General features: G+C 70.1%; 39 protein-coding genes and 2 pseudogenes. 20 read left to right on the top strand and 21 right to left on the bottom strand.

All coding sequences use genetic code 11. The annotated features are described in order from the left end of the window. The first annotated feature begins 284 nt into the window (after positions 1-284). The 3 genes from JAO81_RS15195 (at position 285) to JAO81_RS15185 (ending at position 3,455) form a co-directional block, all read left to right on the top strand. Complete coding sequence (locus tag JAO81_RS15195) at positions 285-1,838, top strand: MFS transporter (protein ID WP_199548379.1); 1,554 nt, start codon at positions 285-287, stop codon at positions 1,836-1,838. A gap of 10 nt (positions 1,839-1,848) precedes the next feature. Then, complete coding sequence (locus tag JAO81_RS15190) at positions 1,849-2,526, top strand: TetR/AcrR family transcriptional regulator (RefSeq protein WP_199548378.1); 678 nt, start codon at positions 1,849-1,851, stop codon at positions 2,524-2,526. 83 nt (positions 2,527-2,609) lie between these two features. Beyond that, positions 2,610-3,455: a Mut7-C RNAse domain-containing protein gene (locus tag JAO81_RS15185; protein ID WP_199548377.1), complete on the top strand. Its 846-nt coding sequence runs from the start codon at positions 2,610-2,612 to the stop codon at positions 3,453-3,455. A gap of 57 nt (positions 3,456-3,512) precedes the next feature. Here the strand turns inward: JAO81_RS15185 and JAO81_RS15180 are convergent, their stop codons facing one another. From JAO81_RS15180 to JAO81_RS15155, 6 genes are all read right to left on the bottom strand, one after another. Continuing rightward, the gene (locus tag JAO81_RS15180) at positions 3,513-5,933 is read right to left on the bottom strand and encodes a galactose oxidase-like domain-containing protein (protein ID WP_307813381.1); all 2,421 of its coding nucleotides are present in this window, start codon (positions 5,931-5,933) and stop codon (positions 3,513-3,515) included. Beyond that, a complete protein-coding gene (locus JAO81_RS15175; protein ID WP_199548376.1) occupies positions 5,930-7,099 on the bottom strand; it encodes a glycosyltransferase family 2 protein in 1,170 nt (389 codons plus the stop codon). Before JAO81_RS15175 ends, JAO81_RS15180 begins: the two co-directional genes overlap by 4 nt. Beyond that, positions 7,096-8,784, bottom strand: a complete 1,689-nt coding sequence (locus JAO81_RS15170) for a glycosyltransferase family 39 protein (RefSeq protein WP_199548375.1) — start codon at positions 8,782-8,784, stop codon at positions 7,096-7,098. Before JAO81_RS15170 ends, JAO81_RS15175 begins: the two co-directional genes overlap by 4 nt. Further along, complete coding sequence (locus tag JAO81_RS15165; protein WP_374194296.1) at positions 8,781-10,001, bottom strand: glycosyltransferase; 1,221 nt, start codon at positions 9,999-10,001, stop codon at positions 8,781-8,783. Before JAO81_RS15165 ends, JAO81_RS15170 begins: the two co-directional genes overlap by 4 nt. Before the next feature lie 221 nt (positions 10,002-10,222). Beyond that, positions 10,223-12,250, bottom strand: a complete 2,028-nt coding sequence (locus JAO81_RS15160) for a thioredoxin domain-containing protein (protein WP_199548373.1) — start codon at positions 12,248-12,250, stop codon at positions 10,223-10,225. A gap of 35 nt (positions 12,251-12,285) precedes the next feature. Next, positions 12,286-13,191 carry an NAD(P)H-binding protein gene (locus JAO81_RS15155; protein ID WP_199548372.1) on the bottom strand — a complete coding sequence of 302 codons (906 nt, stop codon included), beginning with the start codon at positions 13,189-13,191 and terminating at the stop codon, positions 12,286-12,288. Between the two features lie 133 nt (positions 13,192-13,324). Between JAO81_RS15155 and JAO81_RS15150 the strand changes: the two genes are divergently transcribed. Both JAO81_RS15150 and JAO81_RS15145 read left to right on the top strand, forming a co-directional pair. Further along, positions 13,325-13,717 carry a helix-turn-helix domain-containing protein gene (locus tag JAO81_RS15150; protein WP_199548371.1) on the top strand — a complete coding sequence of 131 codons (393 nt, stop codon included), beginning with the start codon at positions 13,325-13,327 and terminating at the stop codon, positions 13,715-13,717. A 166-nt stretch (positions 13,718-13,883) separates the two neighbouring features. Next, positions 13,884-17,078, top strand: a complete 3,195-nt coding sequence (locus JAO81_RS15145; RefSeq protein WP_199548370.1) for a tetratricopeptide repeat protein — start codon at positions 13,884-13,886, stop codon at positions 17,076-17,078. 80 nt (positions 17,079-17,158) lie between these two features. Here JAO81_RS15145 and JAO81_RS15140 read toward each other — a convergent pair whose 3' ends face one another. The 3 genes and pseudogenes from JAO81_RS15140 to JAO81_RS43965 form a co-directional block, all read right to left on the bottom strand. After that, on the bottom strand, positions 17,159-17,383 hold the full coding sequence (locus JAO81_RS15140) for a hypothetical protein (protein WP_199548369.1): 225 nt from the start codon (positions 17,381-17,383) through the stop codon (positions 17,159-17,161). Further along, positions 17,376-18,257 carry a mycothiol conjugate amidase Mca gene (gene mca / locus JAO81_RS15135; protein WP_199548368.1) on the bottom strand — a complete coding sequence of 294 codons (882 nt, stop codon included), beginning with the start codon at positions 18,255-18,257 and terminating at the stop codon, positions 17,376-17,378. Before mca ends, JAO81_RS15140 begins: the two co-directional genes overlap by 8 nt. A 20-nt stretch (positions 18,258-18,277) precedes the next feature. After that, a pseudogene (locus JAO81_RS43965) lies at positions 18,278-18,502 on the bottom strand (RNA-guided endonuclease TnpB family protein); the annotation flags it as partial. A gap of 222 nt (positions 18,503-18,724) precedes the next feature. Between JAO81_RS43965 and JAO81_RS15130 the strand changes: the two are divergent. Next, positions 18,725-19,129, top strand: a complete 405-nt coding sequence (locus JAO81_RS15130; RefSeq protein ID WP_199548367.1) for a DUF4307 domain-containing protein — start codon at positions 18,725-18,727, stop codon at positions 19,127-19,129. Positions 19,130-19,269: 140 nt separating this feature from the next. Beyond that, positions 19,270-19,767 (top strand): transcription elongation factor GreA, encoded by a 498-nt coding sequence (greA, locus tag JAO81_RS15125; RefSeq protein WP_165336577.1) that lies wholly within the window; start codon positions 19,270-19,272, stop codon positions 19,765-19,767. An 80-nt stretch (positions 19,768-19,847) separates the two neighbouring features. On the opposite strand, the pseudogene JAO81_RS15120 reads toward greA, so the two are convergent. From JAO81_RS15120 to ilvA, 3 genes and pseudogenes are all read right to left on the bottom strand, one after another. Then, positions 19,848-20,708: pseudogene (locus tag JAO81_RS15120) on the bottom strand (ABC transporter permease); the annotation flags it as partial. Beyond that, on the bottom strand, positions 20,705-21,733 hold the full coding sequence (locus JAO81_RS15115; protein WP_199548366.1) for an ATP-binding cassette domain-containing protein: 1,029 nt from the start codon (positions 21,731-21,733) through the stop codon (positions 20,705-20,707). The gene JAO81_RS15115 and the pseudogene JAO81_RS15120, both read right to left, overlap by 4 nt. 170 nt (positions 21,734-21,903) lie before the next feature. Then, the gene (gene ilvA / locus JAO81_RS15110) at positions 21,904-23,151 is read right to left on the bottom strand and encodes a threonine ammonia-lyase (RefSeq protein WP_199548365.1); all 1,248 of its coding nucleotides are present in this window, start codon (positions 23,149-23,151) and stop codon (positions 21,904-21,906) included. A 143-nt stretch (positions 23,152-23,294) separates the two neighbouring features. Between ilvA and JAO81_RS15105 the strand changes: the two genes are divergently transcribed. From JAO81_RS15105 to JAO81_RS15095, 3 genes are all read left to right on the top strand, one after another. Beyond that, positions 23,295-23,828: a MarR family transcriptional regulator gene (locus JAO81_RS15105; protein ID WP_165336581.1), complete on the top strand. Its 534-nt coding sequence runs from the start codon at positions 23,295-23,297 to the stop codon at positions 23,826-23,828. Positions 23,829-23,919: 91 nt separating this feature from the next. Further along, complete coding sequence (locus JAO81_RS15100; RefSeq protein WP_199548364.1) at positions 23,920-24,417, top strand: sigma factor-like helix-turn-helix DNA-binding protein; 498 nt, start codon at positions 23,920-23,922, stop codon at positions 24,415-24,417. Beyond that, positions 24,404-24,652 (top strand): hypothetical protein, encoded by a 249-nt coding sequence (locus tag JAO81_RS15095; RefSeq protein ID WP_199548363.1) that lies wholly within the window; start codon positions 24,404-24,406, stop codon positions 24,650-24,652. The genes JAO81_RS15100 and JAO81_RS15095 overlap by 14 nt, the downstream gene beginning before the upstream one ends. Positions 24,653-24,809: 157 nt before the next feature. On the opposite strand, the gene JAO81_RS15090 is transcribed toward JAO81_RS15095, so the two are convergent. Continuing rightward, positions 24,810-25,979, bottom strand: coding sequence for a cystathionine gamma-synthase (locus JAO81_RS15090; protein WP_199548362.1), 1,170 nt, complete (start codon positions 25,977-25,979; stop codon positions 24,810-24,812). Positions 25,980-26,128: 149 nt separating this feature from the next. Here JAO81_RS15090 and JAO81_RS43405 point away from each other — a divergent pair, with 149 nt between their 5' ends. The 7 genes from JAO81_RS43405 (at position 26,129) to JAO81_RS15055 (ending at position 32,311) form a co-directional block, all read left to right on the top strand. Then, entirely contained in the window at positions 26,129-27,202 is a 1,074-nt protein-coding gene (locus JAO81_RS43405) for a MerR family transcriptional regulator (protein ID WP_199548361.1), read from the top strand. Continuing rightward, positions 27,199-28,182, top strand: coding sequence for a BtrH N-terminal domain-containing protein (locus JAO81_RS15080; RefSeq protein ID WP_199548360.1), 984 nt, complete (start codon positions 27,199-27,201; stop codon positions 28,180-28,182). The genes JAO81_RS43405 and JAO81_RS15080 overlap by 4 nt, the downstream gene beginning before the upstream one ends. 167 nt (positions 28,183-28,349) lie before the next feature. Continuing rightward, entirely contained in the window at positions 28,350-29,468 is a 1,119-nt protein-coding gene (locus tag JAO81_RS15075) for a hypothetical protein (RefSeq protein WP_199548359.1), read from the top strand. Positions 29,469-29,686: 218 nt separating this feature from the next. Further along, a complete protein-coding gene (msrA, locus tag JAO81_RS15070; protein WP_199548358.1) occupies positions 29,687-30,349 on the top strand; it encodes a peptide-methionine (S)-S-oxide reductase MsrA in 663 nt (220 codons plus the stop codon). Between the two features lie 221 nt (positions 30,350-30,570). Further along, positions 30,571-31,212 carry a hypothetical protein gene (locus tag JAO81_RS15065; RefSeq protein WP_199548357.1) on the top strand — a complete coding sequence of 214 codons (642 nt, stop codon included), beginning with the start codon at positions 30,571-30,573 and terminating at the stop codon, positions 31,210-31,212. 77 nt (positions 31,213-31,289) lie between these two features. Further along, positions 31,290-31,853: a GNAT family N-acetyltransferase gene (locus JAO81_RS15060; RefSeq protein ID WP_199548356.1), complete on the top strand. Its 564-nt coding sequence runs from the start codon at positions 31,290-31,292 to the stop codon at positions 31,851-31,853. A gap of 95 nt (positions 31,854-31,948) precedes the next feature. After that, entirely contained in the window at positions 31,949-32,311 is a 363-nt protein-coding gene (locus JAO81_RS15055) for a DUF5958 family protein (RefSeq protein ID WP_307813377.1), read from the top strand. 56 nt (positions 32,312-32,367) lie between these two features. Here the strand turns inward: JAO81_RS15055 and JAO81_RS15050 are convergent, their stop codons facing one another. The 5 genes from JAO81_RS15050 to JAO81_RS15030 form a co-directional block, all read right to left on the bottom strand. After that, positions 32,368-33,318, bottom strand: coding sequence for a serine hydrolase (locus tag JAO81_RS15050; RefSeq protein WP_199548354.1), 951 nt, complete (start codon positions 33,316-33,318; stop codon positions 32,368-32,370). A gap of 109 nt (positions 33,319-33,427) precedes the next feature. Next, positions 33,428-33,619, bottom strand: coding sequence for a hypothetical protein (locus tag JAO81_RS15045; RefSeq protein WP_199548353.1), 192 nt, complete (start codon positions 33,617-33,619; stop codon positions 33,428-33,430). Further along, the gene (locus JAO81_RS15040; protein WP_199548352.1) at positions 33,616-34,497 is read right to left on the bottom strand and encodes an alpha/beta hydrolase fold domain-containing protein; all 882 of its coding nucleotides are present in this window, start codon (positions 34,495-34,497) and stop codon (positions 33,616-33,618) included. Before JAO81_RS15040 ends, JAO81_RS15045 begins: the two co-directional genes overlap by 4 nt. Before the next feature lie 253 nt (positions 34,498-34,750). Then, complete coding sequence (locus tag JAO81_RS15035) at positions 34,751-35,683, bottom strand: ketopantoate reductase family protein (RefSeq protein WP_199548351.1); 933 nt, start codon at positions 35,681-35,683, stop codon at positions 34,751-34,753. A gap of 240 nt (positions 35,684-35,923) precedes the next feature. Beyond that, positions 35,924-36,967 (bottom strand): NAD(P)-dependent alcohol dehydrogenase, encoded by a 1,044-nt coding sequence (locus JAO81_RS15030; RefSeq protein ID WP_199548350.1) that lies wholly within the window; start codon positions 36,965-36,967, stop codon positions 35,924-35,926. Positions 36,968-37,171: 204 nt separating this feature from the next. Between JAO81_RS15030 and JAO81_RS15025 the strand changes: the two genes are divergently transcribed. Continuing rightward, the gene (locus JAO81_RS15025) at positions 37,172-38,116 is read left to right on the top strand and encodes a helix-turn-helix transcriptional regulator (protein WP_199548349.1); all 945 of its coding nucleotides are present in this window, start codon (positions 37,172-37,174) and stop codon (positions 38,114-38,116) included. A gap of 38 nt (positions 38,117-38,154) precedes the next feature. Here the strand turns inward: JAO81_RS15025 and JAO81_RS15020 are convergent, their stop codons facing one another. Then, a complete protein-coding gene (locus JAO81_RS15020) occupies positions 38,155-38,934 on the bottom strand; it encodes a group II truncated hemoglobin (RefSeq protein ID WP_199548348.1) in 780 nt (259 codons plus the stop codon). Between the two features lie 237 nt (positions 38,935-39,171). Beyond that, positions 39,172-39,915 carry a hypothetical protein gene (locus tag JAO81_RS15015; RefSeq protein WP_199548347.1) on the bottom strand — a complete coding sequence of 248 codons (744 nt, stop codon included), beginning with the start codon at positions 39,913-39,915 and terminating at the stop codon, positions 39,172-39,174. Positions 39,916-40,468: 553 nt separating this feature from the next. Here JAO81_RS15015 and JAO81_RS15010 point away from each other — a divergent pair. Next, complete coding sequence (locus tag JAO81_RS15010; RefSeq protein WP_199548346.1) at positions 40,469-40,915, top strand: RNA polymerase sigma factor; 447 nt, start codon at positions 40,469-40,471, stop codon at positions 40,913-40,915. Between the two features lie 94 nt (positions 40,916-41,009). Then, positions 41,010-41,378 (top strand): hypothetical protein, encoded by a 369-nt coding sequence (locus tag JAO81_RS15005; protein WP_199548345.1) that lies wholly within the window; start codon positions 41,010-41,012, stop codon positions 41,376-41,378. 82 nt (positions 41,379-41,460) lie between these two features. Here the strand turns inward: JAO81_RS15005 and JAO81_RS42455 are convergent. After that, on the bottom strand, positions 41,461-41,707 hold a 247-nt coding region (locus JAO81_RS42455), incomplete at its 5' end, for a hypothetical protein (RefSeq protein WP_233415384.1).

The following is a 41,707-nucleotide window of genomic DNA, read 5'->3' as shown; positions in this document are numbered from 1 at the left end:
CGCCCCACCGCCGGGGGGGGGCGCCGGGGAGGGGGCCCACACCCACTTGCCATGTCAGGACGCTCACACCGGCGACGACCACTCCCACGACGGCCCATACGCCGACGGCCACGAGACCGACCACACTGAGCGCCGCGACGGTCCAGGCGAGTCTGTCCACGCGCATCCGCAACCCCCTCCACCCCGACGGCCCGCCCCGGTCACGAACCGTGAGATTCCGTGTACCCAGAGGCCTTGAGGAAAAACTTGACAGTGACTCTCACTTGAGAGCTACTCTCAATTTCATGACGCAGACTCCGCGCACGACCCGGAGCACCGCCGCGCACCCCGACCTCGACCCCCGCCGCTGGTGGGCGCTCGGGGCGATGGTCGCGAGCATGCTGGTGCTCGGCTTCGACATGACGATTCTGAACGTGGCGCTGCCGACGATGGCGGAACACCTGGGCGCCACCACCGGCCAGCAGCAGTGGATGGCCGACGCCTACATCGTGGTCTTCGCCGCCCTGATGCTCCCCGCGGGCCTGCTCGGCGACCGGTTCGGACGGCGCTCGATGCTGATCACCGGGCTCGGGATCTTCCTCGTGGGCTCGGTGATCGGGACCCTCGCCACGAGTGTCGGGCCGGTGATCGGGGCACGCGCCGTGATGGGGATCGGCGCCGCGCTCGTGATGCCGCTCGCCCTCGCCGTACTGCCGTCGCTGTTCCCCGAGGAGGAACGCGGCAAGGCGGTCGCCCTCGTCACCGCCGCGTCCGCGCTCGGCATGCCGCTCGGGCCGATCATCGGCGGCTGGCTGCTCGACCACTTCTGGTGGGGCTCGGTCTTCCTGATCAATGTGCCGATGGTGGCGATCGGGGTGCTCGCCTGCGCCTTCCTGCTGCCCGAGACCCGCGATCCGTCCTCGCCCCCGGTCGACGCCGTGTCGACCGTGCTGACCGTGGGCGGGCTCGGAGCGCTCACGTACGGGATCATCGAGGCGCCCGTGCGCGGCTGGGGCGATCCGCTGGTGGTGGGCGGGCTCGTCCTGAGCGTGTTCCTGATCGGCGGACTGGTGGCGCGCGGACGGCGGGCGGAGCGTCCGATGCTCGATCTGAAGCTGCTCGGCCACCGGCCGTTCCTGCTCAACACCCTGGTGGCCACCCTGGTCATGTTCATCCTGTCCGGGCTGCTCTTCCTGCTGCCTCCCTATCTGCAGGCGGTGCTCGGCCACGACGCGTTCGGGACCGGGCTGCGGCTGCTTCCGCTGATCGGCGGGCTCGTGGTGGCCGCGAAGGCCAGCCAGCCGCTCGTCGAGCGGCTCGGGGCACGGGCCGTGATCTGCACGGGACTTGTGGTGGTCACGTTCGCCGCGCTGCTCGGGGCACGCACGACGGTCGAGAGCGGATACGGGTTCACCGCGCTGTGGCTGACCATCGCGGGCGCGGGCTTCGGCTTCGCGATGATGCCGGCCATGACCGCCGCGATCGGCGCGCTGCCCCGGGACCGGGCGGGCAGCGGCTCCGGGCTCCTGATGACCGTACGGCAGGTGGGCGGCGCGATCGGGATCGCCCTGCTCGGCTCGCTGCTCGCGGGGGTGTTCGCCGGACGGCTCGACACGGGACGGCTGCCCGCTGATCTCGCCGACCGCGCCGGTGAGTCGGTGGTGGCCGCGAAGGTCGTCGCACGGCGGCTCGGCGACGAGACGCTCGCCGCTTCGGCCGACGCGGGCTATGTGCACGGCATGGTGGTCGTGCTGCTCGTCTGCGCGGGTGCCGCGCTCGTGACCGCGGCGCTGGCGGCATGGCTGCTGCCCCGGCGGGCCGCGACCGCGGACGTGGCCGAGTCCGTCGTGCATGCCTGAGAATGCCCGTATGGCCGCCCGTACGAAGACCCCCGCAGCGCCCGCCGGTTCGTCCGCCGAACCGTCCGAGGGATTCCTCGCCGAGTTCCTCGGGGCGCGGAACGCCCAGCTCGGGCTGCGCGAGCGCAAGAAGCACGCCACGCGGACCGCGATCCGCAAGGCCACGTACGCGCTGATCGAGCAGCAGGGGTACGACGCGACCACCATCGAGCAGATCGCCCGCGGCGCGGATGTGTCGCCGTCCACGGTCTTCCGGTACTTCGCGACCAAGGAGGACATCGTCCTCACCGACGAGTACGACCCGGTCATGCTCGAGGTGCTGCGGGAGCGGCCCGCCGGTGAACCCCCGCTCTCCTCGCTGCGTTTCCTGCTCACCGAGACGGTCAAGGCGGTGGCCGCGCACGAGCCCGAGGAGCTGAAGCAGCGCAGCCGTCTGATCGTCGAGGTGCCCGCCGTACGGGCCCGTATGACCGAGACGATGGCACAGACCTCCCAGGCGCTCAGCGTCGTACTCGCCGAGCGGACCGGGCGCGAACCCGACGACCTCGACGTGCGCATGTTCACGGCGGCGGTGCTCGGGGCGCTGCGCGAGGCGATGATCTATTGGGGCGAGCGCGAGTTCGAGGAGGAACTCCTGACCGTGGTGCTGCGCGCCTTCGACCTGTTCGAGCGCGGCCTCACGCTCTGACTCCGGCCGTCCGCCGTCCGCTGACCATAGTCCGCCGGGAAAACCCCAGGCCACGAGCGTGTGCGCGGTGGCATCCTGGTCCGGTGAACGGACCTGAGATCACCGTCGACTTCGCGCCCGAACTCGCGCTCTTCCTGCCGCACGAGCGCCGCGGCGCACCCAGCAGGCTGGCCACGGACGGCTCGTCGACCCTCGGCCACGCGGTCGAGTCACTCGGTGTGCCGCTCACCGAGGTGGGGCGGCTGCTGGTGGACGGGCGCGAAGTGGGGACCGGGCACCTTCCGGCCGAGGGCGAGCGGGTGACCGTAACGGCCGTGGAGCGTCCGCAGGTTGTGCCGGGCGCTCCCCTGCGGTTCCTGCTCGACGTCCACCTTGGCACGCTGGCTCGGCGGTTGCGGCTGCTCGGTGTGGATGCGGCGTACGAGTCCACCGACATCGGCGACCCCGCGCTCGCCGCGCAGTCCGCGCGCGAGCAGCGCGTGCTGCTCAGCCGCGACCGGGGGCTGCTGCGGCGGCGTGAGCTGTGGGCGGGCGCGTACATGTACAGCGACCGCCCCGACGACCAACTCCGGGACGTACTCGAACGGTTCGAGCCCGAGCTCGCCCCCTGGACCCGCTGCACCGCCTGCAACGGCCGGCTCACTCCGGCGACGAAGGCCGAGGTGGCCCACCTGATCGAGGCCGGTACGCGCCGTACACACGATGTCTTCGCCCAGTGCGCGGCGTGCGAGCGCGTCTACTGGCGCGGCGCCCACCACGACAAGCTGGAGGCGATCGTGGCGCAGGCGCAGGCGCAGGCCACCGCTGGAGAAGAGGGCGGCGGCCCACCGTCCAACGACGTGATCGCTGCGATCGGCGAGCGCGTCACGGCTCAGCAGTCACCGGACGAGGTGACCGCCGACATCGAGGCGGCCAGACGGCGCCGGTAAGCGAGGGCGGCCGGGAAGTGAACTCCCGGCCGCCCTCGGCCCAGTCATGCCGCAGCGTCAGCCCTTCCTGCGGACGTCCGCCTTCCCGCAAGCCAACCCGTCCCCGTTACGGTCCAGGTTCAGCGGGTCGTCGCCGTGGACCTTCAGGCGGCCGTAGTCGTGGTCCTTCAGCCACGCGCAGCGGGCCTTCGTCGTATCCGGCACGTCCGGCGGGAAGTTCGTCGGAACGCAGGTGTTGACCGAGCCGTAGTGGCGGTCGCAGCCGGAGACCGTCGGGCTGACCGGCACCGAGTCGCGCTTCGGCTGCTTCGCCTTCGGGGACTTCGCCAAGTCGTCCGCGAATTCGTGGACATGAGCGGCCGGAGCATCCTTCGCCATCGCCGCCGGGCCGCCCAGGTGGACCCACTCCGCGATCGACGGGACACCGTTCGCGTCCACCGCGAACAGCATGTACCAGCCGGGCGGGGCCATGTTCGGGTTGGAGGTGACGTTCAGGTCGATGTTGTTGCCGTCGACCGTGAGCGGCAGGTCCACGAACCGCTGGTTCGGGTCCGAGGAGTGCGTCACGGCCGCGGGACGGATCAGCTCCGCCTTCGCGATGGGCCGGTCGACCGTGATCCGCTGCGTGTCCCCGTACGTCCACTGCTTGTCGATCAGTGAAGTGATCTTCGGACGGGGGCCCTTGAAGAGGTACGAGGGCGAGTAGATCGACACGTCGTGGTTCCACGAGCCGTTGCCCGGGTTGTCGCCCGTGGTCATGACGCGGCCGTCGGGCAGCAGGAACGCGGACGAGTGGTAGCCGCGCTCCTCCGGGTCCGTGGCGACCTGGTCGAAGGTCTCGGTCTCCGGGTCGAAGATCGAGGTCTCGTAGACCGGGTCCGCGCGGTCGTGCATCGCGCCGCCGGTCTCCAGGACCTTGCCGTCGGGCAGCAGGACCGCCGAGACGTACATCTTGCCCTCGGCGCCCGTCTGTTGGCGCTTGCCCTGACCCTGGTCGACCGTGCCGAGCGGGATGTCCGGGCCCTGCACGTACTGCGGGTTGGGGTTCTTGAGGTCGATGATGTCGACCAGGCGGTTGGCGACCGGGTTCTTCTCGTTGTTGCCGCCGCCCATCGTGATGACCTTCTGGTCCTGGGCGGGCGGGAGAAGGACGGAGGCCGACTCGTCGCGCTCGTCCTTGAGCCTGAGGCCCGGGACGTCCGTGATCGTGTTGGCGTCGTAGTCGTAGACCGAGGCGCCGGTGCCGGGCGTGCCGTTGCCGAAGGTGTGGCTGCCCGAGTAGAAGAGCCGGCCGTCCTGCATGAGGATCATCGCCGGGTACAGGCCCCAGTACGACCAGGTCTGGTTGACCTCGTTGATCGGCAGCCACTTCTGCTGGGCCTGCGAGAACTTCTCGGCCACGACCGCGCCGGTGGAGTCCTCCTTCAGACCGCCGAACGAGATGACGTCACCGTTGCCGAGGACCGTCGCCGAGGGGTACCAGTGCCCCTCGTTCATGTCGTTGGTCTTGATGTACCGCTCGGTGGCGGGATCGAAGATGTACGAGTCCTTGTAGCCCTGGTAGCCGATCGTGCCGTCGGCGCTCGGGAAGCCCTTGGTGCCGCTCATGACCAGGACCTTGCCGTCGGACAGCTGCACATGGCCCGCGCAGAACATGTCCTTGGGCGTCGGGATCTGCTTGTACGTCCCGTTCTTCGGGTCGTACACGGCGGAGGTGAACTTGCCTGCCGCGAACGCCGCTTGATCGTTGCCGGAGCCGGCTATCAGCAGGATCTTGCCGTTGTGCAGCACGACGCTGTGCATCGAGCGGACCGGGTTGGGGGTCGCGAGGACCTGCCACTTGCCGTCCTTGCACTCGGTCGCGGTGCCGGTGCAGACCGGGTCCGGGGTGGGCGGCGCCACCTCTTCCATCACGTAGTCGTCGGTGGTCACCGAGCCCGTGCCGTAGACGCTGACGCCCCAGGCGATCTGGTCGGTGCCGGCCGGGACGGCGGGCGTACGGACCTCGGTCCTCGCGTAAGCGGCCTGTACGGGAAGGGTCTTGAGGTCCGTCCAGTACTGCCAGCCGGCCGTGGTGTCGTGCCGGAAGAGCGTGATCGAGGCGTCCGGGGTCGTCGACTTGTACCAGAGGCTCAGGTCGTACTGCTTGTCCGGTGTCACCTTGGGGGCACAGGTGGCGTTCTCGGTGATCAGGGCCTTGCGGTCGCCCTCGACCCGGCGGGTGATCTCGACCTTCATCGCCTTCGTGCCGCTGTGGGCGTCCGGTGTGGTGGTGAAGGTGAAATCGTTGTCGCCCCAGCCGGACTTGGACCAGCAGGCGGGCATGTCACCGCTGCCGGCCGTCTCGAAGCCCGGGTTCTGGATCAGGTTCGGGGCGGCGGTGGCCTGTTGCTGCGGTATCGCGAGCAGGAGCGCCGCGGTCAGGGCTCCCACCCCGGCGAGGGCCGTGCCCCGCCTGGGCAGTCTCGGTCGTCTCACTGTGTCCCCCTCGGTGCGGCTCGGTTCTTACGCGTGTAGACCAACGCCTCCGTCCCGGCGTAGCGCAGGACGAACGTCAGGATCAGGGCGGTCGCCGTGGCCGGCAGGACGGACATCCCCCAGCTGCCGACCAGGAGCGCGATCAGCGGTATGCGCAGGACCAGGTCCGCGTTGGCGAGGACCGCATAGCGGCCGATGCGGTCGTGCAGGCGGCGGTGGCGGCGGGTGCGGAAGAGAAGGACCTCGATCAGGAGGAAGTTCCAGGCCACACCGAACTGGTTCGCCACGATCTCGGCCGGCAGATAGTGCATCCCGGCCGCCGTGAGCCCGTACAGGGCCAGCAGGTTGGGCACGAAACCCGTCAGGCCGATCAGGCCGAACGCGATCATCCGCCACAGCGGCTTGGAGGTGCGCAGCTCCACGAGGTGGCGCAGGAAGCGCAGGCCTTCGCGGGCCGTCGACTTGGACTCGCCCGCGAAGCGGTCCTGGAAGACGAACGGGACCTCGCGGACGCTGCGCGGACCGCAGCGGACCGCGAGCTCCATCAGGATCTTGTAGCCGAGCGGGCGCAGATCCTCCGCCGCGACCGCCGCGCGGCGGATCGCGAAGAAGCCGCTCATCGGGTCGCTGATACCGCGCAGGGCGCGCGGGAACAGGCCCTTGGTGAGCCAGGTCGAGGCGCGGGAGACCGCGACACGATAGCCGCCGGCCAGACCGGCGCGGCTGCCGCCCTTCGTATAGCGGCTGGCCACGACCAGATCGGCGCCGGAGGCCTCGCCCGTGGCGATCAACTCCGGTACGAGGGACGGCGGATGCTGCAGATCCGCGTCCATCACCACGACCCAGTCCGAGGCCGCCGCCTTGATGCCCTCGACCACGGCGCCGCCGAGACCGCCCGTGGGCACCTCGCGGTGGATCACCGAGACCGGGAACGGGCAGTCCTGGGCGGCCTTGGCCACCTGCTCGGGGGTGTCGTCCGTGGAGTCGTCCACGAAGATCACTTCGCAGGGGACGCGGGACGGCACGGACTCGGTGATGCGGCGCAGCAGCTCCCGTACGTTCCCGGACTCGTTGAAGCTCGGGATGATCACGGTGACGGCGCCGGGTTCCGGCACCGTGGTCAGTTCCCCGAGGGAGTCCTCGGCCGGTGTCTCGTAGACGCTCATCGCTTCCCCCCGCTGCCCGCCGCGATCTGGCGGATCTCGACCCGGTCCTCGCCCGTGCCGAACACCGCGACCGCCTCGGAGTGTTCGAGGGCGGCCTTGACGTTCGGCAGATCCACCGCGTCGCGCCGTACCGTCGGCGAGGCCACGATGTAGTCGACGTCGCGCCAGCCGCCGGGCATGGTCTTGGAGACGGCGGGGTCGAGGTCGGCCTTGTAGAACCAGATCGCGCCGAGACCGGGCTCATAGCCGGCGTGCACGAGGTCGAGCCACATCGCGTCGTCCACCAGGACGCGCTTGTCACCGCGGTCGGAGACCTGGGTGGCCATCCACGAAGCGGCCGCGCGGTAGGGGCCGTTGGCGTCCTGGGTCATGGCGGTGCGGTTGCCGTCGTACCACTTCGGCACGATGTAGGTGAGCGCGGCCAGGGTCAGGACGGCGGCCGTCGCCCAGCGCAGACCGGTCACCGCCCGCGGTTCGTCGACGCGCCGGCGGGAACGGATGAGCACCGCGTGCGAGACGCTCGCCGCCGCGCCCGCGAGCACCAGGGACAGGAAGGGCAGCGCCTGGATGATGTACATCGCCGGCAGATAGCCGGACGGGCGCATCGAGACCAGCGCGAGGATCGCGACCGCGAGCGCGGGACCGGCGAGCGCACGGGCCGTGACCGACCAGCGCAGGACCGCGAGCAGCAGGAGCGCCGCGGCGACACCGCCGACCGGCAGCACCGTGTCGTAGTACAGCCAGGACTCCAGGACCCCGTTCGAGCCCGAGCCCGCGTCGAAGATGAAGCCCGATCCTGGACGGCTCATCTGGTACGCGATGCCGTCCCACAGCGAGACATGGCCCGCGCCGGGGAACAACTCGCCCTTGAGCAGGGCGTACAGGGGGTAGCCGAAGCCGATCAGCGCGCAGGCGGTGATCGCTCCGGTGACCGCGAACTTACGGGTGTCGCGGTGGCTGTGCCGCCACATGGTGAGCAGCACTGCGGGCAGGATGACGAGCATCGTCTCCTTGGTGAGCACGCCCACCGCCGCGGCCATGCCCGCGCCGAAGTGGTGCCACAGGTGCCGCGAGGGCGAGGCCGCCAGGCAGAAGGCGAGCAGCATCCACATCACGGCGATGTTGTCGAGGAAGATCTCGCGCTGCAGGACCACCGACAGCGGGGAGAGCCCGAACAGCACCATCGCGAGACCGGCCGCCCAGCGCGGCAGCCAGAGCCGGCGCGCCAGTATGTAGAGCAGCACCGCGCTGACCGCGCTGACGAGCAGCATGGCCAGCCGCATGCTGCCGACCGTCATCGCGTCCGGGGCGACCAGCGAGGGTATGTAGGTCAGGCCCGCTATCTGGATCCAGCCGAGCGGCGGATGGTCGTACCAGTACGTGTAGTGCGCGAGGCCCTTGCCCTCCTGGACGGCCCAGGCCTGGGCGAGGTAGGTGCCCTCGTCGTCGCTGAGGTTCGGGTAGCCGGCGATGTTCCAGCCCTGGACGACGAGGATCGCGGCGAGCAGCAGCGTGCACAGGATGAGGTCGGCAGGCGAGCTGCGGAAACGGACGACCGGACGGACCGTCACCCACCGCTTGTCGTGCTTGACGGGCTTCTTCGGGGCGCTTTCGGGCGCACGGGACTGTTGGGCGGGGAGCTCGACTGTCGTCGTCGCGTCCGCCGCCGGAAGCGTGGAGGTCACGCGCGGATCTCCTCAGGGCTCAGATGTGCGCCGACGTGGCTGGTCAGCTCCCACTCGTTGTTGCCGCGGCTCTCGCGCCACACTGCGCGGATCGCGGCGAAGGCGAGCAGCACCTGGTAGAAGGGCCCGCCGAGGATGAGCTTGATGTAGTGGATCAGCCTGATCTTGAGGGCGTACTGCTTGCCGAAGTCATGCAGTCCGACCACCTCGAAGACGAAGGTGACGAACGCCGTGATCAGCGGCAGGAAGGTGATGAAGGCGACCCCGACGGGCACGTCGAGGAAGAGGGCGACCGCCACGTTGAGCGGAATGATCAGCCCGGTGAAGGCCTGCAGGAACGGCGTCATCAGCGTGTAGCGGGCCAGCAACCGCTGCCCGAACGTGGGCAGTTGCTTCCAGTCCTTCTTGCGGTAGACCTGCAGGAAGCCCTGGTTCCAGCGGGTGCGCTGCTTGAGCAGCGAGACCAGCGTGCCGGGGGTCTCCTCGCGGGTGACCATGTCGGAGTCGTACGCGACGACGACCTTCTTGCCGATGCTCGAAAGCCGCACGCCCAGATCGCAGTCCTCGGCCAGGCAGTTCTGGTCCCAGCCGCCGGCGTCGCGCAGGACGTCCGTACGGACGAAGACGGTGTTGCCGCCGAGCGGGATGAACCCCTTCTGCGCGTGCAGATGCAGCCGCGAGCGGAACCAGAAGAAGTACTCCAGGCAGTTGCGCAGGCTGTACCAGCTGGAGTGGAAGTTGATCAGCTGCACCCCGCCCTGCACCACATCGGCGCCGGTCGAGCGGAACGCGTGGTCGACGTGGGCAAGCAGCTCCGGATGCACCTGGTCCTCGGCGTCGAAGACACCGACGACATCGCCGCGGCAGTGCGGCAGCGCGGTATTGAGCGCTTTCGGCTTGTTCTTGACCTCATGGGTGTCGGTGATGACCCGAACCCTTCGGTCCCGTCGGGCCGCGTCGTCGGCGACCGCGGCGGTCTCCGGATCGTCATGCCCGACGATCACGACAATCTCGAACGCGGCATGACTCGACTCGAGCAGCCGCTGAATCGTGTGATCCAGAACGGCCTGCTCGTGCCGCGCGGGCAGCAACAGCGAGAACGCGAGTCCGTCGTTCCCGTGCGGCCGCTCGAACCGAGTGGCGGCGAGCGTTTCCGGCGTACGCCAGGCATGCATCTGCCACCACAAGGTGAAAGCGGCCATCCAGAACAGCGCCATCGAGACAGCACTGATCACAACAGTGGACAGCAAGAGTCCCCCCAGACCCCACAGTGGGAACGACTCCCCGTCGTCCCACACCCCCAGGCAACGGCCGACGGCCGCACCATTCCCCCAAGCTACGTGGAGAGAATACGGGGGGATTGTGAAGGCCAGCAGCTCTTACAAGCAAATCCCTTGTTTCATCTCAGCCCCCAAGATGTACGACCCATCACATCTCTTTACGGTTGTACGAGCTTTTCGGACAGTTCCTGAACGCCGGTGACCGGGGCGTCACAGGTGAAGTTTCTGCACACATACGCAGCCGGCGCGCCGTTCACCAGCGGACGTCCGGCCAGCAACGGCAGTTCCTGCTCATCTCCGTGAGCCACGACGGCACCAGGGGCGGTGCTCAAAAGCGCGGCACGCACCAGCGCGCGCGTGTCCGGATCGTTACGATCCCCGACCACCGCGATCTCCCTCGGCCCGTCGAGCAGAGCCTCGGCGACGGCGAGCCCGTGCCCGATGAACCGCGGCGCCTTCGGACCCAGCGCCTGCACGATCCCCAACGCCCGCTCGGCGGCGGTGCGATGAGGCTCGGCGCCCGTGTGGGCGGCATACGTGAGCAGCGCGCCCGCCGCGGCACACCACCCGCTCGGGGTGGCGTTGTCCGTCGGATCCTGCGGCCGCCGGATCAGCTGCTCGGCGTCGTGCGCGGTGTCGTACAGCGCACCGTCCTCATCCGCGAACTGGTCGAGCACGATGTCGAGCAGAAACCCGGCGAACTCCAGCCAGACCCCCTCCCCCGTCACCGACGCAAGCGCGAGGAAACCCTCGGCGACATCCGCGTAGTCCTCGAGCACCCCGCTGTTCGCGCCCCGCCGGCCGTCCTTCGAGGTGCGCGCGAGCCGGGCGTCGGGGCCCATGTGCAGCCGTACGAGAAGATCCCCCGCGGCCAGCGCGGCGTTCACCAGGTCCGGCCGGTCGAAGTACGCGCCGGTCTCGGCGAGCGCGGCGATCGCGAGCCCGTTCCAGGCCGCCACCACCTTGTCGTCCCGGCCGGGCTCGGGCCGCCGCGCCCGCGCCTCGAACAGCCGCCGCCGGATGGAGAGAAGCTTCTCCGACTCCACCAGAGCGTCGCCCTGCGGGAGTTGAAGCACCGAGGCACCCTCCTCGAAGGTCCCCTCCTCGGTCACCCCGTAGTGCACCGCGGCCAGTCCGCCGTCCTCCTCCCCGAGCACCTCGACGAGCTGCTGCGGAGTCCATACGTAGAAGGCGCCCTCCACATGCTTCCCGGAGACCGGATCCTCCGAGTCCGCGTCGAGGGCGGAGGCGAACCCGCCCTCGTTGGTGCGCAGTTCGCGCACCATGAAGTCGGCGGTCTCCAGCGCGACGCGCTTGGCCAACTCACTGCCGGTGGAGCGCCAGAGGTGGGCGTAGGCGCGGCACAGCAGCGCGTTGTCGTACAGCATCTTCTCGAAGTGCGGCACTTCCCACTTCCGGTCCACGCTGTAGCGCGCGAACCCACCCCCGAGCTGGTCGTAGATCCCGCCCCGCGCCATCCGCTCCAACGTGTCCTGCGCCATCTCCAGAGCGCCCACCGCGCCGGTGCGCGCGTGATGCCGCAGCAGGAACTCCACGACCATGGGCGGCGGGAACTTGGGCGCTCCCCCGAACCCGCCGTGCGTGGCGTCGTAATCCCGGGTCAGCCCGAGCAGCGCCTGCTGGAGCTCCTCCTCGCCCGGCAGCTTGGTCGCCCCGTACGCGAGCTCCCGCTGCGACAGATCCCGCGCGATCTTCCGCGCGACCTCGGTGACCTCGTCACGGCGTCCGCTCCACGCCTGCTGTACGCCTTCGAGGACCTGCCGGAAGGAGGGCATGCCGTGCCGCGGCTCGGGCGGGAAGTACGTGCCGAAGTAGAAGGGCTCCTTGTCCGGCGTGAGCCACACCGACATGGGCCAGCCGCCCTGCCCGGTCGCCGCCTGCACGGCCTCCATGTACACGGCATCGACGTCGGGCCGCTCCTCGCGGTCGACCTTGACGTTGACGAAGTGCTCGTTCATGTAGGCGGCGGTGGGCTCGTCCTCGAAGGATTCGTGAGCCATCACATGGCACCAGTGACAGCTCGCGTATCCGACGCTCAGCACGACCGGCACCCCGCGCCGGCGCGCCTCTTCGAAGGCTTCGGGCGACCACGGCCACCAGTCGACGGGGTTGTCGGCGTGCTGGAGGAGGTAGGGGGAGGTCTCTTGGGCCAGTCGATTCGGCATACCGCCATCCTGCCCGACACCGTGGCCCGGGTCCTTCAGCGGAACGCGGTGATGTTGCGGGACGCCCAGTCGGCGAACGTGCGGGCCGGGCGGCCCGTGATGCGTTCGACCGTGGGGCTGACGCGCCGTTCGGCCTCCGTGGGGGTGCCGAGGATGGACAGGGTGGTGTCCGCCACGGGCTCGGGCAGGAAGTGGAGCATCCGGGCCCGGGCCTCGTCGCGGGTCTGCTCGATGAAGCGGACGGGTTCGCCGAGCGCGCGGGCGATCGCCTCGGCCTGGTCGCGCGGGGTGACGCGTTCGGGTCCTGTGAGTTCGTGGACGGCCTCCTCGTGGCCCGGTTCGCGCAGCGCCACGGCGGCGACCTCGGCGATGTCCGCGGGGTCGATCACCGGGAGTCCGGTGTCGGCGAACGGGGCGGCGATCTCGCGGCGGGTGCGGACCGAGTCCGCCCAGGCGAAGGCGTTGGAGGCGAAGCCGCCGGGTCGCAGGATCGTCCAGTCGAGCCCTGACGCGCGTACGGCGTCCTCGATGACACGTGCCGTCCGCCCGTGCGAGGCCGACTCCGGCCGGGTGGCGACGCCTTGGGAGGACAGCAGGACGACGCGCCGCACGCCGGACCGCTTCACGGTGTCGAGCAGGCGTGGCGGGTCGATCAGGAAGGCGCTCGGCCCGCCGCTCTGCAGGAACAGTGCGTCGGCGCCTTCGAGTACGGGCCGCAAGGTCTCCGGGTCGGTCAGATCGGAGGGGAGCGCCCGCACCCCCTCGGGCAGGTGCGCGTCCGCGATACCGCGGGCCGTGGCGGTCAGGTGCCCGCCGGCGGCGGAGAGGATCTCGACGAGGGCCCGGCCGACGTTTCCGGTGGCTCCGGTGACGGCGATGGAGGTGGAGGTTGCGGTGGAGCTGGCGGTGGCGGTGGCGGTGGAGCTGGCGGTGGAGGACATGCGTAACACCCTTTGTTCAGTCGGGGAATTGGCCGAACCCGGTGAGGTCGTTCAGCCGCGGTCGGACGCTAACACCGTGGATATAGTGGGTACCTAGGGGAAAGTGACTATCGACGGGGGATGTGGGGATGCCATGACTGTCGCGGATGAACGCAAGGTCCACCCGGCGGCGGCCGGTACCGATCCCGAACTGGCCTGTCCCATCGGCCCGGTGGTCGACATCGTGTTCAGCCGCTGGACCACGCCGATCCTGTGGACGCTCCACACGCACGGCCGCCAGCGCTTCGTGGAGCTGGAGCGGCGCATCACCCGGATCACGCCCAAGGTGCTCACCCAGCGGCTGCGCCAGCTGGAACGGGACGGGCTCGTCGTGCGCACGTACCACCCGGAAGTGCCGCCGCGCGTCGAGTACGAGATCAGCGCGTTCGGCCGCAGCCTCGGCCCGCTCTTCGCGCAGCTCGCCGAGTGGGCCGCACAGAACCTGGACACAGTGGAGGAAGCCCGGCAGGCCTACGACGACCGCTAGGCCGGCGACCGCCCCGTATGCCGCCCGGCCCGAGCCGCGTATCCCGTGAGCCCCTCGCGAACCCGCGTCATCCACAGGACACTTGGGTACGGCGATCAGCACAGGCTCCGCGAGACGCGCTCTGCGAGAGAGCGCTCCGCGGGATTGTTTGCGAGGGGGACGCGATATGCGGGACGCCCACCGGGCCGAGGCCGAGCGGCTGCTGGCGCGCGCGGTCGAGGAGGAAGTGCGCCGCTCCGGCGGGCGGACCGACGGGAACGTGCTGCTCAACCGGGGGCGTTCGGCGCTCGACGCGATGGCGGCGAGTGCCGCGGAGGAGTACACGGCGTACGCGCAGGCCCTGGACGAGTCGGAGGCCGGGGCGCAGTCCTTCGGGGACCGTTTCGGGAAGGAAGGGACCACCCCGCTCTTCGTGACCGTGGTCGCGGCGGTCGCCGCCGCCGTGGCGGATCTCGCGCTCGGGACAGGGGCGAGCACCGCGCTCGGGGCCGGGGCGGTCGTGGCGGTGGCCGGCGCGGCCGCGACCGTCGGGAAGGTCACGGCGGGGCACTGGCCCGCCGCGCACCAGGCGGCCGGGGCACGGAATCAGCCCGGCGGCCCGGAGCAGCTGCGGCTGCAGTGGCTGACCGCTCTGGAGGTACGGGGGATCCGGCCGTACATCGATCAGCAGCGGGTGGTCGCGGGGCGCGGCACGACCGGCGCCAAGAAGAAGGCGGGTGCGCCGCTGCTGCCGCGGGACAAGAGCCAGGCGGCTCGGCGCCGCAGTGTCCTGGAGTCCTCGTTCGCCCAACTCCCGGAGCCCGACGGGCCGTTCGCGGGGCGGCGGCAGGAGCTCGGACGGATCGCGCAGTGGGTGCACGCCGCACGGGCCTCGACGGAGACCAGACCGACGGTGGTGGTCCTGTACGGGGCGCCGGGCTCCGGGCGGTCGACGCTGGCCGTGCACGCGGCACACGATCTGCGGGACCAGTTCCGCGGGGCGTGCGTGGTCGATCTGCGCGGGGACAGTACGACGGAGCCGCCGCGCACGACCCGCGACGCCCTGCTGCATCTCCTGAACCGGCTCGGTGCGCCGCGCGAGCAGCTGCTCTTCCGTGAACGGTCGTCGCCCGACCAGCAGTTGAGAAGGCTGAGCGAGCTGTACCACCAGCATCTGACGGGGCTGCCGGTCACCGTCGTACTCGATGACGCGAGCGATGCCGAGCAGGTGCGCACCTTGATCCCCGAGCGCTCGGACTCGCTGGTCCTCGTCACGGCCCGCAAGCCGCTGGAGCTGGGCGCGGACACCCCGGCGTGGGTGCATCAGCTGCCGGTCGAGGCCCTCGACGCGGGCGGCTCGGAGGAGCTGCTCAAGTCTGCGGCCGAGGACGCGAGCGGCCCGTACGACTCCCAAGCGTCCGACAGCATCCGGGAGTTGTGCGGCGGACTCCCGCTGGCGCTGCGGATCGCCGGGTCCTCGCTCGGGCCGCGGACGCCGCGCCGGCTGGCCGCGGACCTCGACGCGTACGGTCCGGTGGACGCCGTCGAGCGGGCCCTGTGGCTGCGGTACACCGACCAGGGCGAGCCGGGCCGGCGCCTGCTGCCCCGGCCCGCGCGCGCCGGGCGGGCCTCGCCCGGGGCGGCCGCCGCGGCGTCGCTGCTCGCGACCGACGAGCCGGAGGCGACCCGCCATCTGACGATGCTCGCCCGCGCCGGCCTGATCGACCACGTACGCGGCAGCCGCTACCGGCTGCACGATCTCGTACGGGCCTTCGCGCAGGCCCGTCTGATGGACGAGGAGGAGCCGGCCGAGCGCACGGCCGCGCAGGAGCGGCTGATCGCCAACTACGCCGAGCTCGCCGACTCGGTGATCCGCCTCGTCGACGGCAAGACGTCCACGCGCGCCGGGCAGTTCGGGCCGCACGGGTTCACCTCCCTCGACGCCGCCCTGCGCTGGCTCGACGAGGAATCGTCCTTCATCACGGCGGCGCTGCGGCACGCGGAGGGCGTCGACCAGCAGGCCGTACTGAATCTGCTCGGCGCGCTGTGCGACTACTGCCTGCTGCGCGGTGACCTCTACCGTCTGGGCGAGATCAGCGAGTTGACGGCCGCGGTCGACCAGGGCCTGCTCGGGCGCTCGGTGCAGTGGCGTACGGGTATCGCGGCCCGCCAGCTCGGTGAGCTGGACAAGGCGCGTACGACGCTGGCCTCGGTGGTGGACCTGTACTTCGAGGCGCACCACGAGGCGGGCGCGGCCCGTGCCCTGTGCTCGCTCGGCATCACGCTCCACCACCAGGGCCAGCTCGCGGAGGCGGCGGCGAAGCTGCGCGAGGCCCTCGATCTGCAGGCATCACCCTCGCTCGACGCGGACCGGGCGTGGACGCTGCACGCCCTGGCCGCCGTCGAGCGCGACCGCGCCCAGATCGCGGAGGCGCTCCGCCTCCTGGACCAGGCTCTCGCGCTCCACCAGGCCGGCGAGTCCGTGCACGGGCAGGCCTGGGCCCATTTCCAGCTGGGCCAGGTGTATCTGCGGATGGGGGAAGTGCCGCGTGCGGAGGGCGAGTTGACCACGGCTCTCGATCTGTACGGGCGGACCCGCGACGCGCGCGGCGAGGCCTGGGCGCTCACCCAGCTCGCCCGGGCGCGCCTGGTCGACGGGGACATCTCGGCGGCCGTGGACGGACTGCGGCAGGCCGTGTCGCGGCACCGGGACAACGAGGACGCGCGCGGCCAGGCGTGGACGCTGTACTACCTCGGGCAGGCGCTCGAGGAGCGCGGCGATCTCGATCAGTCGGTACGGGAGCTGGAGCGGGCGCGCACCATGTTCTCGCGGATGCGGGACGTCTACGGGCTCGCGTGCGCGCGGCACCACTCGGGCCGTGTGACCCGTGACCAGGGCGCGGCGCGCACGGGGTCGCTGCGCAACTCCGGCTTCGCCCGTCAGCTGCTCGCCGACGCCCGCGCGGACTTCCACCGGATCGGGGTGGCGCACGGGGAGGCCTGGACGTGCCTGGAGCTCGCGGTGGTCGACGCGGGCAACAACCGTTCGGCCCAGGCCCTCGAGCTCTGCGACACGGCCGGCTCGCTCTTCGCCTCGTACGGCGACCGGCGCGGCGAGGACTGGGCCCGCTTCCTGCGCTGCACCCTCCTGCCGTACGCGTCACCGGGCGGCTCGGAGGTCGGCGCGGCGGTGGCCCACGAGGAGGTGCTCCAGCTGACGGGGGCCGACCATCCGACACGGGACGGGAAACTGGGCGAGTACCTGTCGGCGTACGCCCTGATGCTGGAGCGCGATATCGACCTGGAGGCGGGCTGGCAGGCCTGGCGCCTGGGCATGATCCCCAGCCGCCACGCGCGCGAGGTCATGGGCGTGACCGCTTGAGCGACAGGGGGACCTTCCGTCCGGCGTGATGCCCGTTTCGTACGGGAATCGGCCAGACAGAAGGCCCCCCTTTCGTTCGGCTATGCCTTGGGGGCTTCGCCCTCGGCGGGGGCGGTTTTCGGGTCCGGGGATTCGTCGAAGGAGACCCGGCCCATGTGTCGGTTCATCGACTTCATCAGGAACCAGACGCCCACCGCGAGGGCGGCGAAGACGATGAAGCCCAGGACACCCGGGGTCACCTTGTCCTCGTCCAGCTCCTTCGCGAGCAGGACCGCTTGTGCCAGATTCGCGCTCATGTCAGGCATTGTCGCGTACGCCCGCGAAGAGGTCGGACTCGGGGAGCGAAACGTCGACGAGCGACTTGGCGAGCTCGTACTCCTCCGTGGGCCAGACCTCCTTCTGGATCTCCATCGGCACGCGGAACCAGCCGCCGTCGGGGTCGATCTGCGTGGCGTGCGCGATCAGCGCCTTGTCACGGATCTCGTAGAAGTCCGCGCACGGGACGTGGGTGGTCAGCGTGCGTTCGGCGCGCTCGAATTCCTTCCAGCGCTCCAGCCACTCGCCGTACGGGGACTCCATGCCGCGGGCCAGGAGCGCCTCGTGCAGGGCGATCGTGCGCGGCTTGTTGAAGCCCTGGTTGTAATAGAGCTTCAGCGGCTGGTACGCGTCGCCGTACTCGGACTCCGGGTACTTCTCGGTGTCCGCCGCGCCCTCGAACGCCACCATCGTGATCTTGTGGGTCATGATGTGGTCGGGGTGCGGATAGCCGCCGTTCTCGTCGTACGTGGTGATGACCTGCGGGCGGAACGCGCGGATCTTGCGGACCAGTTCGCCGGCCGCCTTGTCCACGTCCTCCAGGGCGAAGCAGCCGTCGGGGAGGGGAGGCAGCGGGTCGCCCTCCGGCAGGCCGGAGTCGACAAAGCCGAGCCACTCCTGCTTCACGCCGAGGATCTCGCGCGCCTCGTCCATCTCCTTGCGGCGCACCTCGTGGATGTTCGCCTCGATGTACGCGTCGCCCTGGAGCTTCGGGTTGAGGACGGAGCCACGCTCGCCGCCCGTGCAGGTCACCACAAGGACGTCCACCCCCTCGGACACGTACTTGGCCATGGTGGCCGCGCCCTTGCTCGACTCGTCGTCGGGGTGGGCGTGCACGGCCATCAGTCGCAGCTGCTCAGTCAAGGCGGGTCCTCGGTCATCAGTCACATTGGGCGGCTTCTATATTGACATCCTCCCCTCCCCGCAGCCGGAGGGGATTTCTGGCTCAGGCCGCCTGCGGGAGCGGAGTTCTTGTCTCTGGGCGAGACGGCTCCCATGGTGGTGTGCGCGGGGTGCACGAGCCGCACATCGCGCCCGTGCTTTCGGCCCGTCTCGACCAACGCTGTCTTCGTCGCTCCGATTCCCGCGTCGGCGGCTTTGCGGGCCATCCGGTCATACCGCGACAACTCGGCCTTCCTTGACGCCCCAGTCCACCCCGACCACCGGCCCGTCTCGGGGAGTGGCTGCACCTCGGCCGCGACGACGAAGGACTGGGCGGAGGCGATGCGTCCGCGACGTGAAGGCCAGGGCATACTCGAAGTCGCACAGGACGGAAACCGGCGCGGGATGATTCCCCTGCCCCCGCAAGAGCTTTTGCCGAGAGGACGATCATGAGCGCGGCACCGCAGACGCTCCCCGAGGCCCGTTACGGGGCCTCGTCGGACGAGCGCGCCGATCGCAAGCTCAAGGTCATCGGCGCGGTGCTCGGGGTGCTGCTCCTCGGGATCATCGGCTGGTTCGGTTACGACTACATCTCCGGCAAGAACGCCTTCAGCGGCGAGCTGATCGCCTCCAAGGTGGTCTCCGCGAGCGAGGTCGAGGTCCGGCTCGACATCCGCAAGGACGCCGCAACGGACGGGGTCTGCACGGTGCGGGCGCTGGCCGAGAGCGGCGCCGAGGTCGGCCGTAAGGACGTCGTCTTCGAACAGCGGGCCGAGCAGGTCAACAAGGTTTTCACCGTACGGACGACCGAAAAAGCGACCGCCGCCGAGCTGCTCTCCTGCACCCAGCGCTGACCTGCGCTAACGCAGATCTCCGCGTTACGTCCTCCCCCTTTTCCGCCTGAATTGTTAGGCTCGTGGTTTCGCCCACCCGAGAAGGAACATTCTTCGGGTAGGGCGATGCTTTGTATTCCCAGTACCTACGAGGAGCACCTGTGACCCAGACCAGCGACAACGTCACCTGGCTGACCCAGGAGGCGTACGACAAGCTCAAGGAAGAGCTGGAGTACCTGTCGGGTCCCGCGCGCGCGCTGATCGTTGCGAAGATCGAGGAAGCTCGCCAGGAGGGCGACCTCAAGGAGAACGCCGGCTATCACGCCGCGCGCGAGGACCAGGGCAAGCAGGAGCTGCGCGTGCGCCAGCTCACGCAGCTCCTCGAGCGCGCGAAGGTCGGCGAACCGCCGGCGGACAACGGTGTGGTCGGCCCCGGCATGGTCGTGACGATCGCCTTCGACGGCGACGAGGACGACACCATGACGTTCCTGCTCGCCTCGCGTGAGTACATCTCCGACGACATCGACACGTACTCGCCGCAGTCCCCGCTCGGCTCCGGCGTGAACGGCAAGAAGCTCGGTGAGGACGCGCAGTACGAGCTCCCCAACGGCAAGATGGCCACGGTGAAGATCCTTGAGGTCAAGCCGCACCAGGGATGAGCAGTCCGCCCTCGCGCGCACGACGAAGCCCCCGGCCGCTGCGGCCGGGGGCTTCGTCGTGCGCGCCAGGGCGGGCAGGCCGACGCGTTGCGGTACTTGCGGACGGCGAGGGTGCGGGACACCAGGATGATCAGCACGGACCAGATGATGGAGGCCCAGATCGGGTGCTCCATCGGCCAGGCGCCGGTCACGGACTTCGGGACACCCTCGATCGTGTTGCCGAAGAGCTGGCGGGCCGCGGCGACGGTGGCGCTGAACGGGTTCCATTCGGCGACGTGCTGCAGGAACGAGGGCATGCCGTTGACCGGCACGAACGCGTTCGAGATGAACGTCAGCGGGAACAGCCAGATCAGACCGCCGGAGGTCGCGGCCTCCGGGGTGCGGACCGAGAGGCCGATCAGGGCGCCGATCCACGAGAACGCGTACCCGAGCAGGAGCAGCAGCACGAAGCCGAAGAGCACCGAGCCGATGTTCTCGTGGGTGCGCCAGCCGACGAGCAGCGCGACGATCGCGAGCACGAGCAGCGTGATGGCGGTCTGCACCGAGTCGGCCAGAGTACGGCCGGTCAGCACGGCGCCGCGGGCCATGGGCAGCGACCGGAAGCGGTCGATCAGACCCTTGTGCATATCGTCGGCGATGCCCGCGCCCGCACCCGCCGTGGCGAAGGTGACGGTCTGGGCGAAGATGCCGGCCATCAGGAATTCCTTGTAGGCATCGGCGCTGACGCCGGCGCCCGGGATGGCGATCGAGCCGCCGAAGACGTACGTGAACAGGACCACGAACATCACCGGCTGGATGATTCCGAACAGGATCATCTCGGGGATCCGCGCCATCCGGATCAGGTTGCGCTTGGCGACGACCAGGGAGTCCCGGACGGACCCGCTGATGCCGCCGCCGGCCACCGGGCCTCCGCCCTTGACGGTGTCGGTTACGGCACTCACTGGCCGGCCTCCTTCTTGGCCTTCTTCGCGGCCTTCGCCGCCTTGGGGTCTTCGCCCTCGGCGTCCGTCTCCTCCTCGAGCTCGGCCTTGTGGCCGGTCAGCGAGATGAACACGTCGTCGAGGGTCGGGCGGCGCAGGCCGATGTCGTCGATCTCGATGCCGCGGGCGTCGAGTTCGCGGATGACCTCGGCGAGCAGCTTGGCGCCGCCGGTCACCGGGACGGTGAGCTTGCGGGTGTGGTCGTCGACGGTGTGACCGGACTCGGTCTTCGCGAAGCCGCGCAGCACTTCCTGGGCGGTGGCGATGTGGTCGCGCTCGTGCACCACGACCTCGACGCGCTCGCCGCCGGTCTGGGCCTTGAGCTGGTCCGAGGTGCCGCGGGCGATCACGCGCCCGTGGTCGATCACGCAGATGTCGTGGGCGAGGTGGTCGGCCTCCTCCAGGTACTGCGTGGTCAGCAGAAGCGTCGTACCGCCGTCGACCAGCTGCTTGATGACCTCCCACAGGGCCTGGCGGTTGGTCGGGTCGAGTCCGGTGGTCGGCTCGTCCATGAACATCACCGGCGGCGATACGACCAGGGCCGCGGCGAGGTCGAGACGGCGGCGCATACCGCCGGAGTAGGTCTTGGAGGGGCGGTCGGCCGCGTCCGTGAGGTTGAACTGCTCGAGGAGCTCGGCGGCTCGCGCCTTCGCGTCCCGCTTGCTCATCTGGTAGAGCTGGCCGACCATCTGCAGGTTCTCACGGCCCGTCAAGTACTCGTCGACGGCGGCGAACTGACCGGACAGGCCGATCGAGCGCCGTACTTCGTTGGGGTTCTTGACGACGTCGATGCCCGCCACGACGGCCTTGCCGCTGTCGGGGGTGAGCAGCGTCGTCAGGCAGCGGACCGCGGTGGTCTTGCCCGCACCGTTCGGTCCGAGCAGGCCGAGGACGGTGCCTTCGGGGACATCGAGATCGACGCCGTCCAGAGCCTTTACATCGCCGAAGTGCTTGACCAGCCCCTCGGCGTAGATGGCGCCTGGCATGTGGGTTCTCCCAGTGTTTGGGTGATCTTTTACAGAAATCTTAGATTTGCCCGACTTATTGCGCGCGCGGGGCGGCCTTGGCAGGCACGCGGACAGCCCCGGGGACGGGACCCGAGCGGACACACCATAACGCGATACATCGCGTCCCGCAGCCCCTTTGCGGGGAAGCCTCAGGCGATCACGGTGTACCCAGCCTCGCGGAGCGAGGCGGCCACCTCCGTGCAGTGCTGCGGCCCCTTGGTCTCCAGGTGCAGTTCGACCTCCACCTCCGTGAGCCCGAGCCGGGGGTCGGTCCGTACATGACTCACGTCGACCACATTGGCATCGAGCACTGACAACGCCGCGAGCAGCGAGGCCAGCGCGCCGGGCCGGTCCGCCAGACGCAGCCGCAGGGACAGATAGCGGCCGGCCGCCGCCATGCCGTGGCGCAGGATCCGCTGCAGGAGCAGCGGGTCGACATTGCCGCCCGACAGGACCGCGACCACCGGGCCCGTGAACTGCTCCGGTGCGCTGAGCAGAGCCGCGACCGGTGCCGCGCCGGCCGGTTCGACGACCAGCTTCGCGCGTTCCAGGCACAGCAGGAGCGCGCTCGAGAGCGCGTCCTCGGAGACCGTACGGATCTCGTCCACCAGATCGCCAACGATTTTGAAGGGGACGTCTCCCGGGCGGCCCACCTTGATGCCGTCCGCCATCGTGGCCGGGTGCTCCAGGGCCACGGGGTGGCCCAGCGCGAGGGAGGGCGGATACGCGGCCGCGCCCGCCGCCTGGACGCCGATCACGCGGACGTCGGGCCGCAGCGCCTTGACCGCGACCGCGACCCCCGCGGCGAGGCCGCCGCCGCCGACCCCGACGAGGATCGTGCGCACCTCGGGGCACTGTTCGAGGATCTCCAGGCCGAGGGTGCCCTGCCCGGCGATGATGTCGGCGTGGTCGAAGGGGTGGATGAACACGGCCCCCGTCGCGCGTGCGTAATCCTGCGCCGCGGCCAGGGTCTCGTCCACCACCTGTCCGTGCAGACGTACTTCGGCCCCGTACTCCCGCGTCGCCGCGACCTTCGGCAGCGGGGCGCCCTGCGGCATGAAGACGGTCGAACGCACCCCCAGGAGCGAGGAGGCGAGGGCGACACCCTGGGCGTGATTGCCCGCGCTGGCGGCCACCACCCCGGCCGCGCGCTCCTCGGCGATCAGGCCGGCGATCCGCACGTAGGCGCCGCGCAGCTTGAACGAACCGGTGCGCTGCAGGTTCTCGCACTTCAAGTGGACCGGGGAGCCGACCAGTTCGGTCAGGTGGCGGCTGCCCTCCATGGCGGTGACGCGGGAGACGCCGATGAGCATCTTCTGCGCTCCCCGCACATCGTCGAGCGTGACCGGGTGGCGGGGAGCGGACAGATGCAAGGAGTCACCGGTGCGGTAGTTCATGACATCGAGTCTGGCAGTCGGGGGCACTCGTGGCCTGGGCGGGGAACAGAGCCCTTGGGTTTATGCAGCGCTGGTACGACAAAGGCCCGGGCCGCGTACCCTGTCCCCCAATCCGCCGACCAACCATGAAGTGAGCCCCGGCCATGCCCACAACCCCGGACATGACGACCGACCACCCCTCAGGTGGGAAAAGCGCCGAGAAGAGTGTCCTTCTCGATCATCTGCAGCACGAGGTGGCCGTCTTCGCACGCCGTGCCGAGCAGACCCGGCTCGGCGGGGTCGGGCAGCTGCGCAACTCCATGGACCGCGCCGCGTATCTGCTGCTCAACCGCCTGGACAACGAAGGCCCGATGGGCGTCAAGGCGCTCGCCGCGGCCATGGGCATCGACTCCTCGACGGTGACCCGGCAGGTCGCCCCGCTCGTGGAGTCCGGGATGGTCAAGCGCACCTCGCACCCCGAGGACGGGCGCGCGGTGGTGCTCGCGCTCTCCCCGCGCGGCCAGTCCCGCCTCGAGGAGGTACGGGCCTCGCGGCGTGAACTGATGGCCCAGCTGACCTCCGACTGGGCGCCGAAGGAGCGCGAGGACTTCTGCACGCTCCTCACGCGCTTCAACGACGCGCTGTCCGCACGGATGGGACAGGGAGCGACGTCGGAGGACATCCCGCCCGCATCGTGACCGTCAGGTACCTTCCGGCCTCTTGACCGGGGACCCCGCACTGGCCTGATATGAGACCAGGACCTCCTGTGACGAGGTTCCAGGAGGCGCGGTGCGTGAGCGGCAGACGGTCCAACTCGTCCGCCGGGCCCGGGATTTCGAGTCCTTCGTCGCGGGCGCGGCCGGACGGCTGCTGCATGCCGCGACGCTGCTGACCGCCGAGCCGGCCGACGACAATCCGCGCGCCCGGCGCCTGCTGACCGCCGCGCTCTCGCGTACGTACGCGGCCTGGGACCGGCTGCACGGCGAGGATCCGTACACCTATGCGCGCCAGCAACTCGCCTACCGCTTCCTGATGATGAGCTGGCGGCTGCGCGAAGGCCGGGGCGGGGTCCTCGGGATGCTCTCGCCGCAGGAGCGTCTCGTGCTCGTGCTGCGGGTCCACGAGAGCGTCGCGGAGGAACAGACCGCGGCCCTGCTCGGGCTGCCGATGGAGCGGGTGCGGACGCTGTGCTTCCGCGCGATGTCGCTCGTGCTCGCCGGGGAGTCGGGGGCGCTGCGGCTCACGAGCACCGAGACCGTACGGGGGGTCGAGCGTGTCCGACCGTAAGGAGAACGAGGTCCGCCGGCTGCTCGACACCACACCGGCGCCGGCGGTGCCGGCCGAGTTGTACGACGACGTGGTGCGCCGCGGGTCGCGGCTGCTGCGGCAGCGGATGGTCGTGCGGCGGCTCGTGTGGTGGGGGGCGGTGCTCGGCTTCCTGGCGTTCATGGTGTGGGTCGCGGTGGCCGATCCGTTCGTACCGCCGCCGTCCGAGGTGACGCCGCCGCTGCAGGGGTGGTGACGGAGCCGCTTGCGACGGGGTGCTTGCGACGGGGGCGCCTGCGACGGTGACCCGTGCGGTGCGGTGGGCGGCCTTGTGCGAGGCCGCCCACCTGGGTGCTCAGTTCCCGGGCGCCTGACGCTCGGTGCCTGCTTCCCGAGCGCCTGACCCTCGGTGCCTACTCCCCGAGGGCCTGGCGCAGATCCGCGAGCAGATCGTCGGCCGACTCGATGCCCACCGACAGGCGCACCAGGTCGGCGGGGACTTCGAGGGCCGAGCCCGCCACCGAGGCGTGGGTCATCCGGCCCGGGTGCTCGATCAACGACTCGACGCCGCCGAGGGATTCACCGAGCGTGAAGAGCTTCGCCTTGTTGCAGACGTCGACGGCCGCCTGCTCGCCGCCCTCGACACGGAACGAGATCATGCCGCCGAAGGCCCTCATCTGCTTGGCCGCGACCTCGTGCCCGGGGTGCTCGGGCAGGCCCGGGTAGAGGACCTGGGTGACGCGCGGGTGCCGGGTGAGCATCTCGGCGATCTTCGTGGCGTTCTCGCTGTGCCGGTCCATGCGGACGGCCAGGGTCTTGATGCCGCGCAGCACCAGCCAGGCGTCGAACGGGCCCGCCACCGCGCCCATCGCGTTCTGGTGATACGCCAACTCCTCGCCCAGCGCCGGGTCGTTGGTGATCAGCGCACCGCCGACCACGTCCGAGTGGCCGCCCATGTACTTGGTCGTCGAGTGCACGATGACATCGGCGCCGAGGGCGAGGGGCTGCTGGAGGTACGGGCTCGCGAAGGTGTTGTCGACGACCAGCTTCGCGCCGGCGGTGCGGGCGAGGTCGGCGAGCGCGGCGATGTCCGTGATGCCGAGCAGGGGGTTCGAGGGCGTCTCGACCCAGATCGCCTTCGTACGGTCGGTGAGTGCCGCGCGGACCGACGCGGGGTCACTCGTATCGGCGACCGAGAATTCCACGCCCCAGCGCGAGACGACCTTGGCGAACAGCCGGAAGGTGCCGCCGTACGCGTCGTTGGGGATCACCACGTGGTCGCCGGGGGCGAGCAGGGTGCGCAGGAGGCAGTCCTCGGCGGCCAGGCCCGAGGCGAAGGCGAGACCGCGGGTGCCGCCTTCGAGGGCGGCGAGGTTCTCCTCGAGGGCCGTACGGGTCGGGTTGGCGCTGCGGCTGTACTCGTAGCCGCCGCGCAGACCGCCGACGCCGTCCTGCTTGTACGTGGAGACCTGGTAGATCGGGGGGACGACCGCGCCCGTCAGGGGGTCGGCGGTGTTCCCCGCGTGGATGGCCAGGGTCTCGAAACTCCGGGCAGCGCCGGGGGTGTTGTGCTCGTCGCTCATGGAGCCGAGGGTAGTCCGGCGGGGCGCCGGGTGCGGGGCGGTGCGGGTTCCGCCGGTGGCGCGGTGTGGTTTCCGGTTGGTGTGCGGTGCGGGTTCCGCCCGCGGCGCGGCCTGGACTCTCCCCCGGTGGGAGAGTCCACGATGAAGGCGTGCACGAGGAACTGCTCACCATCGGACGTTTCGCCCGGCTGTGCCGGCTCAGCGTCAAACAGCTGCGGCACTACGACGAGATCGGCCTGCTCGCACCCGTACGGGTCGACCCGGCCACCGGTTACCGCTACTACACGGCCGACCAGGCACGCGACGCCCTGACCATCGCGCTGCTGCGGGAACTCGACCTGCCGCTCGCGGTGATCGGCGAGACCCTGGCGACCGCGGAGCCGGACGTGCGCGCGAAGATCCTCCGCTCCGAACGCGACCGGCTCGCCGCCCGGATCCGCCGCGATCAGGGACGGCTGCGGATGCTGACGCGGGTGGCCGACGGCCTTCCGTCGTACGAGGTGACCCTGGCGCGGGAGCCCGCACGTCACCTCGCCGTGGTGCGGGCCACGTGCGCGGCGGCGGACGTGGGGAAGGCGGTCGGCGAGTGCGTCGGGCGGCTTGTGGGGGTGCTGGGGGCGGTCGGGGTGGGGTGGACGCCGCCGCTGTGGGGGCTGTATCCGCTGGACCTGGAGGAGAGGGTGGCGTTGGCGGTGGGGGCGGAGGTTGTGGGGGCGGGTGGTGCGGGGCTTGGGGGTGTGGGGCTGGACGGTGCAGGGCTTGGGGGTGCCGGGCTGGGCGGTGCGGGGCTTGGGGGTGCGGGCCTTAGGGGTCCAGGGCTCGACGTCGAGGTGCTGGCCGGTGGAGTGGTGTTGTCGGTGCTGCATACCGGGGCGTATGCCGAACTGCCGCTCGCGTACCACGCGTTGTTCGCCGCGGTGCAGGAGCGGGGGCTGACGGCGCGGGGACCGGTGCGGGAGGCGTATCTGGTGGGGCCGGGGGACGAGGTGGCGGTGGAGGAGTACCGGACACGGCTTGTCGTGGCCGTGGAGTCGGGCGAGGCGGTGGAGCCGGGCGGGGACGGTAAGTGGGGCTTGGGCAGGGCGCCGGGCAGGGACGGTGAGCGGGGCGAGGGCAGGGCGCCGGGCAAAGGCCGGGTATCGGACGAGGACGGGGAGCCGGGCAGAGGGAAGGCGCCGGGCACGGGCAGGGCGCCAGGCGAGGGCGGGGAGCGGACGGCGTGAAGGTGAGCGGGATCGACACCCGGGGCGGACAGCACTGCGAGACGACGGCGCTGGGGGTGCTGCTGCGCCACGAGGGCCTCGACCTGTCCGAGCCGATGCTGTTCGGGCTCGGCTCGGGGCTCTCCTTCATCTACTGGGACGCGAAGTACCTGGACTTCCCCTTCCTCGGCGGCCGGGTCAAGCCCTTCGAGCTCACCCGCAACCTGACCGCGACGCTGGGCCTCGAACTCGACGTACGGGAGACGTCCTCGCCGCGCAAAGCCTGGTCGAACGTGACGGAGGTCCTCGACGCCGGCCACCCCGTCGGGCTTCAGCTCGACAGCTACCACCTGGAGTACTTCACCTCGAAGGTGCACTTCGGCGGGCATGTCGTCGCGATGTACGGATACGACGAGGAGCGCGCGTACCTGGTCGACACCGCACCACAGGGCGGGGCCGTGACCACCTCGCCGGCCTCGCTCGCCGAGGCGCGGGCGGCGAAGGGGCCGATGTCGGCCAAGGCGCGCTCGTTCACGGTGCGGGTGCCTGCGGGCGGCGTGTCCGTACGGGACGTACGGGACTGTCTCGCCCCGGCGATCACCGCCTGCGCGACGGCCTTCCTGAACCCGCCGATCGCGAACCTCGGCCACCGCGGCATCGCGAAGGCGGCGAAGCTCGTCCCCGGCTGGCTCTCCCGCTCCGCCGACCCCGGCCGCGACCTGCCGCAGGCGGCCCTCCTGATGGAACGCGCGGGGACGGGCGGCGCCCTGTTCCGCAACCTGTACCGCGACTTCCCGCCCAAGCCGCCCACCCGGGCCGCCAGCCGGGGGCGGGGGGCGGGGCATGCGCTGTACGCGGAGGCGGCGCAGCTGTGGACCGCTGTCGCGGAGCTGATCGGCAAGGGCGCTCTGGAGGAGGCGGGGGCGAGGCTGGACGAGGTGGCACGGGTGGAACGGGAGGCCATGCGACGGCTGAGCACCTTCAGCCCCTGCGGCGTTTGAGCAGACCCGCTCACCCGCAGGCGCCTCCACACGCCCGCCCTCACCCACCCGCAGGCGCCCCCACACGCCCGCCCTCACCCACACCCCGGCTCACCCGCAAGCTCCCCACCCACCCGCACCCGAGACCGCCTCGCCACCTGCCCCCACCGTTATGGAACCCTGGAGGCATGGAGATTCTCTGGGTCCTGATGGCTCTGCTCGTGCTCGGCGCCGCACTGAGCCCCTTCCTGCGCCGCGGCCGTGGCGGCATCCGCCTGACCTCGCCCGGCGCCCCCGACGCCGCGGACCCGGCGAACTACGGCTTCGCCCTGCAGGAAGAACTGGACATCCGGATGCCGGGCCCGGACCAGGACCTGCTCGACGTCCTCGACGTGGTCCAGGGCACCCAGAGCTGGAAGGCGGCGTCGCAGCTGCTCGCCGGCACCCCGGCCGAGGGCGAGCTGCGCTGGCAGCGCGTCCAGGCCTTCGCGGGCGCGGCCTCGCTCGAGCTGGCGCAGCGGCCGGGCGGCGTCAGCGAGGCGCCCGGCGGGCAGTGGCTGCGGGTGTGGCGGGCCGAGGCGCCCAAGGACGCGGGCGGTGCGGCCGTGCACGCCGAGTTCCTGGTGCAGCAGGCCTTCCGTACCGCCGTGCCCGGCACCGACGAGCACCGGATCATCCTGGAGGAGGCGAAGGCGGCCTGCGCCGAGGCCGCGCTGCTCGCCCCCGGCGACCCCGTTCCGTACATCATCGAGCTCGCCGTCGCGCGCGGACTCGGTTACCAGCGGCCCGAGTTCGACCAGCTGTGGCTGAAGATCCTGGACCGCGCGCCGCAGCACATGGGTGCGCATCTCGCGGCGCTGCACTACTCGACCGAGAAGTGGCACGGTTCGCGCGAGCAGTCCTACGAGTTCGCCGAGGCCGCGGCCGCCCGCGCCCCGCAGGGCTCGCTGCTCGCCGCACTCCCCCTGTTCGCGGTGTACGACCACCTCCCCGAGGTGCAGACGGTCAACAGCTTCTGGCAGAGCGAAGTGGTACGGCACGCGGTCGAGGGCGCCCAGTTCGCCGTGCAGTCCGCACGGCCCGACGACCCGATGGCTGCGCACGCCCGCCACCTGCTGGTCTTCTTCCTCGTACGCTCCGAGCGCTGGGGCGAGGCGATGCAGCAGATCGTCGCCGTGGACGGGCATGTGGGCGCCCTGCCGTGGACGCAGTCGGCGGACCCGGCGGCCGCGTACGCGGTGTTCCGGGCGATGGCGGTCGCGGGGTACGAGGCGAACGGCGGCAATCCGGCGACGCTGCCGCACTGACCGGAACGCGACGCTGCCGCACTGACCGGAACGCGACGCTGCCGCACTCACCGGAACGCGACGCGCTGCCGCATTCACCGGAACACTGACCGGAATCCTTACGGAACGCTGACGGGGGCGAGCGCGCGGAATCCCTCCCCCGGCGCAGACGTTCCTCAGACAGAGCGGCCCGTCCGGACGGTGCCGTCGACCTCAGGGCCCCGCACGGGAGGAACCACATGATCTTCGGCCGCATCCCCCAGCTCCCCACCCCGGAGGAAGCCCTCCGCGGCCGCCCGGAGCCGTCGTACAGCGTGCCCGAACAGCACACCGTTCTCGGCACCCCGCTGCTCGGCCCGTACCCGGACGGCCTGGAGACCGCCGACTTCGCGCTCGGCTGTTTCTGGGGCGCGGAACGCAAGTTCTGGCAGACCCCGGGAGTCTGGACCACTCTGGTCGGCTACCAGGGCGGCTACACCCCGCACCCCACGTACGACGAGGTCTGCTCGGGCCGTACGGGCCACACGGAGGGCGTCCGCGTGGTCTTCGACCCGGCGGTGGTCTCGTACGCCGACCTCCTCAAGGTCTTCTGGGAGAACCACAACCCGACCCAGGGCTTCCGCCAGGGCAACGACGTAGGCACCCAGTACCGCTCGGCGATCCACACGCATTCGGACGCGCAGGCGGAGGCGGCCGAATCGTCCCGCGAGGCCTACCAGAAGGTCCTCACGGGCTCGGGCTACGGCACGATCACCACCGAAATCCTCCCCGCACCCGAGCGCCCGTTCTACCCGGCGGAGGGCTACCACCAGCAGTACCTCGACAAGAATCCGGGTGGGTACTGCGGGATCGGGGGGACGGGAGTGTCGTGTCCGATCGGGGTGGCGAAGGCGGACGGCTGAGCACGGGCTTCGCCCCGGCGACCCTGACCGGACTCGCACATCCATAGACGCCTCTACGCCGGCCGACGCCCGTGGGAGCCCGGTCGCGTCGACGGTCTGCTGCGGGCTGTCGCGGACGACGAACTCGTGGCATGCCGCTCGGCTCCCACCAACTCGGCAGGGCTGTGACACGAGCACCCTGCTCGGATGCTGTACGGCTGCCTCGGCGTGACCATGGGAGCGTGGCCGGAGAATCGTTCATCGTCTCGACCGAGCGGCTGGGGTGGCCGCCGCCTCGTCGTGGCCGGCGACGGGTCTTCGACCTGCTCCCCGGCGAAGTGCAGACGCAGATGGTCCACGAGATCGACCCCGGGGAGCCGACCGCGACGTGCCATCTGCAGATCGAGGCTGAGCAAGAGGCTCTGTGCGGGTATCCCTGGGAGTGCTTGATCGAAGTTCCCGACAGACGGGACTGGCACGCACTGGATGACTGCCTCAAGTGCGATATCTGCGAGGACGAGGCGGTCGAGCGGGCCTTGGAGGGATACCGCCGGGCGGCCGCCGTGGTGTTCGACGGTGACGAGCAGGTGGGGTGTCTCGGCGTCAGAGTGGTCGGCTGGCGGGAGGAGCTGGGGCCGTTCTGGCGCCGGCGGAGGCAGGAGGTGGGGGAACTGCCGCAGTGGGTGCTGCTGCGCACGGCTCCCGCACACCCGGCCCTCCCCCACGATGCCGAGGGCGGTGTCGTTCCGGACGAAGCGCTGGGGAACGAGCTCCGGGCATGGTCCGAGGACACCTTCACGATCAGAGGCACACACCTTCGCCTGCGGTGGCTGAGCGGGAACGAGATCGACCGTGTGCACCGTGAAGTCGGCTGGATGGACTGACGGATGGTGCGGGCACGGCAGCCGTCGGATGGGGAAAACCGTTGGGCCCGGTGGGCCGGTTCAGGGATGATCCACGCGTGGATGCCTACCTTGAGACCGAGCGTCTGTCCCTGCGCCGCTTCACTGCCGATGATGCGGAGCTGCTGATCGAGCTGGACAGCGATCCGGCGGTGATGCGCTACCTGAGCGGTGGCGTACCGACCGCGCCGGACGTCATCCGCGAGCAGCATCTGCCGAAGATCCTCGCCGGATACGAGAAGTGGGGCGGCGAGCTCGGGCTGTTCGCCGCGCACGAGAAGGATGGCGGCGCGTTCATCGGCTGGTTCATCCTGCGTCCCGAGGCGCAGGGCCCGCTGGACGAGGTCGAGCTCGGCTACCGGCTGCGGCAGGCGGCTTGGGGCAGGGGTTACGGCACCGAGGGCTCACGGGCCTTGCTGGGCAAGGCATTCACGGGGCTCGGTGTGCGGATGGTCTGGGCCGAGACGATGACCGTGAACCGCGGTTCGCGCCACATCATGGAGAAGCTCGGGATGACGCTCGCGGACACCGTCCCCACGCCCGAGGACATGGAGCCGATCGAGGGCTCCGAGCACGGCGGCGTCCGGTACGAGATCACCAAGGAGCAGTGGGAACAGCGGTAGTCCCAGCTCCGTCTCCCCCGCTCCGTCTCCGGCCGCCGTCCGCGTGCCGTTGGGCTCAACCATGGGGGTGGAACACGGTGTTGTACGCACATGAGGTGATCCTCAACGAACTCGCGCAAGGGCTCAGGCCGGTGGCCGAGGGCGTTGTGTGGTTCGAGGGCCTCTCGGAGGATGACCGCCGCAAGGCCCTGCACGCGCTGGTGCTGTTCTGCGGGCAGGCCCGGGCACGCGAGGAGGACGTGCCCGAGAGCATCGCGCGTTCCGGTATCCGCCCGACCCACACGCCGGCGGTGATGCTCACGAAATGGCGCTTCGGGATGGAAGCACTTCCGGCCTACGAACTCACCAAGTCCTTCCGCCTGCTCCTCGCCCTCTTCAGCATTGCCGACACCCGCAGGCGGACGCTGTACTGCGCCGGGGGATGCGGACACGCGTGGCACAACCTGCCGGCTGGGTGACCTGCGCCGTGGGCACCAACAAGCCGTGGGCACCAGCAACCGGCCCCCCGCCCGGATCATGTGCCGGTGAGGTGGGTTCGCGTCAGGTGGGCCGTGAGGGTGGCCGGGTTGAGTTCGTCGTGGTTGGTCAGGACGATGACGTAGGCGGAGAGCTCCGGGAACCAGGCGTTGAAGGACTTGAATCCGGCGTTGTCACCGCTGTGACAGCGCACCTGCTGTCCGGCGATCCGGCCGATCTGCCAGCCGTAGCCGTACGCGTCCAGCTCCCCGAGGCCGGTCGTCGCGTGGGGCGCGAACATCAGGCGCCGGGACTCGTCGCCGAGGAACGCGCCCGTGGCGAGGGCCTGGTCCCAGCGCAGCATGTCGCCGGTCGTGGACCAGAGGTCGCCGGCGCCCAGGCCGACCACGTCCAGCTCGTACGACGGTGTCACGGCGCCTCCCGCATGCCCCGCCGCCACCTCGGACCGGTCGCCCGGCGCGCCCGCGAACGTGTCGTGCAGGCCGAGCGGTTCGAAGATCTGCCGGGTGAGGAACTGCCGGTAGGGCTCGCCGCCCGCCCGTTCCACGAGGTGGGCGAGCAGGACGTACGCGGGACTGCTGTAGTACCAGCCGGAGCCGGGCGGAAATTTCGGCGCGGACTCCCTGAACACCTTCAGCAGTTCGTCGGACGGCATCCACGCGGTCAGGTCGAGCTCGGGAAAGTCCTCCCAGTGCCCCAGGCCCGAGGTGTGCGTCAGCAGGTGGTGCACGGTGATCCCGCGCCAGCCCGGCGGGCAGTCACTGATCCAGCGGCTCACGTCGTCGTCCAGCGCGACCGCGCCGCGTTCGACGAGCAGCATGACCGCCGCGGCCGTGAACTGCTTGCTCACCGAGGCGATCTGAAAGCGGGTACGGGCGGTGCATCGCGTACCGCTCCGGACGTCCGCGCTCCCCTGGCTGACGTCGTACACCGTCGACGTACCGCGCACCACCAGCGCGCTGCCACGGAAATCAGGCTGATCGGCCACAGGTGGGCCCCCTTCGCTCGAGTTCCCGACCGTGCCGGATGCGGGCGGGCGTGTCCAGGGGGCGCCGCCTCGGCCCGCTGGGCGTCGGCGCCGGCGCGCCACTGCCTGCTCAGCGCTTCAACGCCCGGTATCTGCGCTGCAGTTCCACCACCCGCGCCGGGTCGCGGGCGCCGTTCAGCTCGGTGAGGAGGTCGTCCGGGCAGGTCTCGTAGACCTCGCCCCACCAGCGGCCCGGGCGGCGGTTCCAGATGCGGTAGCCGCCGGGGACACCGCGGGCGACGAAGCGGCGGACCGTGCTCATGAGGCGCCCGTGCGGTCGTCGATCCAGGAGGCCAGACGGGTCAAAAGCCGCTCCCCCGTGGGGCTTTCCGGGGTCAGTGCCGTGATCTGGAACGCGTGCGTGAGGGCCTCGTACACGTCCACCGACACCTTCGTACCCGCCGCCGATGCCGCCTCGGCGAAGCGGAGCGTGTCGTCGAGGAAGGCCTCCGCGCCGCCGGCCAGCATCAGGAGCGGCGGGAGGTCGGAGAGTTCTCCGTGGTACGGGGACTGAGGTGCCTCGTCCCGTGCGGCGCCCGCGAGGTACTGGTCCGTGATGCGGGTCAACAGGGCGCGGTCCACGCCGTGTTCGCCGGCCGCGTCGATCGATGCGCCGGCGAGGGTGAAGTCCGTCAGGGGCGAGATGGTGATCGCCGCGGCCGGGAGCGGGCGGCCGGCCGACTTCAGGCGCAGGAGCGCCGAAAGGACCAGCGCGCCGCCGGAGGATTCGCCGAGCAGCGTGGCGCGTTCGGCCGGGACACCTGCGGCGAGCAGCCCCTCGTAGGCCGCGATGACGTCGTCGAGGGGCGCCGGATACGGGTCGGCCGGGGCCAGTCGGTAGTGCGAGACGAAGACGGGGCGGGCGGTCACCGAGGAGAGGCGGTGCGCGTAGAGCGCGATCAGCTCCGGCATACGGCTGGTGAAGCTGCCACCGTGGGCGTACACGATCACACCGTCCGCCGGGTCGCACGCACCGGCCGCCGCCACCCACACCCCCGGGGCGCCGAGCTCCGGCAGGGCTGCGGGCGCGCCGTCCTGCGGCAGCGTGAGGTCAAGCCCGGCAAGGGACTTGAGCGCGGTGGTGACTTCGGCCGCGGCGGTTGCGGGGTCGGGCAGTGCGGGGATACGGGAGAGGTCCATGATCTCGACATATAGCTGGCGGCGGACGCGTACCGCAACGCAATTCCCGCCGGTCGAGGCCCCGCGGCGGGCGCCGTAGCGGGCGACGTGGGCGCTGGTGAGGTCGATGGCGTCGGGCGTTGTCCCCGATCATGCCGACCCTGCGCACGGCGGCCTTGCCGCTCGCGGTCAGGGCGGCCCGGTCCAGGCTCTGGCGCATGCCCCAGCCGGGCCAGGCCGCCGAGCCCCTACGAGGCAGAGCCCGGACCGCCGGCTACTGCCCGCCGCCCAACCGGTGCTCATGCACCCGCAGCTGCAGCGTCGCCAGATCGAGCAGCGGCGTGGCCACACCCAACGTCCGTGCCCGCGCGGTGAGATCGCCGAAAAGGTGCTCGGCCTCGGTCGGCCGGCCGTCGACCACATCCCGGTACAGGGACGGGACCAGTGACGAACCCTGGGTCGTCACCACGGTGCGTGTGAAGGCCAGTTCGTCCGACGGCAGCGGATGCCCCGCCGCAGCCGCGACCGCCGACGCCTCCGCGAGCAGCGCCGGGCCGAGCGAGGGCCCTCCCAGAACGGCGTTCACGTCGCCCACCGTGCCGCGTCCGAGGCAGGTGAGCGCTCCCATCGTCACGATGAAGGCCCACTTCGACCACATCGCCCCGAGCGCGTCCGCCGACGCCACGGCATCGATTCCGGGAACGTCGAGGATCTCCCGTATCTCCTCCACCCGCTTCGAGAGGCCGCCCGCCTGCTCTCCGAACGTCAGCTGGGACAGCGGCGCGAGCCGGACGATATCGCCCTCGGGCGTGAGCGTCGTGACGACCTTGACCACTCCGCCGAGCACCGCGTCCGCGCCGAACTCCGCGGTGAGGCGGTCGACATGGGCCAGACCGTTGAGGAACGGCATGATCGTGGTCGAGGGTCCGACCGCCGGCCGTATCGCCTCGACGGCGGCGTCCAGGGCGGTGGCCTTCACGGCGAGCAGGATCAGGTCGTACGGCTGGGAGAGCTCGTCCGCCAGGGCCAGTTGAGGCGTCAGGGGCTCCCAGTCCTCCGTGCCCTTGCCCGTGATGCGCAGACCGCGCGAACGCAGGACCGCGGCGCGTCCCGGACGGACGAGGAAGGTCACGTCGCGGCCCGCACGGGCGAGCAGCGCGCCGAAGTAGCCACCCGTGGCGCCGGCTCCGACTACCAGGATCTTCATGGAGTTCCCCTTCGAACGTGCGAGTTCCGCGTCCCGTGCTCCGGGATCGCGTTCCGTTCCGAGTGAATCATGACCCTCCGATGCCCACACTGAGGGCCCAGCTCCCGAGATGCGCACGCCGAAGGAGCCCCGGCTCCTGAGATGCACACGCCGAAGGAGGCCCCGGCTCCCGAGAGACACACGCCGAGGGCCCGGCCCCTGAGACAGGAACCGGGCCCAACTCACGTACGGCGCAAGGCGTCAGATCGTGGCGGTGTCGATCACGAAGCGGTAGCGGACGTCCGAGGCGAGGACGCGCTCGTACGCCTCGTTGATCTTGTCCGCCGAGATGACCTCGATCTCCGCGCCGAAGCCGTGCCCCGCGCAGAAGTCCAGCATCTCCTGGGTCTCCGCGATGCCGCCGATCATCGAGCCCGCGAGGGTCTTGCGGCCGCCGATGACCGAGAAGAGGTTCAACGACACCGGCTCCTCGGGGGCGCCTACATTCGCGAAGACGCCGTCCACCTTCAGCAACGACAGGTACTGGTCCAGCGGGAGCGGCGCCGAGACGGTCGAGACGATCAGGTCGAAGGTGCCGGCCAGCTCCTCGAAGGTCGCCGGGTCGCTGGTGGCGTAGTAGTGGTCGGCGCCCAGGCGTTCGCCGTCGGCCTTCTTGCGCAGCGACTGCGAGAGCACGGTGACCTCGGCGCCGAGCGCGTGGGCGATCTTGACGCCCATGTGGCCGAGCCCGCCGAGGCCGACGATGGCGACCTTCTTGCCGGGGCCCGCGTTCCAGTGCTTGAGCGGGGAGTACAGGGTGATGCCCGCGCACAGGAGGGGCGCGGCCACGTCGAGGTCGATGCCCTCGGGGATGCGCACCGCGTAGTTCTCGTCGACGACGAGGTGCGTGGAGTAGCCGCCGTAGGTGGGCTCGCCGTTCTTGTCGAGCGCGTTGTACGTACCGGTCATGCCCTGCGTGCAGTACTGCTCCAGGCCCTGCTTGCAGTACTCGCACTCACGGCAGGAGTCCACGAAGCAGCCGACGCCCACGCGGTCGCCGACCTTGTACTTGGTGACTTCAGGACCGACCTCGCTGACCACACCGGCGATCTCGTGGCCGGGCACCATCGGGAAGATGCCCTCGCCCCAGCCGTCGCGGGCCTGGTGGATGTCGGAGTGACAGATGCCGGCGTACTTGATGTCGATCAGGACGTCGTGCGCGCCCAGCGCCCGGCGCTCGATGGTGGTGCGCTCCAGGGGGGCGTTGGCGGCGGGGGCGGCGTAGGCGGCGACGGTGGTGCTCATGGTCGGGGGTTCCCCTCGTGGTGATCGAGTCGGTGCGTCTCGTGGTGACCGCGTTGCTGCGTCTCGTGATGATCGAGTTGCTGCGTCGATACGAGAATGCAGGACCCGCAGGGTGCTACCCAGCCCACTGTTGTGCCTACGTCCGGTGTTCCTACTACTGGCAGGGTCAGGATCCGTGCGTACGGCGGAGTGATACTGGATCGCATGACTGATCAGGAACCCGCCGCGGCCGACGCCCCTTCGACCGGCGTCCCCGCCGACGCCGCCGCCCTCGACCGGCGTGCGGAGCTGAGCGAGTTCCTGCGCACCCGCCGGGCCCGTATCAAGCCCTCCGACGTGGGCCTGCCGGACTACGGGAACCGGCGCCGCGTGCCGGGCCTCAGGCGTGAGGAGCTGTCGCAGCTCGCCGGGGTCTCGGTGGCGTACTACACGCGTCTCGAGCAGGGCAACGGCGCGAATGTGTCGACGGAGATCCTGGAGGCCATCTCGCGGGCCCTGCGTCTCACCGACGCCGAGCACGCCCATCTGCTGCATCTGACGAAGCCGAAGCAGCACAAGAAGAAGCGCCGCGGCGGCGCCCGGCAGCAGGTGCGGCCCGCGCTGCAGCAGCTGCTCGACGCGATGGAGGGCGTGCCCGCGTACATCGTGGGGCGGCGCACCGACATCCTGGCCTGGAACCGGGCCGCGGCCGCGCTCTTCGGCGATATCGCGTCCTGGAAGCCCGAGGACCGCAACTGGTCCCGGATGATCTTTCTGAATCCGCAGGTCAAGGCCCTGTTCGTGAACCCGGAACAGAAGGCCAGCGACGTCGTCAGCTATCTGCGGATGGACGCGGGCTGCCACCCCGACGACCCGGAACTCTCCGCGCTCGTCGGACAGCTCTCCGTGAAGAGCGAGGAGTTCCGGCGCCTGTGGGCCGCGCACGACGTCAAGGAGAAGGGCCACGGCACGAAGGTCCTGCGCCACCCACTGGTGGGCGAGCTGACCCTCTCGTACGAGACGCTGCAGCTGGCCGACGACGGGGAGCAGTGCCTGTCCACGTATCACGCGGAGCCCGGCACGCCCTCGGCCGAGGCGCTGCGCCTGCTGGTCAGCTGGGGCGCGGACGCGACGGCCGAGCGCACCTCGCACGCGAACGATCAGAGCTGATAGCAATCAGGGCTGATGACGATCAGAGCTGATAACGATCAAGGCTGATACGGACCGCCCGGCACCCCCCACCCCCAATTCGGCATCGGCTGGACGGGCGGGCAGTCCTCGTCGGAGACGTCGTTGGAGTAGTAGAGCGCCATCCGGGTGCCCCACTCGATATAGGCGACGAACGCCGAGCGGAACTCGGGGTCGTCGGGCAGCTCCGCCTCGTCGGCCGCGTCCAGGATCAGGTTCACCCAGCGCCTGCGCTGCGCCTCGGTGATGTGTTTGCCGAGGTGCTTGGTGGCCATGTGCTGGTGGCCGCCGAGCTGTTCGCTGTAGGTTTTCGGGCCGCCGAACACCTCCGCGATCCAGGCCCCGACATGCCGCGCGTGCTCGGCCGGCAGCTCCCTGAACAGCCCGCCGAGCAGATCGTCCTCGACCACCCTGGCGTAGAAGGCCTCGGTGAGCCGGTCGAAGGTCTTCGCGCCGCCGGCCCACGCGTACAGCGACGGCACCGCCGCGCCCTGCCCGGCCACCCCGGTCGGGGCGTAGTGCCGCATCTCGGTGATGTCCTTCACGTACGGGCTGACCGCGGCGAAGAACGTGCGGAACTCCGCGGAGGCGCGGAAGGTCTCGATGTGGTCGCTCGTGGAGGTCCAGGTGATCCGCAGGATGAAGGACTCGGGCTCCTCCTCGCAGCGCCGCAGCTCGTAGTCGACGCATTGCGGGGAGGCGGCGAGCGGTTCGGCGGCGCGCTCATAGGCGGCGATGAAGTCCTCGGCGCCGTCCGCGGGAAGGGTGTAGCGGATGTACTCGACAGTCCGGCTGCTCATGCCTGGGACAGTACGTCACGGGTACGGCCCGCAGGAACCACGCGGATCCCTGCGGGCCGTTTCAACTCACTTGCGCATCAGGGCAGTTGTGTCCGGTCAGGCACCGCGTGCGTGCTACAGGCTGCTCCAGGCGATGCCCCCTGCGATGCCGATGACGATGATCACGGCAACTGCGTACAGGACGAGTTTCGTGGTGCTCTGTGCCATGGGATGCCTCCAGTGGCCCCTACGCCACGGCTAGATGTTCTTGAGGTAGTAGTAGCGGATTCCGGTCTCGTCGCAGCGCAGGTGGTGGCGCTTGTCGATGTTCACGCCGAAGCCCTTGTAGATGATCGAGCCGTGCCAGGTGACGTACGCGAGCGCATTGCCCGCGGCCGAGATCCACTGCTCTTCGGGTTCATGGCTGATGGACACGCCGATGTTGTAGTTCGTGTGCGAAGCAGAGGCGTTGTAGACCTTGTCGACCTTGGTCCTCGTGGAGTGGTACCACTCCTTGAAGTTGAGGCGGGTGATGGTCACCCCGAGGATCTTCTGCTTGACGTTGTACCAGCAACTCCAGTCGCCGGCGGTGCCCATGGTCGAGATCCCGCCGGACGCCGCGGCGGTCGGTGCGGCGCCCTGGTCGGTCTCGATCACCACGTCGCCGTCCGCCAGGACGACGGTCTCCGGTGTCTCACCGGCGGCGGCGGCCGCGAATGCGCGTAAGACCTCTCCGTCGACAAGGTACTTGAGGAACTTGCTCTGGTTCGTCGCGGAGAGGGCGCTGAACGCACTGGACGTGTAGGCCGCTTGCGTATCACCGCTCTCGGCCTGCGTACGCAGCCAGGTCTTGTACTCCGCCGCGGTCGGTACCTGAGGCGCGGCGCTTGCCGGAGTGGCCAGGCCGGCGAGCGTGGTGGCGGTGAGCGCGGTGGCCACCAGCGTGGCCTTGAGCGTGGTGCGACGGCGTGCGGAAGGACGGCTGATTCTTCGCGAATTCACGTGCACTCCTTGGAGATCCACCGGTCAACGGAACGGATGGCGGCCATTCGCGACCGCCGGCCGGCACCCGAAGGAAGGGATTCTTTCCGCCTTCCTGGCATGCGCAGGTCACTCTCGTGCCGCAATTCGCAAATCACAAGAGGCGCGAAAATTTGATGAGGGAAATTTGAGCTTCACCACCCATGAACGCCGAACCCCCTTGCGTCGATCGACTTTTGGCCATTCACGGCTTCCGGCAGAGAAATCCCTCAGACGGAGCCACAGCAATCCGGGCATCACACACTGCACGAAAGTTGCCGAAATCGCCCCGGCACCGGACCGCACCGAAGCCCGGACAGGCAAGAATTCAGCCAACTCGCACCGGAGCAGGGAAATTCGGAATCTCAGATTCCCCTCAAATCGCGTTGCCCTGAAGCGCCTTGGCATAAGATCCCGGCGATTCCAATGCTTGGGGGTTGCCATGAGTTCCGCAGGCCTTGTTCCCGAATCCGACGAATTACCTGGGGCGTCAGGTCCTGACGCCAAAACGCTCCTGTGCGTGCTCCTGCCCCATATGCAGAGCAGAGCCCGACGTGAGGCTTCACGCTGGCTGGCGGAGGACGCGCTGCAGGACGCGTGCGAAAGGCTCCTGTCCCGCGGCCCCGCGTTCGCCACCCATCCCAATCCACGTGCGTACGCGATCAAAGCGATGGCCTCGGCCCTGATCGATCAGCGACGCCGGCAACGGCGTGAGGTACTCGCCTCCGACCTGCCCGAAGTGCCGACGACTCCCCTCGACTGCACCGTCGAGGCGGCTTGGGAAGCGGAGCGCATGCTGGCCGGGCTGCCGTCCGGCCAGTCGTCAGCGGTGCGCCTCGTGGATGTCGAGGGGTACACGATCGACCAGGCCGCGGAGATCCTCGGCGTCCACCGTGGAACCGTGTCCCGCGCCAGGCTGCGGGGGCTGCAGAGCCTTCGCAGAACTTTCTTTCCCCACGAGTCATACGAGCGGCCCGCCTGAGACGTTCTCCCTGTGTCCCTCGGATTCCGGTCTCCCTCGGGCTCCCGTGGGTCACGCGGAACAAGTCCGCCAAGACGAGACGGGTATGAGGCTCATGACTCACACGATCAAGAAGATGGGCGTCCTCGGCGCCGCGGTGATTCTCGCAGCGGTCAGCGCGCCGGCCGCTGTCGCCTCGGCGCCGAAAAGCGAAGTCGCTCCGCTGGCCGCATGCCGGCCGTTCGTCGACAAGGAGACAGCCGCCGGGGCACTTCACCTCCAGCGGTGCGTGGACGCAGCGCAAAGAGTTCGCTACTACGGTTGGATGCAGAAGTTCACCGACGACGATCGTTGCGTCATATTCAGGTTCGAATCGGCGTCGTACTCACGCACATGGAGTGTGTGCGAGGAACTCGAGTACACCAATGTCGACACCTCGTACAGACCGTCTGTCCACCGCTTCATGTACGCACCCCCCAAATAAGGCGGGGCGGCCCGGCGGAACCCTTGGGGCCCCGCGGGCCCCCTTCCATTTGAACTGCCACCTTGCCGGCCCGAAGAACGGCCTACTTGACGTAGTACGCGTCGTAGACCGACATCGCCGTGGTGTTGCCCTTCTTGTCGCTGATCTTCGCGTGGAAGGAGACGGACTTTCCCTTGGCCGGGTTGGTGAACTCGACCTCGCCGCCGTGCACGGTCAGCTTCCGCCAAGTCCTGCCCTGGTCGTAACTCACGTACACGACCAGTGACTTGAGGTTCCCGCCGGCGGCGGCGCCCTGCACGGCCACCGGCATGCTCATCCGCCGGCCGGCG

This window comes from Streptomyces sp. N35, from assembly GCF_016464295.1.
GTDB lineage: Bacteria > Actinomycetota > Actinomycetes > Streptomycetales > Streptomycetaceae > Streptomyces.
The sequence above is the reverse complement of the archived record's forward strand: the minus strand, read 5'-3'. Positions and strand labels throughout refer to the sequence as shown.

Bases quoted from the DNA above. Each gene is read 5' to 3' on its own strand.
- JAO81_RS15130 (WP_199548367.1), top strand. From the start codon at position 18,725: ATGAGCGCGGCACCGCAGACGCTCCCCGAGGCCCGTTACGGGGCCTCG.
- JAO81_RS15090 (WP_199548362.1), bottom strand. From the start codon at position 25,979: ATGAGCGACGAGCACAACACCCCCGGCGCTGCCCGGAGTTTCGAGACC.
- JAO81_RS15155 (WP_199548372.1), bottom strand. From the start codon at position 13,191: ATGTCCTCCACCGCCAGCTCCACCGCCACCGCCACCGCCAGCTCCACC.
- JAO81_RS15105 (WP_165336581.1), top strand. From the start codon at position 23,295: ATGCCCACAACCCCGGACATGACGACCGACCACCCCTCAGGTGGGAAA.
- JAO81_RS15165 (WP_374194296.1), bottom strand. From the start codon at position 10,001: ATGGCGCTGTTCTGGATGGCCGCTTTCACCTTGTGGTGGCAGATGCAT.
- JAO81_RS15140 (WP_199548369.1), bottom strand. From the start codon at position 17,383: ATGCCTGACATGAGCGCGAATCTGGCACAAGCGGTCCTGCTCGCGAAG.
- JAO81_RS15145 (WP_199548370.1), top strand. From the start codon at position 13,884: ATGCGGGACGCCCACCGGGCCGAGGCCGAGCGGCTGCTGGCGCGCGCG.
- JAO81_RS15160 (WP_199548373.1), bottom strand. From the start codon at position 12,250: ATGCCGAATCGACTGGCCCAAGAGACCTCCCCCTACCTCCTCCAGCAC.
- JAO81_RS15190 (WP_199548378.1), top strand. From the start codon at position 1,849: ATGGCCGCCCGTACGAAGACCCCCGCAGCGCCCGCCGGTTCGTCCGCC.
- JAO81_RS15115 (WP_199548366.1), bottom strand. From the start codon at position 21,733: ATGCCAGGCGCCATCTACGCCGAGGGGCTGGTCAAGCACTTCGGCGAT.
- JAO81_RS15030 (WP_199548350.1), bottom strand. From the start codon at position 36,967: ATGAGCACCACCGTCGCCGCCTACGCCGCCCCCGCCGCCAACGCCCCC.
- JAO81_RS15045 (WP_199548353.1), bottom strand. From the start codon at position 33,619: ATGAGCACGGTCCGCCGCTTCGTCGCCCGCGGTGTCCCCGGCGGCTAC.
- JAO81_RS15005 (WP_199548345.1), top strand. From the start codon at position 41,010: ATGACTCACACGATCAAGAAGATGGGCGTCCTCGGCGCCGCGGTGATT.
- JAO81_RS15175 (WP_199548376.1), bottom strand. From the start codon at position 7,099: ATGAGCGTCTACGAGACACCGGCCGAGGACTCCCTCGGGGAACTGACC.
- ilvA (WP_199548365.1), bottom strand. From the start codon at position 23,151: ATGAACTACCGCACCGGTGACTCCTTGCATCTGTCCGCTCCCCGCCAC.
- JAO81_RS15075 (WP_199548359.1), top strand. From the start codon at position 28,350: ATGGAGATTCTCTGGGTCCTGATGGCTCTGCTCGTGCTCGGCGCCGCA.
- JAO81_RS15035 (WP_199548351.1), bottom strand. From the start codon at position 35,683: ATGAAGATCCTGGTAGTCGGAGCCGGCGCCACGGGTGGCTACTTCGGC.
- JAO81_RS15020 (WP_199548348.1), bottom strand. From the start codon at position 38,934: ATGAGCAGCCGGACTGTCGAGTACATCCGCTACACCCTTCCCGCGGAC.
- JAO81_RS15150 (WP_199548371.1), top strand. From the start codon at position 13,325: ATGACTGTCGCGGATGAACGCAAGGTCCACCCGGCGGCGGCCGGTACC.
- msrA (WP_199548358.1), top strand. From the start codon at position 29,687: ATGATCTTCGGCCGCATCCCCCAGCTCCCCACCCCGGAGGAAGCCCTC.
- JAO81_RS15040 (WP_199548352.1), bottom strand. From the start codon at position 34,497: ATGGACCTCTCCCGTATCCCCGCACTGCCCGACCCCGCAACCGCCGCG.
- JAO81_RS15025 (WP_199548349.1), top strand. From the start codon at position 37,172: ATGACTGATCAGGAACCCGCCGCGGCCGACGCCCCTTCGACCGGCGTC.
- JAO81_RS15195 (WP_199548379.1), top strand. From the start codon at position 285: ATGACGCAGACTCCGCGCACGACCCGGAGCACCGCCGCGCACCCCGAC.
- JAO81_RS15010 (WP_199548346.1), top strand. From the start codon at position 40,469: ATGCAGAGCAGAGCCCGACGTGAGGCTTCACGCTGGCTGGCGGAGGAC.